At 61.6% G+C, this 54,623-nt stretch carries 60 protein-coding genes (2 of these 60 cut by a window edge); 36 read left to right on the forward strand and 24 right to left on the reverse strand.

What is annotated here, in order from left to right; translation table 11 throughout:
* The 3 genes in view from ATO7_RS15555 to ATO7_RS15565 are tightly spaced (at most 5 nt apart) and all read left to right on the forward strand, a layout consistent with a single transcriptional unit that may run on beyond the window.
* Positions 1-526, forward strand: partial view of an AAA family ATPase gene (locus ATO7_RS15555; RefSeq protein ID WP_083563336.1) — the 3' portion only. It extends 317 nt beyond the left edge of the window; the window shows 526 of its 843 coding nt (coding positions 318-843); its start codon lies off the left edge, out of view; its stop codon occupies positions 524-526.
* A gap of 5 nt (positions 527-531) precedes the next feature.
* Positions 532-936 carry an MAPEG family protein gene (locus ATO7_RS15560; RefSeq protein ID WP_083563337.1) on the forward strand — a complete coding sequence of 135 codons (405 nt, stop codon included), beginning with the start codon at positions 532-534 and terminating at the stop codon, positions 934-936.
* A complete protein-coding gene (locus ATO7_RS15565) occupies positions 930-2,105 on the forward strand; it encodes a vWA domain-containing protein (RefSeq protein ID WP_083563338.1) in 1,176 nt (391 codons plus the stop codon). The genes ATO7_RS15560 and ATO7_RS15565 overlap by 7 nt, the downstream gene beginning before the upstream one ends.
* A 16-nt stretch (positions 2,106-2,121) precedes the next feature.
* Here the strand turns inward: ATO7_RS15565 and ATO7_RS15570 are convergent, their stop codons facing one another.
* Positions 2,122-3,126 carry an AraC family transcriptional regulator gene (locus ATO7_RS15570; protein WP_083563339.1) on the reverse strand — a complete coding sequence of 335 codons (1,005 nt, stop codon included), beginning with the start codon at positions 3,124-3,126 and terminating at the stop codon, positions 2,122-2,124.
* A 108-nt stretch (positions 3,127-3,234) separates the two neighbouring features.
* Here ATO7_RS15570 and ATO7_RS15575 point away from each other — a divergent pair, with 108 nt between their 5' ends.
* Positions 3,235-4,293 carry an alpha/beta fold hydrolase gene (locus tag ATO7_RS15575; RefSeq protein ID WP_158523237.1) on the forward strand — a complete coding sequence of 353 codons (1,059 nt, stop codon included), beginning with the start codon at positions 3,235-3,237 and terminating at the stop codon, positions 4,291-4,293.
* 109 nt (positions 4,294-4,402) lie between these two features.
* On the opposite strand, the gene ATO7_RS15580 is transcribed toward ATO7_RS15575, so the two are convergent.
* Entirely contained in the window at positions 4,403-4,942 is a 540-nt protein-coding gene (locus tag ATO7_RS15580; protein ID WP_083563341.1) for an outer membrane beta-barrel protein, read from the reverse strand.
* Positions 4,943-5,184: 242 nt separating this feature from the next.
* Positions 5,185-5,706, reverse strand: a complete 522-nt coding sequence (locus ATO7_RS15585; RefSeq protein WP_330395412.1) for a DNA-deoxyinosine glycosylase — start codon at positions 5,704-5,706, stop codon at positions 5,185-5,187.
* 47 nt (positions 5,707-5,753) lie between these two features.
* On the opposite strand from ATO7_RS15585, the gene ATO7_RS15590 reads away from it, so the two are divergent.
* Positions 5,754-6,707: an esterase/lipase family protein gene (locus ATO7_RS15590; RefSeq protein ID WP_083563342.1), complete on the forward strand. Its 954-nt coding sequence runs from the start codon at positions 5,754-5,756 to the stop codon at positions 6,705-6,707.
* Positions 6,698-7,345, forward strand: a complete 648-nt coding sequence (locus ATO7_RS15595) for a SanA/YdcF family protein (protein ID WP_083563343.1) — start codon at positions 6,698-6,700, stop codon at positions 7,343-7,345. Before ATO7_RS15590 ends, ATO7_RS15595 begins: the two co-directional genes overlap by 10 nt.
* A gap of 154 nt (positions 7,346-7,499) precedes the next feature.
* Here ATO7_RS15595 and ATO7_RS15600 read toward each other — a convergent pair whose 3' ends face one another.
* Positions 7,500-8,393 (reverse strand): alpha/beta fold hydrolase, encoded by an 894-nt coding sequence (locus ATO7_RS15600; protein ID WP_158523238.1) that lies wholly within the window; start codon positions 8,391-8,393, stop codon positions 7,500-7,502.
* A 163-nt stretch (positions 8,394-8,556) separates the two neighbouring features.
* On the opposite strand from ATO7_RS15600, the gene minC reads away from it, so the two are divergent.
* Genes minC through minE form a run of 3 tightly spaced genes read left to right on the forward strand, consistent with a single transcriptional unit; the run spans position 8,557 to position 10,392 of the window.
* Positions 8,557-9,309, forward strand: coding sequence for a septum site-determining protein MinC (gene minC / locus ATO7_RS15605; protein ID WP_240499502.1), 753 nt, complete (start codon positions 8,557-8,559; stop codon positions 9,307-9,309).
* 13 nt (positions 9,310-9,322) lie between these two features.
* On the forward strand, positions 9,323-10,129 hold the full coding sequence (gene minD, locus ATO7_RS15610; RefSeq protein ID WP_083563346.1) for a septum site-determining protein MinD: 807 nt from the start codon (positions 9,323-9,325) through the stop codon (positions 10,127-10,129).
* Positions 10,130-10,131: 2 nt separating this feature from the next.
* On the forward strand, positions 10,132-10,392 hold the full coding sequence (gene minE / locus ATO7_RS15615; RefSeq protein WP_083563347.1) for a cell division topological specificity factor MinE: 261 nt from the start codon (positions 10,132-10,134) through the stop codon (positions 10,390-10,392).
* Positions 10,393-10,402: 10 nt separating this feature from the next.
* Here minE and ATO7_RS15620 read toward each other — a convergent pair whose 3' ends face one another.
* Positions 10,403-11,704 (reverse strand): YihY/virulence factor BrkB family protein, encoded by a 1,302-nt coding sequence (locus ATO7_RS15620; protein ID WP_083563348.1) that lies wholly within the window; start codon positions 11,702-11,704, stop codon positions 10,403-10,405.
* Positions 11,705-11,865: 161 nt separating this feature from the next.
* Between ATO7_RS15620 and ATO7_RS17035 the strand changes: the two genes are divergently transcribed.
* Positions 11,866-12,393: a phasin family protein gene (locus ATO7_RS17035; protein WP_083563349.1), complete on the forward strand. Its 528-nt coding sequence runs from the start codon at positions 11,866-11,868 to the stop codon at positions 12,391-12,393.
* 127 nt (positions 12,394-12,520) lie between these two features.
* Here the strand turns inward: ATO7_RS17035 and ATO7_RS15630 are convergent, their stop codons facing one another.
* The gene (locus ATO7_RS15630; RefSeq protein ID WP_083563350.1) at positions 12,521-12,820 is read right to left on the reverse strand and encodes a hypothetical protein; all 300 of its coding nucleotides are present in this window, start codon (positions 12,818-12,820) and stop codon (positions 12,521-12,523) included.
* A 54-nt stretch (positions 12,821-12,874) separates the two neighbouring features.
* Complete coding sequence (locus ATO7_RS15635) at positions 12,875-13,759, reverse strand: phosphoribosylaminoimidazolesuccinocarboxamide synthase (RefSeq protein WP_083563351.1); 885 nt, start codon at positions 13,757-13,759, stop codon at positions 12,875-12,877.
* A gap of 138 nt (positions 13,760-13,897) precedes the next feature.
* Here ATO7_RS15635 and rpe point away from each other — a divergent pair, with 138 nt between their 5' ends.
* From rpe to trpC, 5 genes are read left to right on the forward strand one after another with little or no spacing between them, the layout of a single operon-like run.
* Positions 13,898-14,569 (forward strand): ribulose-phosphate 3-epimerase, encoded by a 672-nt coding sequence (gene rpe, locus ATO7_RS15640; RefSeq protein ID WP_083563352.1) that lies wholly within the window; start codon positions 13,898-13,900, stop codon positions 14,567-14,569.
* Positions 14,566-16,023 carry an anthranilate synthase component I gene (gene trpE, locus ATO7_RS15645; RefSeq protein ID WP_083563353.1) on the forward strand — a complete coding sequence of 486 codons (1,458 nt, stop codon included), beginning with the start codon at positions 14,566-14,568 and terminating at the stop codon, positions 16,021-16,023. Before rpe ends, trpE begins: the two co-directional genes overlap by 4 nt.
* Positions 16,020-16,601: an anthranilate synthase component II gene (locus tag ATO7_RS15650; RefSeq protein WP_083563354.1), complete on the forward strand. Its 582-nt coding sequence runs from the start codon at positions 16,020-16,022 to the stop codon at positions 16,599-16,601. Before trpE ends, ATO7_RS15650 begins: the two co-directional genes overlap by 4 nt.
* Positions 16,598-17,641: an anthranilate phosphoribosyltransferase gene (gene trpD, locus ATO7_RS15655; protein WP_083563355.1), complete on the forward strand. Its 1,044-nt coding sequence runs from the start codon at positions 16,598-16,600 to the stop codon at positions 17,639-17,641. The genes ATO7_RS15650 and trpD overlap by 4 nt, the downstream gene beginning before the upstream one ends.
* Positions 17,638-18,447 carry an indole-3-glycerol phosphate synthase TrpC gene (trpC, locus tag ATO7_RS15660; protein WP_083563356.1) on the forward strand — a complete coding sequence of 270 codons (810 nt, stop codon included), beginning with the start codon at positions 17,638-17,640 and terminating at the stop codon, positions 18,445-18,447. The genes trpD and trpC overlap by 4 nt, the downstream gene beginning before the upstream one ends.
* Here trpC and ATO7_RS15665 read toward each other — a convergent pair.
* Positions 18,406-19,050, reverse strand: a complete 645-nt coding sequence (locus tag ATO7_RS15665; RefSeq protein ID WP_083563357.1) for a cyclic nucleotide-binding domain-containing protein — start codon at positions 19,048-19,050, stop codon at positions 18,406-18,408. The two genes, trpC and ATO7_RS15665, sit on opposite strands and share 42 nt — an antisense overlap.
* Before the next feature lie 20 nt (positions 19,051-19,070).
* Between ATO7_RS15665 and ATO7_RS15670 the strand changes: the two genes are divergently transcribed.
* Together ATO7_RS15670 and speD are read left to right on the forward strand one after the other, a co-directional pair.
* Positions 19,071-19,517, forward strand: coding sequence for an OsmC family protein (locus tag ATO7_RS15670; RefSeq protein ID WP_083563358.1), 447 nt, complete (start codon positions 19,071-19,073; stop codon positions 19,515-19,517).
* 3 nt (positions 19,518-19,520) lie between these two features.
* Positions 19,521-20,297, forward strand: a complete 777-nt coding sequence (gene speD / locus ATO7_RS15675) for an adenosylmethionine decarboxylase (protein ID WP_083563359.1) — start codon at positions 19,521-19,523, stop codon at positions 20,295-20,297.
* A gap of 6 nt (positions 20,298-20,303) precedes the next feature.
* Here speD and coq7 read toward each other — a convergent pair whose 3' ends face one another.
* Entirely contained in the window at positions 20,304-20,942 is a 639-nt protein-coding gene (gene coq7, locus ATO7_RS15680) for a 2-polyprenyl-3-methyl-6-methoxy-1,4-benzoquinone monooxygenase (RefSeq protein ID WP_083563360.1), read from the reverse strand.
* Positions 20,943-21,052: 110 nt separating this feature from the next.
* On the opposite strand from coq7, the gene holA reads away from it, so the two are divergent.
* Genes holA through ggt form a run of 12 tightly spaced genes read left to right on the forward strand, consistent with a single transcriptional unit; the run spans position 21,053 to position 35,074 of the window.
* On the forward strand, positions 21,053-22,069 hold the full coding sequence (gene holA, locus ATO7_RS15685) for a DNA polymerase III subunit delta (RefSeq protein ID WP_083563361.1): 1,017 nt from the start codon (positions 21,053-21,055) through the stop codon (positions 22,067-22,069).
* A gap of 43 nt (positions 22,070-22,112) precedes the next feature.
* Positions 22,113-23,405, forward strand: coding sequence for a glutamate-5-semialdehyde dehydrogenase (locus ATO7_RS15690; protein WP_206044959.1), 1,293 nt, complete (start codon positions 22,113-22,115; stop codon positions 23,403-23,405).
* On the forward strand, positions 23,389-23,769 hold the full coding sequence (gene rsfS / locus ATO7_RS15695) for a ribosome silencing factor (protein ID WP_083563362.1): 381 nt from the start codon (positions 23,389-23,391) through the stop codon (positions 23,767-23,769). The genes ATO7_RS15690 and rsfS overlap by 17 nt, the downstream gene beginning before the upstream one ends.
* A 4-nt stretch (positions 23,770-23,773) precedes the next feature.
* Positions 23,774-24,244 (forward strand): 23S rRNA (pseudouridine(1915)-N(3))-methyltransferase RlmH, encoded by a 471-nt coding sequence (rlmH, locus tag ATO7_RS15700; RefSeq protein ID WP_146680400.1) that lies wholly within the window; start codon positions 23,774-23,776, stop codon positions 24,242-24,244.
* Positions 24,237-24,824: a Maf family protein gene (locus tag ATO7_RS15705; protein ID WP_146680401.1), complete on the forward strand. Its 588-nt coding sequence runs from the start codon at positions 24,237-24,239 to the stop codon at positions 24,822-24,824. The genes rlmH and ATO7_RS15705 overlap by 8 nt, the downstream gene beginning before the upstream one ends.
* Positions 24,817-26,280, forward strand: a complete 1,464-nt coding sequence (gene rng / locus ATO7_RS15710) for a ribonuclease G (protein WP_083563364.1) — start codon at positions 24,817-24,819, stop codon at positions 26,278-26,280. Before ATO7_RS15705 ends, rng begins: the two co-directional genes overlap by 8 nt.
* Before the next feature lie 9 nt (positions 26,281-26,289).
* Positions 26,290-30,036 (forward strand): YhdP family protein, encoded by a 3,747-nt coding sequence (locus ATO7_RS15715; protein ID WP_083563365.1) that lies wholly within the window; start codon positions 26,290-26,292, stop codon positions 30,034-30,036.
* Positions 30,033-30,851, forward strand: a complete 819-nt coding sequence (locus ATO7_RS15720; protein WP_083563366.1) for a carbon-nitrogen hydrolase family protein — start codon at positions 30,033-30,035, stop codon at positions 30,849-30,851. Before ATO7_RS15715 ends, ATO7_RS15720 begins: the two co-directional genes overlap by 4 nt.
* 2 nt (positions 30,852-30,853) lie before the next feature.
* Positions 30,854-32,299 (forward strand): metalloprotease TldD, encoded by a 1,446-nt coding sequence (tldD, locus tag ATO7_RS15725; RefSeq protein WP_083563367.1) that lies wholly within the window; start codon positions 30,854-30,856, stop codon positions 32,297-32,299.
* Entirely contained in the window at positions 32,299-32,916 is a 618-nt protein-coding gene (rsmD, locus tag ATO7_RS15730; RefSeq protein WP_083563368.1) for a 16S rRNA (guanine(966)-N(2))-methyltransferase RsmD, read from the forward strand. The genes tldD and rsmD overlap by 1 nt, the downstream gene beginning before the upstream one ends.
* Positions 32,913-33,392 (forward strand): pantetheine-phosphate adenylyltransferase, encoded by a 480-nt coding sequence (gene coaD / locus ATO7_RS15735; protein ID WP_146680402.1) that lies wholly within the window; start codon positions 32,913-32,915, stop codon positions 33,390-33,392. The genes rsmD and coaD overlap by 4 nt, the downstream gene beginning before the upstream one ends.
* Positions 33,392-35,074, forward strand: a complete 1,683-nt coding sequence (ggt, locus tag ATO7_RS15740; protein ID WP_083563370.1) for a gamma-glutamyltransferase — start codon at positions 33,392-33,394, stop codon at positions 35,072-35,074. The genes coaD and ggt overlap by 1 nt, the downstream gene beginning before the upstream one ends.
* Positions 35,075-35,135: 61 nt before the next feature.
* On the opposite strand, the gene ATO7_RS15745 is transcribed toward ggt, so the two are convergent.
* Positions 35,136-36,188: a helix-turn-helix domain-containing protein gene (locus ATO7_RS15745; RefSeq protein ID WP_083563371.1), complete on the reverse strand. Its 1,053-nt coding sequence runs from the start codon at positions 36,186-36,188 to the stop codon at positions 35,136-35,138.
* Positions 36,189-36,425: 237 nt separating this feature from the next.
* Here ATO7_RS15745 and ATO7_RS17145 point away from each other — a divergent pair, with 237 nt between their 5' ends.
* Together ATO7_RS17145 and ATO7_RS15755 are read left to right on the forward strand one after the other, a co-directional pair.
* Entirely contained in the window at positions 36,426-37,466 is a 1,041-nt protein-coding gene (locus ATO7_RS17145) for a hypothetical protein (RefSeq protein WP_240499503.1), read from the forward strand.
* Positions 37,467-37,620: 154 nt separating this feature from the next.
* Positions 37,621-38,934, forward strand: a complete 1,314-nt coding sequence (locus ATO7_RS15755; RefSeq protein WP_158523239.1) for a nitrilase-related carbon-nitrogen hydrolase — start codon at positions 37,621-37,623, stop codon at positions 38,932-38,934.
* Here the strand turns inward: ATO7_RS15755 and ATO7_RS15760 are convergent.
* The 3 genes from ATO7_RS15760 to ATO7_RS15770 form a co-directional block, all read right to left on the reverse strand.
* Positions 38,885-39,355, reverse strand: coding sequence for a GFA family protein (locus tag ATO7_RS15760; protein ID WP_083563373.1), 471 nt, complete (start codon positions 39,353-39,355; stop codon positions 38,885-38,887). The two genes, ATO7_RS15755 and ATO7_RS15760, sit on opposite strands and share 50 nt — an antisense overlap.
* Positions 39,356-39,417: 62 nt before the next feature.
* Positions 39,418-40,797 carry a cytochrome P450 gene (locus ATO7_RS15765; RefSeq protein WP_083563374.1) on the reverse strand — a complete coding sequence of 460 codons (1,380 nt, stop codon included), beginning with the start codon at positions 40,795-40,797 and terminating at the stop codon, positions 39,418-39,420.
* Positions 40,798-40,838: 41 nt separating this feature from the next.
* Complete coding sequence (locus ATO7_RS15770; protein ID WP_083563375.1) at positions 40,839-41,159, reverse strand: 2Fe-2S iron-sulfur cluster-binding protein; 321 nt, start codon at positions 41,157-41,159, stop codon at positions 40,839-40,841.
* A 195-nt stretch (positions 41,160-41,354) separates the two neighbouring features.
* Between ATO7_RS15770 and ATO7_RS15775 the strand changes: the two genes are divergently transcribed.
* Positions 41,355-42,389 (forward strand): AraC family transcriptional regulator, encoded by a 1,035-nt coding sequence (locus ATO7_RS15775; protein ID WP_158523240.1) that lies wholly within the window; start codon positions 41,355-41,357, stop codon positions 42,387-42,389.
* A gap of 2 nt (positions 42,390-42,391) precedes the next feature.
* Here the strand turns inward: ATO7_RS15775 and rimO are convergent, their stop codons facing one another.
* Positions 42,392-43,708 (reverse strand): 30S ribosomal protein S12 methylthiotransferase RimO, encoded by a 1,317-nt coding sequence (rimO, locus tag ATO7_RS15780; protein WP_083563377.1) that lies wholly within the window; start codon positions 43,706-43,708, stop codon positions 42,392-42,394.
* Positions 43,709-43,782: 74 nt separating this feature from the next.
* Here rimO and ATO7_RS15785 point away from each other — a divergent pair, with 74 nt between their 5' ends.
* Positions 43,783-44,688 (forward strand): DMT family transporter, encoded by a 906-nt coding sequence (locus ATO7_RS15785; protein ID WP_083563378.1) that lies wholly within the window; start codon positions 43,783-43,785, stop codon positions 44,686-44,688.
* On the opposite strand, the gene mutM is transcribed toward ATO7_RS15785, so the two are convergent.
* From mutM to radC, 8 genes are all read right to left on the reverse strand, one after another.
* Positions 44,642-45,457, reverse strand: a complete 816-nt coding sequence (gene mutM / locus ATO7_RS15790) for a bifunctional DNA-formamidopyrimidine glycosylase/DNA-(apurinic or apyrimidinic site) lyase (protein ID WP_083563379.1) — start codon at positions 45,455-45,457, stop codon at positions 44,642-44,644. The two genes, ATO7_RS15785 and mutM, sit on opposite strands and share 47 nt — an antisense overlap.
* 3 nt (positions 45,458-45,460) lie before the next feature.
* Positions 45,461-46,261: a DUF4340 domain-containing protein gene (locus tag ATO7_RS15795; protein ID WP_083563380.1), complete on the reverse strand. Its 801-nt coding sequence runs from the start codon at positions 46,259-46,261 to the stop codon at positions 45,461-45,463.
* Positions 46,262-46,272: 11 nt separating this feature from the next.
* Complete coding sequence (locus ATO7_RS15800; RefSeq protein ID WP_083563381.1) at positions 46,273-47,589, reverse strand: GldG family protein; 1,317 nt, start codon at positions 47,587-47,589, stop codon at positions 46,273-46,275.
* The gene (locus ATO7_RS15805; protein WP_158523241.1) at positions 47,586-48,329 is read right to left on the reverse strand and encodes an ABC transporter permease; all 744 of its coding nucleotides are present in this window, start codon (positions 48,327-48,329) and stop codon (positions 47,586-47,588) included. The genes ATO7_RS15800 and ATO7_RS15805 overlap by 4 nt, the downstream gene beginning before the upstream one ends.
* A 31-nt stretch (positions 48,330-48,360) precedes the next feature.
* Positions 48,361-49,284 carry an ABC transporter ATP-binding protein gene (locus tag ATO7_RS15810; protein ID WP_083563383.1) on the reverse strand — a complete coding sequence of 308 codons (924 nt, stop codon included), beginning with the start codon at positions 49,282-49,284 and terminating at the stop codon, positions 48,361-48,363.
* Between the two features lie 79 nt (positions 49,285-49,363).
* Positions 49,364-49,531, reverse strand: coding sequence for a 50S ribosomal protein L33 (gene rpmG / locus ATO7_RS15815; protein ID WP_083563384.1), 168 nt, complete (start codon positions 49,529-49,531; stop codon positions 49,364-49,366).
* A gap of 3 nt (positions 49,532-49,534) precedes the next feature.
* On the reverse strand, positions 49,535-49,771 hold the full coding sequence (rpmB, locus tag ATO7_RS15820) for a 50S ribosomal protein L28 (protein WP_083563385.1): 237 nt from the start codon (positions 49,769-49,771) through the stop codon (positions 49,535-49,537).
* A 133-nt stretch (positions 49,772-49,904) separates the two neighbouring features.
* Entirely contained in the window at positions 49,905-50,579 is a 675-nt protein-coding gene (radC, locus tag ATO7_RS15825) for a RadC family protein (RefSeq protein WP_083563386.1), read from the reverse strand.
* A 76-nt stretch (positions 50,580-50,655) separates the two neighbouring features.
* Between radC and coaBC the strand changes: the two genes are divergently transcribed.
* From coaBC to argB, 3 genes are read left to right on the forward strand one after another with little or no spacing between them, the layout of a single operon-like run.
* Complete coding sequence (coaBC, locus tag ATO7_RS15830; protein ID WP_083563387.1) at positions 50,656-51,861, forward strand: bifunctional phosphopantothenoylcysteine decarboxylase/phosphopantothenate--cysteine ligase CoaBC; 1,206 nt, start codon at positions 50,656-50,658, stop codon at positions 51,859-51,861.
* Between the two features lie 37 nt (positions 51,862-51,898).
* Positions 51,899-52,354, forward strand: a complete 456-nt coding sequence (gene dut / locus ATO7_RS15835) for a dUTP diphosphatase (protein ID WP_083563388.1) — start codon at positions 51,899-51,901, stop codon at positions 52,352-52,354.
* A complete protein-coding gene (argB, locus tag ATO7_RS15840; RefSeq protein ID WP_083563389.1) occupies positions 52,354-53,238 on the forward strand; it encodes an acetylglutamate kinase in 885 nt (294 codons plus the stop codon). Before dut ends, argB begins: the two co-directional genes overlap by 1 nt.
* 9 nt (positions 53,239-53,247) lie before the next feature.
* Here the strand turns inward: argB and ATO7_RS15845 are convergent, their stop codons facing one another.
* Both ATO7_RS15845 and ATO7_RS15850 read right to left on the reverse strand, forming a co-directional pair.
* Positions 53,248-53,859, reverse strand: coding sequence for a DUF4124 domain-containing protein (locus tag ATO7_RS15845; RefSeq protein WP_083563390.1), 612 nt, complete (start codon positions 53,857-53,859; stop codon positions 53,248-53,250).
* Positions 53,860-53,943: 84 nt separating this feature from the next.
* On the reverse strand, positions 53,944-54,623 hold the 3' portion of the coding sequence (locus tag ATO7_RS15850; protein ID WP_083563391.1) for a phosphoadenylyl-sulfate reductase. 88 nt of this gene lie beyond the right edge of the window; only the last 680 of its 768 coding nucleotides appear in the window; the start codon falls outside the window, past its right edge; the stop codon is at positions 53,944-53,946.

Raw genomic sequence — 54,623 nt, forward strand, 5'->3', positions numbered from 1 at the left:
GGAAGAGCAGCCGATTCTGCTGATCGACGAGATCGACAAAGCCGACATCGAGTTCCCCAATGACCTGCTGCGTGAACTCGACCGCATGGAGTTCTACGTTTACGAGACGCAGAAGACCATCCGGGCCAAGCACCGTCCGCTGATCATCATCACCTCGAACAATGAAAAAGAGCTGCCGGATGCGTTCCTGCGCCGCTGCTTCTTCCACTACATCAGCTTCCCCGACAAGGACACGATGGAGCAGATCGTGGCGGTGCATTTCCCGGACATCAAGAAAACCCTGCTCAAGGAAGCCATGGATGTGTTCTTCGGCCTGCGTGAGATTCAGGGGTTGAAGAAAAAACCGTCGACCTCGGAATTGCTCGACTGGCTCAAGCTGCTGCTGGCCGAGGACATTCCGCCGGAGGCGCTGCGTGACAAAGACGACAAGAAATCCTTGCCGCCGCTGTACGGCGCCCTGATCAAGAACGAGCAGGACGTGCACATGTTTGAGCGCCTGATCTTTCTGAACCGCCGCAACAGCTGATCATCATGGCCGACGCCCTGCAGCCCTACAGCCTCGCAATTCTGGCCGCCGGTCTGATGGCGGTACTGCTGTTTGCGCAAATCCTGATCGCCGACATCGCAGCGATCTGGGCCAAGACGCAGCCGGGCAAACCCCTGGACTACAACCCGGCCAGTTTTCACTTTCGCGCCAGCCGCAGTTTTCACAACACCAACGAAAGCATTGCGGTGTTCATCCTGTTGCTCGGGGTGTGCATTGCACTGGCCGCGCAGCCAGCGCTGGTCAACCTGATGGCCTGGGTTTATGTGGCCGGGCGCATCGGACACATGCTGACCTACTACCTGGGCTGGAATCTGGCGCGCACGCTGAGTTTCGTGGTGGCCTTGCTGGGGCTGCTGGGCCTGATTGCCGCCGGAGTGCTCGCATGCTGAACAATTTTTTCTATGCCCTGCGCGAGGCTGAGCTCAAGCCCAGCGTGACCGAATATCTGACCTTGCTGGAAGCCCTGCAGGCACGGGTCGCATTCTGTTCGATTGACGAGTTCTACTATCTGGCCCGCGCCACGCTGGTCAAGGACGAAACCAAGTTCGACAAGTTCGATCGGGTGTTCGGCGCGTACTTCCAGGGGGTGGAAGATGTGATGGGCGATCTGCTCAATGCGGCCATCCCCGAGGAATGGCTGGAGCAGATGAAACAGCTCAACCTGTCCGAGGAAGAGCTCAAGAAAATCCAGTCGCTGGGTGGTTTGGACAAGCTCATGGAGGAGTTCAAGAAACGCCTCGAAGAGCAGAAAGAGCGCCATGAAGGCGGCAACAAGTGGATCGGCACCGGCGGCACCTCACCGTTTGGCAACGGCGGCTTCAACCCGGAGGGTATCCGGGTCGGGGGCAAAGGTGGCAACCGCAGTGCGGTCAAGGTGTGGGACAAGCGCGAGTACGCCAATCTGGATGATTCGCTGGAGCTGGGCACGCGCAACATCAAGATTGCGCTGCGCCGTCTGCGCAAGTTTGCCCGCACCGGCGCCGAGGAGGTGCTCGACCTCGACGACACCATACGTTCCACAGCCCGCAATGCGGGGTACCTCGACATCAAGATGGTGCCGGAGCGCCACAACGCGGTGAAGGTGCTGCTGTTCTTCGATGTGGGTGGTTCGATGGATCCGCACGTGCGGGTCTGTGAGGAGTTGTTCTCGGCGGCCAGTTCCGAGTTCAAGCACATGGAGTACTTCTACTTCCACAATTTCATTTACGAAAATGTGTGGAAGGACAATCACCGCCGGCACAACGAAAAAACCTCGACCTGGGACCTGATCCACCGTTTCGGTGAGGATTACAAAGTGATCTTCGTCGGCGACGCGACCATGAGCCCGTATGAGATCACCTATCCGGGGGGCAGCGTCGAGCACTGGAACGAGGAGGCCGGCTCGACCTGGATGCAGCGCATCACCTCGCATTTCAACAAGGTGATCTGGCTGAACCCGGAACCCGAGCAACATTGGGATTACCACCCGTCGATACAGGTCGCACGTGAGCTGGTTGAGGAACGCATGTTCCCGATGACCTTGAACGGTCTGGAGCGCGGCATGAAGCAGCTGCTCTAAGCCCGGCCGATGTTAGTTAGCTCCCGGCTGACTGACGCCAGGCCTGCGGCGAGCAGCCGTTGGCACGTTTGAAGGCGCGGCGGAAGTTGGCGCCATCCTGATAGCCCAGCTGGGCGGCGATGGCCTCGACGCTGTCGCTGGTTTCTTGCAGGGCGTGGCACGCCCATTCGTTCAGGACCTGGTTGCGCAGCGCGCGGTAGCTGGCGCCGTCCTCGGCCAGCCGCCGATTGAGTGTGCGGGTCGACAGATTCAACTCTGCGGCAACCTGCTGGGCTGCGGGTAGCGGTGGTCTGTGAGAGCGCAGCTGGGTCAGTACATATTCCCGGTGGAGCTTGCGCTGTGTGCCGTTGAGCGCCTGCATCAGTTGCATGCAGCGGTTCTTGCTGCGCTCCCACTGGCTGAGGTCGTAGTAGGGCGATGCGACGTCACCCAGCGCCCGTGGCACATCGACGCCGGTTGCCGGCGCATCAAATTCGCAGGCGCTGTGAAAACGTTGCGGGTAAAGCGCGGCATAGTCCGGGCGCGGATACGCAAAGTAGTAGCGGCCCTGGGTGAAGGGACGGCCAAGCATCATTTCGATGGTGTTCTGCAGGGTCAGCACCATGACCTCATGCTGGATTCGGCGGACGGCATGCGGCAGTGCGATGTTCTCGTGTCCGCGAAAGCGCAGGACCTCACCAACCACGATGTCGAAGTTCATGTAGTCGGCCTGCAAGCGACCGTAGTCCACGAAGCTGCGCAGGGTCAGCAGCAGGTTCGGGGCGGTCAGTGCAGCAATGCCACCCTCGCCCAGGGCGAGCAGATTGGCGTGGCGGCCAAAGCGCAGGCCCAGCGCCGGGTCGGCGCTCAAGCGCAGCGCGTTGCCGAGCAGGGTGTTGAACTCGGCCAGTGGCAGCTGCTGATGGTGCTGGATAGCCGCCTCGGTTTGCTGGGTGCCGGCAAGCAGGGCCGGCCACTGCGCCGGTGCCGGGCGCAGCTCACGGACGATCAGTCGGGCGAAATGAGTGGAGACAAAATACATACAAGTGCGCGGTGATTGGCGTGAAATGACACCCTGTTGGCGAGCCTAACACTTCACCGCGTCGCCCGGCTGGCCCAAGCTGAAGCGGTTTTCTTGTGGATGGGTAGCATGCAGATCATCACCAACACCCCCTTGCGTCAGGTTCCGGCCGATTATTGCCCGCCCGGCAGCGCGCGCTGGTTCGAACTGAGCGAAGGCCATGACGCTGGCAAGAGCATGTTCTATTACGACTATCTCAGCGGTCAGGGCGAGCCGGAGCTGACCGTGCTCATGGTCCACGGCAATCCGGAGTGCTCCTACACCTACCGGCATATCCGTGATGCGCTGGTGGGTAGCGGGCGCTGCGTGCGTATCGTGGTCATGGATCACATCGGTTTCGGCTTGTCGGATCAGGCCGATTTCGAAATGGTGGACATGCACCATGCGGCCAATCTGCTGCAGCTGGTGCGGCATCTTGATCTGCACGACGTCAGTCTGGTGGTGCATGACTGGGGTGGCCCCATCGGGATCGGTGCCCTGATTGAAGATGAGTGGCGGGTGCGTCACCTTGCGGTGCTCAACACCACGATCTTCCCGATGCCGTCCACTGGCATCACCTACACCAACTTTCCGATGCGCTGGCTGCCCTGGGCGAGTACGGCCTATGTGATCCCCGATGCCCTGTGGGGTGGTGTGGCCGGCTATGTGGTTTCGCATGCCGAGCCCCAGAGCAGCGGACGTTTCCTGCTCAACACTGCCGCTTACCTGCTGCGTCACGCCACCCGCCGCATTGCGCCCGGCACGCCCGAGCATGTGTGGGCCGAAGGCTTGCGCTCCAAGGCCAATGCGCGCAGTTCCAAGCGCAACGTCAAGCAGACGCCGCGCTGGGGGCATGGCTACCGCTATCACGACGGGCGCCACGGCGTGCAGGACAACCATGCGTTTTACCAGCGCATGCAGGCTGGCGTTGCCAAGGCCTGGGGCGAGCACGGGCGCAAGCTGCCGGCATGTGGCTTTTTCGGTCAGTGGGATGCTTGCGGCAAGGACGAAGTGATCGCGCAGTGGCAGCAGGCCTTGCCGAGCTTGCGCCGCGCGACCTGGCGCTACCCGCAGGTCGGCCACTTCATCGAAGAGCACAAAGGCCCCGAGATTGCCGAGGCCCTGCTGATGCTGGCTGATCAGGCTTAGCGCAGCACAAAAAAACCGGCTCCGGAGAATATCCGGAGCCGGCGGGTTTCTGCGCCCGGGGGGAGGGGCCTGCGAGGATCAGGCCTTGGGGATGGACGCAGAAGGGGGCTCAGAACATCAGGTTGAGACCCAATGAAGCCATGTCGACGTCAGCACGGTCGATCTCGTAGCGCTCATATTCCAGGCGCAAATCCAGATTGCTGGCCACGCCGATGCGTGTGCCGACACCGTAGAAGGTGTCGTCGCCATCACGGCTGTCGCCGGTGAAATTGGTGAAGCGGGTCTTGCGGTCCCAGAACAACTGGCCGAGCTTGCCGTAGACCGAGAAATTGGGCGTGAACGGAATGCCTGCGGTCATCGCGACCTGCAGACCATCCGAGTCGAAGCGCGCGCCGTTGTGGTCCACTTCACCAAACTCGACATAGCCGGCCTCGAAGCCCAGCACGTCGTTGGGGCGCACCCCGACATAGGCCTTCCAGCTGCCGCGTTCATCTTCGAATTCGTCGCTTGAGTTGGGAAATTCTTCCTGCTCGAAGCGGTAATAACCCAGGTTACCACCCAGATAGGCTTCCGGCGTGGCAGCCAGCGTGGTCACCGGTACGGCCCCCAGCGTCGCGGCGGTGGCCAGGCAGGTCAGCGTTTTTTTCATGGTCGGCTCCTGTGAGTGAGAGTTGCCAAGCTAGGGGGCAGAAATCGGGCCAACTTTTAAAAGCCAATATAAATCAATAACTTAATTTGATTTCGGGGAGGCTGACCTGCGGTCGGGGCGGCTGTGCGCGCAAACCTGTGGCGAATTGGCGACAGGCGTGCTGCGGATCTTCGCGTCGGGAGGCGTCGTGCTGCGGATTTGCCCTGCGCGGCGGGGTGTCCGCGATTGGCGACACGCGCGAATCAGGCGCCGCGCAGGCTGTCGCGCAGTGGCGCCCAGTCACGGATCAGGTCGTTCAATGACCAGGCCGCATTGGCCGGGCTGGTGGAGGGCAGACGCTGGCTGTTCCGCGTAGTCAGATGGCTGAAATGGCGATGAAAGCAGGTCTGGGCGGCGGCCCCGTTGAAATACACGCGGGTTATTCCGGGGTGCTCATTGAGTAAGCGGTCGATGCGGTTGGGGATCTCGCTGTCGCTGCGAATGTCGGCGTCGGCGCTGCCGGGGCGGATGCAACGGGCGAGGACATCCCACAGCGCGATGTCCTGGTTCAGCAGGTGCTGGACGCGCTGTGCATAGGGGGCTTGTGCGTCGCCATCAAACAGGGCGGCGATCAGTGGCCAAAAGCGATTGCGTGGATGGCCGTAATAGGCCTGTTGCTTGAGCGACTGCACGCTCGGCATCGAGCCCAGTACCAGCACCCTTGGGCGCGGGGGCAGGAGCGGGGCGAAGGATTCAATGGGGGCTGGCGCTGGAGTGCTCACCACGGCTTTGCCACAATGTCCGGATTCATTCAGCGTTGCGGATCAACACGATGCATCAATCCATGGGGGTTCACGCCCGGGCCTTTTTCATTGCCATGTGCGTGGAGCTTGGATTGTACGCGGTGTATCTTCTGTGGGGGCTGTCTGGCGGCCGTGACGTGCTCCCGATGCTTGGTCGTATCGCGTTGATATTCATCGGTATTCGAGCGCTGCTGGTGGCCGCGAACTTTGTTCAGACCTGGCTCGCGCGCTCGCCTGCAGCGCCGCAGCACCGGCTCAATCTGTTCACCGCCGCGCGTTTGTTCTGCAACGAGCTGTATGCGGCGATACGCACCTACCCGTTCTACTTTGCGCTGGAGGCCTGGTTGGTGCCGAACGCGCCGCCAGCGGATTTGCCGCACCGTGGCCCTCCGATCGTGCTGGTCCCCGGGTTTCTGTGCAATCGTGGTTACTACGGGGCTTTTCGTCGCTTCCTGCGCCAGCACGGCTACGGCAATGTCTGGGCCGTCACCCTTCAGCCGGTGTTCGGCAGCATCGACGACAATGCCCACGCGCTTGATCGGCACATCGAGCAGATTTGCGCCGCCACCGGTGCCGACAAGGTGGTCGTGATCGGTCACAGCATGGGCGGCGTGGTGATCCGGGCCTATCTGGACAAGTTCGGTGGCGCCAGACGCGTCGCTCGCGCCATCAGCCTGGGTTCACCCTTTGGTGGCACGGTACTGGCCAAGGGGCCGTCGGGTCTGGGTGAGAACCTGCGCCAGATGAGTTTGGGCAGTGACTGGCTGAAGGAATTGTCGGCTTTCGAAGACCAGCCTTGCCCGGTGCCCTTCACCGCGATCTGGTCGCCGCATGACAGCATCGTGGCGCCGCAGCTCGGCAGCCGCGTGTCCGACGCCTATGGGCAAAGTATCGCCCTGCCGGGTGTCGGGCATATGGAGATGGTGGTGTCACGCCCCGTTATGCGCGAGGTGTTGGCGGTACTGGACAACTCATGCGGCTGATAATGCGCCGTCTTGCGTTGGCTGGGTTGCTTGTGCTGTTTTTGGCGCTGGCACTGATTGCTGCTGCGAATGGTCTGGTGGTCTGGGGTTCCGGGGGAATATCTCATCAGACTGACGAGCTCGCCCCGGTTGATGTCGCCCTGGTGCTAGGCACCAGTCAATGGTCGGTTGAAGGTCACCCCAACCGGCATTTCGCTGGGCGTATGGATGCGGCGGCGGCGCTGTACCACGCCGGCACGGTTCGGCACATTCTGGCCAGCGGAGCCAACCCTGAGATTTACTACAACGAGCCACAGCGCATGTTTGAAGCCTTGCTCGAGCGCGGCGTGCCGGAAGATGCCATCACCCTGGATTTTGCCGGACGCCGGACCCTGGATTCGGTGGTTCGAGCGCAGCGCGTGTTTGGCTTGCAGCGTTTTGTGGTGATCTCTCAGCCCTATCATCTGTACCGGGCGTTGTTTCTGGCCCGTGCCCATGGGCTCGAGGTCCAGGGTTTTGCTGCCGCCCAACCACTGCTGTCCGAGCGTTGGCGGGTCGAAATGCGCGAAGTCATGGCGCGATTGCTGGCGGTGCTTGATTTGTATGTTTTGCACACGCAGGCCGAGATGCTCGGCGAGCCCGAGCCCATCCGTCTGTGATGGCTGCTGTCATGCATGCGCATGACATTTTCTTCACATCGGCTTCACATTTTCGCCCATAGGCTTTTGCCATGCCGCCGGAAATGCATCCTGCTGCATGGTCTCCCACCCCCACCCCGGGGATTGCGCCCGCAGCATGCTGCGGGCGATTTTTTTAGCCCGGCTCCGCCGCGCTCAGAAAGCTTTCGATGTGTTGGGCTGTAGCGTCTGGCGCATCAAAATGCAGCATGTGACCAGCCTGCTCGATGCTGACATGCGTGCGCTGTTCAAAGCATTCCAGCCGTTGCTGACGCACCTCGCTCTTACCCATCCCGGCAAGAACTGATTGACCCGCGTCAACCAGCAAGGTCGGTGCGCTGACCTGGCGAAAGATGGCTTTGGCTTCCTCGTCGCGATACAGCAGTGGCCCGCGTTGCCGATGGCGTGCGTCGCCGAGCAGTGTGACCTGGCCGTCGTCGCTGGGGCTGCTCCAGCATTCTGCGACAAAGCGTGCACCCGCGGCATCAAGCCCGCGCTGTCGTTTGGCAATCTTTTCGGCCAGCGTATCCAGGTCCGGGTAGCGCTTTTCCTCCGGGGTGCTGCGCAAGTCATCCAGCCAGTTGCGCAATTGCTGCGGGGCACGCTCAGGTGTGGTCTGCGGTAGGTAGAAGCCGTCCAGCAGCACCAGGCGCCGAACCCGTTGAGGGCGCACGCCGGCATACAGGGCCGCGACCTGCGAGCCCATACTGTGGCCAATCAGGTCGATGGGCTGATCTGGTGAGAGTTGATCCAGCAGGGCATCAAGGTCGGCAACGTAGTCGTAAAACCAGTACGTGTCGCCAACTGCATCGGAGTGACCGAAGCCGCGCTGGTCCGGCGCGGCGATGGCCCAGTCGGCTGGCAGGTGATCAACCAGCCGTTGCCAGGTGGCGGACAAATCCAGCCAGCCGTGCAGGATCACGCGTAGGGGTTGGGCGTTGCCCTCCCAGTGGCGCACATGCATGTTGAAATTTCGCACCCGGTAGTGGCGGGTGTGGGCGCTGCGGGAATTTGCGCGAGGGGTGTTCATTGCAAGCCTGATCTTCGCGGGGCGCTCATCATGGCTGATCCGTCGAAACATTGGAAATGCCTGATTCTCCAGTGCAAATGGGCGATTGTCAGGCCTCGCCTGAAGGTATCGCGAGCGCCCGCATGCAAATCGCGGACGCCTTCGATACACTTCGACCCATCCTATGAGTAGCTCCCCGATGTCGACGCCCGCGCCTCTCGAGTTCAAGGGGCGCATGATGGGTATTTCCGTCCTGCGCATCCTGCACAACGATCTAGATGAACTGTCCGATTACCTGAAACATCAGGTCAACAAGGGCAACGGACTGCTGCGCGAGTTGCCGGTGGTTCTGGACATCGACGTGCAGATTATTGATGTTGATGGCTTGCTCGATGTGCTGCGCAAGCAGCACATCACCGTGCTCGGCGCTTATCGCACCGCCGCTTCGATGGAAGCCGCTGTGCGTCGCACTGGTCTGCCGGTGATCCTGGAGCAGAAACGCGGGCAGGCCGAGCTTGCGGAAGCTACGCCTGCACCGCCGCAGGCTGCTGAACCGCCTGCGCCGCAAACTCCGGTGCCGCCGGCATCTGATGCGCCGGTGCAGATGGTGGAGTCGCGCATGATCACCGCCCCGGTCCGTTCGGGGCAGCGCATCTATGCGCGCAACAGTGATCTCATCATTACCGCCCAGGTTAGCGCCGGGGCAGAAGTCATCGCCGATGGTTGCATCCACATTTATGGCAGCCTGCGTGGTCGTGCCATAGCGGGTGCTCAGGGTGATGAAAGTGCACGCATTTTCTGTCGCGATCTGCAGGCCGAGTTGCTGGCCATCGCAGGCCGATACAAAGTGGCCGATGATATCGGTGACGCGGCACGTGGCCGACCCGTCCAGATTTACCTGGATGGCGAGAAATTGTGTGTTGACCCATTGAATTGAGGAGAAGGACTCCGTGGCCAAGATTATTGTGGTGACCTCCGGCAAAGGTGGTGTGGGCAAGACCACCACCAGTGCCTCTTTTGCCTGTGGTCTGGCCCAGCGCGGACACAAAACAGTCGTGATCGACTTTGACGTGGGCTTGCGTAACCTGGACCTGATCATGGGTTGCGAACGGCGTGTGGTTTACGACTTCGTTAATGTGATCCATGGCGAGGCCAACCTGCGCCAGGCTCTGATCAAGGACAAGCGCTTCGATCACTTGTACATCCTTGCCGCCTCGCAGACCCGCGACAAAGACGCCCTGACTCAGGACGGTGTTGGCAAGGTGCTCGAAGAGCTGTCCAAGGAGTTCGACTACATCATCTGCGACTCCCCTGCAGGGATCGAAAAAGGCGCCATGCTAGCCATGCATTTCGCCGATGAAGCCCTGGTGGTGACCAACCCGGAAGTGTCCTCAGTGCGTGACTCGGATCGCGTGCTTGGCATTCTGCAGTCCAAGACCAAGCTGGCTATGGAAGGCAAGGGTGTGAAGGAGCATCTGGTGCTGACCCGTTACTCCCCGCAGCGCGTGGCGCAGGGTGAGATGCTGTCGGTTGACGATGTGCAGGAGATCCTGGCCGTAGAACTGCTTGGCGTCATCCCCGAATCGCAGTCGGTGCTCAACAGTTCCAATGCCGGTTTGCCGGTTATTGCTGAGCCTGCCGCTGATGCCGGTCAGGCATACAGCGATGTGGTTGATCGTTTTCTCGGCGAAGACAAGCCGATGCGTTTCCTCAGTGCCGAGAAGAAGGGCCTGCTGGGCCGATTCTTCGGGAGCTAATCATGGGCCTTCTGGATCTGTTTCGCGCCAACGAAAAGAAAAGCGCGAGTGTCGCCAAGGAGCGTTTGCAGCTGATTGTGGCGCACCGCCGCGCTGGCAATATGCAGGCACCGGTGTTCCTGCCCAAGCTGCAGGAAGATTTGCTCGAGGTGATTCGCAAATACGTCCAGGTATCGGACGACGCGGTCAAGATCGATGTCGAGCGCGACGGCGATATGGACGTGCTTGAGCTGAACATCGTTGTGCCGGACAACCGCGACTGACGCGAGCGCGTCAGTTGCCGGTTTCCAGCCATTCATTCAGGGTGAGCTCGCCGAGCACGGCGGTGCGGGCCTGAGCCAGTTGTTCAGCCAGATCACGGGCGCGCTCATGCACGCCCCCACCCTGCCGGTGGACAACACTGCGTGCGTCCACGCGATTGAGTAGTTCGGCCAGAGCCATGCGCCCCATATCAACGCGTGGCAGCAAGGCGCCGTCAGCGGTTTCGGCCAACAAACCGCATGCCAGCAGATTGTTGATCATGGGATTGACCAGATCTGGCGGTGCGCCGCTGCGGCGCGCCAGCTCAGCGGGGTTAAGCCCGCTTTGAGCGTCGCTGAAGCGGGCCTGCACCAGTCCAAGCAAGGTCAGAATCAGCATGTCCCGGGTTGCGCCTGAAGCTTCGGCATGGCGCCGAACCCGGGTGAGGTATTCGGGGTGCTGCAGGAAAAACGCAATCTGACAGCCGGTGAGCAGGATCAGCCAGCCCAGATACAGCCAGATCAGCAACAGGATGAGTATGGCGAAGCTGGAATAAATGGCGTTGTAACCCGATGAGCCGGCGACGAAATTGGCGAAGCCCCAGGCCGCCGATTGCCACAGCAGGCCGCTGACCAGGCCGCCGACAAAAGCTGGAAGCAGACGCACCCGGGTGTTCGGAATGAACATGAATACGAAGGTGAAAATGCTGACGATCACAACGTAGGGCAGCAGCAGGCCGGCGAGATAGACGGATTGGCTCACCAGCTCGCTGCTCAGCAGATTCTCGACCAGTCGGTTGGAGCTCAGGCTGGCGGTTGTGCCTATGACCAAAGTAATAGCCAGTGGGCCGAGCAACAAAACCACGAGATACTCTGAGATGCGCTGCGTCAGTGGTCTTTGACGCGGGATTTTCCAGATGAAGTTGAACGCGCTTTCCACCTTCTGAATCATCGCCAGCACGGTGTAGAACAGCAGTGCGATGCCGATCGAGCCAAGGACGCCGATTTTGATGTTGTCGACAAAACCGATCACTGTCGTGGTGATCTCGCCAGCGGATGGGCCTAGCGGTTCGAGCAGGGCCGCGATCATGGGTTCGACTCGGTTGTGAACCCCCAAACCCTTCATGATGGAAAAGGCCAGGGCCAGCAGCGGGACCAGCGAGAGCAGGGTTGTATAGACCAGGCTCATGGCGCGCAGGGTCAGCTCGCCAGCGGTCAGTTCGCGGATGGTGCAGAACACCAAGCGCCCAGCCTGGAGGGCTTGCCGGCGCCATCCCTGCGCGGAATATGTCCACAGCAGGTTCAGTCGTCCGTCCCAGTACTCTTTTATATTCATAAAGTTACACCTGATGCGCCGTTCGTCGGCTGGCGCCCTAATGTTGCACTGCAACACTTGACAGCAATCTGACGCACTACTATGATGCGGCGCAACAAATGTTGCAGCACAGCATTTTGTGCCCTCCGAACATCACACATGCGCTTTTGGGAGATTAGTCCATGCAGGTTCAAGAAATTTTTGATGACGTGAAAGGCCGTGCCGAGAAAGTGAGCAAAGAAGCTCAGGCTCGTTACGAGAAAGTGAGCAAGCAGGCTCAGGACGTGATCAAAACGTCGCGCGACACCGCCAAGAAGGCTGGTGATCTGGTTAAGAAGAACGCCAAGAAAGTCGCCGACACCAATCAGACCACCGCGAAAGGTCTGTTCGACAACGCTAAAGTCAGCCTGACCAAGGCGCGCGAAGCCGGTATCAAGGAATTCGCTGCTCAGCCGGCGGCTTTCCTGCCGGAAGGCAAAGACGACGTTGTGAAGGCTTACAACGTGACCGTCACCACCGTGACCAAGACGCGCGAAGACCTGGCCAAGCTGCTGAAGAAAAGTGCCGACCAGATCAAGGTGACCATTGAAGGCAAGAAGCCGGTCGCCAAGAAAGCCACCACCGCGCGCAAGCCGGCGGCTCGCAAGGCTCCGGCCAAGAAGGCCACCACCGCTCGTAAGGCTCCGGCCAAGGCGGCTGCGGCTTCCTAAGCCACGATCCCCCCCTCGGCGGTGCGTCAGCACTGCCGCCCCCGCCGGGTGCTTCCTTCGGAAGCGCCCGGTTTTTTGTGTGCAGGATCCGGCGTAGGCCTGGCGCAAATAGGGCTTAGGGACACGCTCAGACGTCGTCGCTGTCCGTCGTGCGGCGCCGGCGCGAGCCCTTTTTGCGGCTCGTTTCGTCAGGGGTTTCCTCCAGCGATCCGAAGGCCGCAGCGATCAGGCGTTGCCATGCTTTGGTGCCGCGCACGGCGTCCATGTTTTCCTTGACGAAAGTTTTGGCGTCTACGCCATCCAGGCCGTCCGAGAATTTGTCGCGCGCATAGCGAAAAAGATCTTCCTGGATGCCGAGCACATCAGGAATGCCGAGGAACTGACGCAGTTCTTCAGGCTTGAGGTCGATTTCGATCTTGATCTGCACACCGTTCTCCTAATGTCAGGTAGAGGCCAGTGTACGGGTTTGTAACCGCGTCGTTCAGCCTTCCAGGCGCTTGCGCGCTTCGGCGTACTTTTCTGCGGTTTTGGCGATGATGGCCGCGGGCAGGCTGGGGCCCGGTGCTTTTTTGTTCCAGTCCAGCGTTTCCAGGTAGTCGCGCACGAACTGCTTGTCGAAACTCGGCGGGCTGATGCCCAACTGGTACTGATCTGCGGGCCAGAAACGCGAGGAGTCGGGGGTCAGGACTTCATCGATCAGCACCACGTTGCCGTCCTCATCCAGGCCGAATTCCAGCTTGGTATCCGCGATGATGATGCCTTTCTCGCGCGCGTAAGCGGAGGCTTCGGCGTACAGCCGCAGGCTCAGATCGCGGACCTTTTCAGCCAGCTCGCGGCCGATCAGATTAACGATGTGGTCGAAATCGACGTTCTCGTCATGATCGCCCACCGCCGCTTTGGTCGACGGTGTGAAGATTGGTTCCGGCAACTTCTCGGCCTGCTGCAGGCCTTGCGGCAATGCGATGCCGCATACCGCGCCGGTGCTCTGGTAGTCCTTCCAGCCCGAACCAATGATGTAGCCGCGCACGATGGCTTCCACCGGCAGCGGCTTGAGCTTTCTGACCACGATGGCCTGGTCGGCAAGTTGCGCGTAAAGGTCGGGATCGGTGATCACATCGGACAGCGGGGTGTCCGACAGATGGTTGGGCAGCCAGTCGGCGAATTTCTGGAACCAGAAGTTGGCCAACTGGGTCAGCACTGCGCCCTTGCCCGGAATCGGGTCCGGCAGCACCACGTCGAACGCCGACAGCCGATCACTGGTGATGATCAGCAGTTTGTCGTCGTCGACCGCATAGATGTCACGAACTTTGCCGCGGTTCACAAGCGGCAGGTCAAGCAGGTCTGTGGTGTGAACAGCTTGAGTCATGCGCGGCTCCAGACGGGTGGTGCGAATTTGCGAAAAAAGGGCGCAACTTTATGCCAAGGTGCCCTTTTAGGTAAAGTAGCGCCCCTGCCGCCTGACAGGCGGTCTCTTATTTTGCAGTTACTACGTCGTTTCAGGTTCATGAATACCCAAAAGCCGGTCATTGCGCCGTCGATTCTGTCGGCCGATTTCGCTCGCCTTGGCGAGGATGTCTCACGCGTTCTGGATGCCGGCGCGGATTGGGTGCACGTGGACGTGATGGACAACCACTACGTACCCAACCTGACCTTCGGCCCGATGATTCCCAAGGCGCTGCGCGCATACGGCATCAGCGCCCCGATGGATGTGCATCTGATGATCGAACCGGTCGATGCCATCATTCCGGAGTTTGCGGCCGCTGGCGCCAGCCTGATCAGCTTCCATCCGGAGGCATCACGCCATGTGGACCGAACCATACAGCTGATCAAGTCCGAGGGCTGTCAGGCCGGTCTGGTGCTCAATCCGGCCACGCCGCTGAGCGCGCTGGACTACGTGCTCGACAACCTGGATCTGGTTCTGGTCATGTCGGTGAACCCGGGCTTTGGCGGTCAGTCTTTCATCCCCTCAGCGCTGGACAAGCTGCGCGCGATTCGTCAGCGCATTGATGCAGCAGGACTGGCCACGCGGCTGGAGATTGATGGCGGCGTCAAAGTCGACAACATTGCCGAGATTGCCGCGGCCGGGGCCGATACGTTTGTTGCCGGATCAGCCATTTTTGGCAGTGACGATTACGCCGCGACCATCGCCAAGATGCGTGAGCAGATCGACTCATGAAAGAGCAGCTGATTCCGGTAGTGCGTGAAGCACTGTCGGATCTGGAAACGCCGCTCTCCACCTACCGCAAGCTGGCTGATCGACCGAACAGTTTCCTGCTCGAATCGGTAGAAGGCGGTGAGCGCTGGGGGCGTTACTCGATCATCGGTCTGGCCGCGCGCGAGCAGATTCGGGTGCAGGGCGGGGTGCTGGAACATCGCCGCGACGCGCAAGTCATCAGCCGTTGCACGCCGGCAGACCCGTTGCAGTGGATCGCCGATTATGCGGCCCAGATTGAAGCGCCTGATCTGCCTGACCTGCCGCGTTTGAACGGCGGGCTGGTCGGCTATTTTGGCGCCGACACGGTGCGCATGATCGAACCGCGCCTGGCCGGTGTGAGCCACCAGGACACGGTTGGCGCGCCAGATATTCTGCTGCTGCGCGCTGATGAACTGGTGGTGTTCGACAATCTGCGTGGGCGGCTGAATTTCGTGATTCTGTGCGCGCCGGGCAGCGAGGCTCAGGCTGAGGCGCGTATCGACGAGTTGATGGCTCAGCTTGCGGTGCCGCTGCCGGCGGAGGCGCCCTGGCATTTTGACGAGCCCGAGGCGCTGGCTTTTGAATCCAGGTTCGGCGAGGCCGGCTACAAGGCCGGGGTCGAGCGGATTCGCGATTACATCCTGGCCGGTGATGCCATGCAGGTGGTGCTCTCGCAGCAATTGAGCGCCCCGTTCGATGGACGTCCGCTCGACCTGTATCGCGCCCTGCGCAGCCTCAACCCGTCACCGTATCTGTATTACTTCGATTTCGGTGAGGGCGAGGAACGCTTTCAGGTGGTGGGTTCGTCGCCGGAAATCCTGGTGCGTCTGGAAGAGCGTGAGGTCACGCTGCGGCCGATTGCCGGTACGCGCCCACGTGGCGCCAGCGCCGCTCAGGACCAGGCTTACGAGCGCGAGTTGCTGGAAGATCCCAAGGAATTGGCCGAACACCTGATGCTGATCGATCTGGGGCGCAACGACGTGGGTCGCATTGCCGAGCCCGGCAGCGTGCAGTTGACCGACCGCATGGTCATCGAACGCTACTCGCATGTGATGCACATCGTGTCCAACGTCAGCGGCACCTTGCGTGACGGGGCGGACGCCATCGATGTGCTGCGCGCAACCTTTCCTGCTGGCACCTTGTCCGGTGCGCCGAAAATCCGCGCGCTGGAGATCATCGATGAACTGGAGCCAAGCAAACGCGGGGTGTATTCCGGTGCGGTGGGCTATCTGGCCTGGAATGGCAGCATGGATACCGCGATTGCGATTCGCACGGCGGTGGTCCGCAACGGTCGTATCTTCATTCAGGCCGGTGCCGGCATCGTGGCCGATTCCGTGCCCGATGCCGAGTGGCAGGAAACCATGAACAAGGCAGGTGCCGTGTTGCGCGCTGCGGGGCTGGCGCAGGCGCGCCGGCATGCGGAGGCTCAGTCATGATTCTGATGCTCGACAACTATGACTCTTTCACCTTCAACCTGGTCCAGTACCTGATGGAGCTGGGGGTTGAGGTCAAGGTCGCGCGCAATGACGAGATCAGCGTGGACGAGATTGCCGCGTTGGCGCCGTCCCACATTGTGGTTTCACCCGGCCCGTGTACACCCAACCAAGCGGGGGTTTCGCTCGACGTGGTGGGGCGTTTTGCCGGCAAGATTCCGCTGTTCGGGGTGTGCCTGGGGCATCAGGCGATCGGCCAGTTCTTTGGCGGTCAGGTGGTCCGCGCCAAACAGGTCATGCACGGCAAGACCTCCTTGATTCACCACACTGGGCAAGGGGTATTCGCCGATCTGCCCAGCCCGTACACGGCGACGCGCTATCATTCACTGGTGGTGGATGCAGCCAGTTTGCCGGATTGTCTTGAGGTCACCGCCTGGACATTGACCGAAGATGGTCAGCGTGACGAGATCATGGGGCTGCGCCATCGTGAACTGGACGTGCAGGGGGTGCAGTTTCATCCCGAATCGATCCTGTCGGAGCACGGCCACCACATGTTGAAGAATTTTCTGGAAGGCAAATGAGCAACGCGACATTTACCGCGGCCCTGAATCAGCTGCTGGACGGCGACAATCTGCAGGCCGATACCACAGCGGCGGTGATGCGCCAGATCATGGGTGGCGAAGCCACGCCCGCGCAGATCGCCGGTTTCTTGATCGCCCTGCGCATGAAAGGTGAAACCGTCACGGAAATTACCGCGGCGGCCCGGGTGATGCGCGAATTCGCCGCGCCCATGGGTTTTTCCGACAGTCTGCAGGCGCAGCTTATCGACACCTGCGGCACCGGTGGCGACGGCTCCAGTTTTTTCAACGTGTCCACGGCCAGCGCCATCGCGTGCGCGGCGGCGGGGGCTAAAGTGGCCAAGCATGGCAACCGCTCGGTCTCAAGCAAGAGCGGCAGCGCCGATGTGCTGATGTCTGCCGGGGTCAATGTTGATCTGGCTCCGGAGCAGGTCAAACGCTGTGTGGAAGAGATCGGACTGGGTTTTCTGTTTGCACCCACCTTTCACCCGGCGATGAAGCATGCGGTGGGGCCGCGTAAAGAGCTTGGTGTGCGCACCGTGTTCAATTTGCTCGGTCCGTTGACCAACCCAGCCGGTGCGCGGCGCCAGGTTATGGGCGTTTTCGCCAGCCAGTGGGTTGAGCCGATCGCTCAGGTGCTGGGCAATCTCGGCTGTGAGCATGTCCTGGTTGTGCACAGCGAAGATGGCCTGGATGAAGTGAGCCTGTCTGCCGCCACCCAGGTTGCCGAATGGAAAGATGGTGAGCTGCACAGCTACAAGGTGCAGGCGCAAGATTTTGGTTTGTCGCGCTGTGATCGCAAGGAATTGCAGGTCAGCGATGCAGAGGACAGTCTGCAGTTGATCCGCTGGGCCTTTGCCGGCGAGCGTGGGCCGGTTGCCGACATGATCGCGCTCAATGGTGGCGCAGCTCTGTATGTGTCCGGCGTGGTCGCCGACTGGGCCTCCGGTGTGAGCCGGATTCAGGAGGTGCTCGACAGCGGCGCGGCCGCCGAAAAATTGTCAGAACTGGCCAGTTTGAGCCAGTCGTTGGCCTCCTCATGAGCAGCGTTCTCGACAAGATTCTGGCGCACAAGGCTGATGAAGTCCGGGCGGCCAAGAAAGCCATTTCGCTGGCCGGCCTGGCAGAGCTTGCCGAGCAGCAATCGGCACCGCGCGGGTTTGAGGCGGCAATGAATACGGCGATCTCTGCGCGTCGCAGCGCGGTGATCTCGGAACTGAAGAAAGCCTCTCCCAGCAAGGGCCTGATTCGCGACGATTTTGATCCGCCGTTCCTGGCCGACAGTTACGCCCGCGGCGGAGCGACCTGCTTGTCGATTCTTACCGATGAGGCCTTTTTTCAGGGACATGCCGATTTCCTGGTTGCGGCACGAGCGGCTTGCGAGCTGCCGGTGCTGCGCAAGGACTTCATGATCGATCCCTACCAGATGGCCCAATCGCGAGCCTGGGGTGCCGACTGCATTTTGCTGATCGTGGCCGCGCTGTCAGACGCTCAGATGAACGAGTTGTACGCGGCCGCCCGCGAATCTGCGCTGGATGTGCTGGTTGAAGTGCACGACGGCACCGAGCTTGAGCGTGCTCTGCAGTTGCCGGGCGGCTTGCTCGGCATCAATAACCGCAATCTGAAAACCTTCGAAACCTCACTCAACACCACGCTGGATTTGCTTGCAGACGTGCCCGGCGGACGAGACATCGTGACTGAGAGTGGTATCCACGGCGCCGAAGATATGCACCGCATGCGTGAGGCCGGCGTTTACGGCTTCCTGATCGGTGAGCATCTCATGCGTAAGCCGGACCCCGGCGCAGCCTTAGCTGCCTGGCTGCAAGATCAGGATTTTGCGACCGCTTGATTCGATCAGGCCGTCATCTTCCAGCGTTTTGAGGACCCGGCCGGCCATCTCGCGTGAGCAGCCGGCGATGCGGGCCAATTCCTGCCGGCTGAGTTTGACGATGCAGCCGCGTTCTTCGCGTTGTGCGTCTGGCTGATTGGCCAGATCAAGCAAAATGCGCGCTACGCGGCCTGAAACATCCAGGAAGTTGAGGTCGGCCAGGCGGCGTGAGGTATCGCGCAAGCGCAGCGCCAGTTGCCCGGCCAGGACCTTCATCACTTCCGGATGTTTGGCCGAAAACGCCTTGAACGGCTCAAAGCCCATTTCAGCAACCCAGGTTTCGGCGCGAGTGCGGACCAGTGCGCTGCGTGATTCCAGATGCGGGAACAGGCACATCTCACCAAAAAACTCGCCTGGATGGCAGTAGGCGAGTACCATTTCGCGCCCTTGTTCATCCTCGGCCAAAATGCTGACCGAGCCTTCCAGGATCAGATACAGACATTGAGGCGAATCACCAGAGTGGATCACGGTTTGTTTGGCGCTGAAACGGCGCCGGTGCGATTGGGTTACAAACGCCCGAACCGCCGGATCTTCAAGAAAATTGGTTTCACCGATCGCACTCATAACGTGGAGATTACCTAAAAATGGAAGCACGTGTTCGCTGGCTCGACGGGGCCAGTTTTGTTGCCGAGACCGGAAGCGGCCATGCCATCGTGATCGACGGTCCGCCGGACATCGGTGGTCGCAATATCGGGCCGCGTCCGATGGAGCTCATTCTGCTCGGTGTCGGTAGCTGCAGCAATGTGGACGTTATTCATATTCTCAAGCGCGCACGTCAGAACGTCGTCGATTGTGATGTGCGAGTGACCGCCGAGCGTGCCGAAACGGACCCGAAAGTGTTTACCGCCATTCATTTGCAGTTCACCGTGACCGGGCACGAAATGAAAGCGGCCCAGGTGGAGCGTGCGGTAAAGCTGTCGGCCGAAAAATACTGTTCAGCCAGCCTGATGCTGCAGGCCACTGTGAAGATCACCCACGCCTGCGATATTGTCGATCTGGGGCCTGCCCCCGCTGTGCACGCTCAGGAGTAACACGTGCAAAAAAAGCTCAATCACAAACTCAAGCTGCATGGTTTCAATAACCTGACCAAGTCGCTGAGTTTCAATATCTACGACATTTGCTACGCGCGTAGCGAGTCGCAGACCAAGGAGTACATCGAATACATCGATGAGGCGTACAACGCCGAGCGTTTGACCGATATCCTGACCGAGGTGGCCAACATCATCGGTGCCAACGTGCTCAACGTGGCCCGTCAGGACTATGAGCCGCAGGGTGCCAGCGTCACCATTCTGATCTGCGAAGAGCCGATGGACGATGTGCAGAAAGAGACGGTTGTCGCACATCTGGACAAGAGCCACATCACCGTTCACACCTATCCTGAAACCCATCCCGACCACGGGATCAGTACCTTCCGTGCGGACATTGATGTTTCAACCTGCGGGGTGATTTCGCCGCTGCGTGCACTCAATTACCTGATCAACAGCTTTGAGTCTGACATTGTCACCATGGACTATCGCGTGCGTGGTTTTACCCGCAATGTGAAAGGGCGCAAGCATTTCATCGATCACAAGATCAACTCGATTCAGGATTTTCTCGAGCGCGATATTCGCAACCGTTATGACGCCATTGATGTGAACGTGTATCAGGAATACATGTTCCACACCAAAATGCGTTTGCGTGATCTGGATCTCGACACCTATCTGTTCGGTGAAGGCGTGGACGAGATCACGCCCAAGGAAGCCAAGCGCATCCGACGCAGTGTCGAACACGAGATTCTGGAAATCTTCTACGGCCGCAATATGCCGCGATAGGCTGATTTAGCCCTTGTAGGCAGCGGTGGTCATGACTTTGGCCGCCGCGCGCATCAAGCCGCGCAGCGGTGGTGGCAGTTCGCGCCCGCCAGCATCGCGCGCCTGCTGGCCGTGACGGGCTTCGTCTTCTTTCATCTGCTCAACAATCTGGCGGCTGCGTTTGTCGCCCTCAGGCAGCTGACTGAGGTGGCCTTGCAGATGTTCTTCGACCTGGCGTTCGGTTTCCGAGACGAAACCCAGGCTCCAGCGATCTCCGGCCAGACCGGCAGCCGCACCAATTGCATAGGCGCCGGCAAACCACAGCGGACTCAGCTGGCTGGGCTGGCTGCCGAGCTCTTCCAAGCGTTGAGTGCACCAGTCCAGATGCGCTTGTTCTTCAAGTGCGGCGTCGAGTAGATGCTCACGGGTGTCGGGATTGCGCGCCACGCGCGCCTGGCCGCGGTACAGCGCCTGTGCGGCGACTTCGCCGGCGTGGTTGACCCGCATCAGCCCGGCCGCATGCTGGCGTTCGCGCGCATCCAGATCTTCGTCGTGATCGCGGGCCGGGTAGCTGGCCTTGTCGGTCGGGCCGGGGCGCAGGCTGTTCAGCCCGTGCTGCAGGTCGGCAAGCAGGGCGTCCAGTGGTGACAGATGGCGATTGCTCATGGGTTCATTCTAAAGCCCTGTGAGAATTTGCAAAATTCATGGCCGGCCCTGTGACAAGACGCGCACTGCCCGCATAATGACGGCATGAGATTGAGCCTGTTTCTGACCCCATGTGGCTGAGCGCTGACGATGTGCCACGTCGCCTGCCTGCGCAATGGTCCGCCGCGCTGGCGATTGGCGATGAGCCGTTGCTGGTCGAGGAGTCGGCCGATGCGTTGCGGCGTGCGGCGCGCGAACAAGGCTTTGACGAGCGCAAGGTGCTGGAAGCCGGCACCGGTTTCAACTGGGACGAACTGCTCGCCGAGGGCAGCGCCCTGTCGCTGTTTTCACAGAAGCAGCTGATCGAGCTGCGTGTGCCGGAAGCCAAGACCGGCAATGAGGGCAGCAAGGCCTTGCAGGCTTTCGTGGCCAATCAGTCGCCGGACATGCGTTTGCTGGTGATTGCTACAACCACCGCGGCACCGCCCAAAGACAACGCCTGGATGGTGCGGGTGTCCGAGGCTGGCGTGGGGGTGCGCTGCCGCCGTCTGCGTCCTGACCAAATGCCCAAATGGCTGCACAAGCGGGCCCGCAGTCTGGGGCTGACCCTGACCGACGAGGCCTTGAGCTGGCTGGCCGAGCAGGTTGAGGGCAACCTTTTGGCCGCGCGACAGGAACTGGAAAAGCTGCCCTTGCTGGGCGTTGGCAAAACCTGGGATCTGCCTGCTCTGCAGGCGGTGGTCAGCGATCATGCCCGCTATGCCAGCTTTGACTTGCCCGACACCTTGCTGAAAGGGGATCTGGCCACCGGCTTGCGCATGATCAAGCGTTTGCGCGAGGAAGGTGCGGCGCCGGTGCTGGTGCTGTCCAGTTTCGTGCGCGACATCCGCAGCCTGCATCTGGCCGCCCAGAAGGCCGCACAGATCGGTCCGGATCGCGCATGTGCGGCGGCCGGCGTGTGGCGCAACCGCCAGCCGCAGTTCGTGGCTGCGCTGAATCGTCTCGGGCCGGGGGCGGTGCGGCGGCTGCATCTGCTGGTTGTAGGGCTGGACAAGACGGCCAAATCAGCGCCGGAAGCGCGTTTCTGGGAAGACTTGGTAAACTTGGCCGTTCGTCTGGCCGCATCCCGCGTGCGACGCGCGGCTTAGGGCGCGTTTTCAGGCGCCTCATTTGAATGATGTCGAGAGAGATATGTCAGCCAACGCTGCCGCAGTGAACGCGGCGGACCAGGAATTCCTGCAGCGCCAGATGCTGGCGGTGGGCCAGCGTGCGCGCGAAGCGGCGCGCGCGATCAGCGCCGCCGACCCTGGCGTCAAGAACGCCGCGCTCTTTGCTCTGGCCGACCTGCTGGTCAGCCGTGAGTCCATCTTGCTGGCGGAAAATGCCCGCGACATGCAGGCCGGACGCGAAAAAGGTCTGGATGCAGCTTTGCTCGACCGCCTGGAGCTGACCCCGGAGCGCATCCGCGCGATGGCGGACGGTGTGCGTCAGGTGGCGGCGCTGGATGATCCGGTCGGCGCCATCAGCAACTGGTCATACCGCCCTTCCGGCATCCAGGTTGGCAAGATGCGTGTGCCGCTGGGCGTGGTGGGCATCATTTACGAATCGCGGCCTAATGTGACCGCCGACGCTGCGGTGCTGTGTCTGAAATCCGGCAATGCGGCGATCCTGCGTGGTGGGTCGGAGGCGATCCGCTCCAATCTGGCGATTGGCGCTTGTGTGACCCAGGCCTTGCGCGATGTCGAACTGCCAGCCGATTGTGTGCAGGTGCTGGACATGACCGATCGTGCCGCGGTGCCAATCATGGTGGGCATGTCGGAATACATCGATGTGATCGTGCCGCGTGGCGGCAAGGGTCTGGTCAGTGCGGTGGCCGAACACGCGCGCGTGCCGGTGATCAAGCACCTCGATGGTATCTGCCACGTTTACATTGATGATGCAGCTGATCGCAGCAAGGCGCTGGCCATCGCGGTCAACGCCAAGACTCAGCGTTACGGCACCTGCAACACCATGGAAACCCTGCTGATTGCACACAGCCGCGCCGCCGATCTGCTGCCGGACCTGGCGGCCGCTTATCGCGAGGCCGGTGTGGAGTTGCGCGGCTGCCCGCGCGCGCAGGCCCTGGTCGATGACATGGCCAGTGCCAGCGACGACGACTGGGCCACTGAATACCTGGCGCCGATCCTGTCGATCCGCGTGGTTGATGATCTGGAGCAGGCCATGGCGCATATTCGTCAGTACAGCTCGCAGCACACCGATGCCATCGTGACCGAGGATCTGGTCAAAGCGCGACGTTTCCTGCGTGAAGTGGACTCCAGTTCGGTCATGGTCAACGCCTCGACCCGCTTTGCCGACGGTTTTGAATATGGTCTGGGTGCCGAGATCGGCATCAGCACCGACAAGTTGCATGCGCGTGGACCGGTTGGCCTGCATGGTCTGACCACGGAGAAATATGTCGTGATGGGTGATGGCCATATCCGCTGATACAACATTGCTGGAACTCGCCAGCACCGCTCTGGACGACGGCAAGGCCAAGGACATGGTCACGCTGGACGTCCGTGCCCTGACCACGGTGACCGATCACATGCTGATCTGTTCGGGCACCTCGCAGCGTCACGTCAAATCGCTGGCCGAGAATCTGGTCAAGACCTGCAAGGACGCCGGCTACCAGCCGAGTGGCATCGAGGGTCTGGATGAGGGCGAATGGGTGCTGGTCGATCTGGGCGGCGTGGTTGCGCATGTGATGCAGCCGCAGGCCCGGGCTTTCTATCAGCTGGAGAAGCTCTGGTCGATGGGCCCTTCAAGCATGGACGACAGCCAGGCCGACGACGCCGAAATCCAGGAGTGAAGGCGTGAAACTGCGCGTGCTGTGCATCGGAAAGCGTATGCCAGCATGGGTTGATGCGGGTGTTGAGGATTTCCTCAAGCGTTTCACGCGGCAGTTTCCATTGAGCCTGGATGTGGTGGATGCCGCGCCACGCAAGGCCGGCATGAGCAGTGAGCAGCTGCAGGAGGCGGATACACAGCGGCTCATCCAGCGCCTCAAACCCAATGAACGTGTGGTTCTGCTGGATGAGCGCGGCGTGCGTCACGACACCCGCGGGTTCGCCGCCAGGATCGAACAATGGCAACTCGACGGGCCGGATGTGGCGCTGGTTATCGGCGGCGCCGATGGGCATTCCAAGGCGTTCCGCAAACACGCCAGCGAACTCATCTCGCTGTCGCCGATGACCATGCCCCACGGGCTTGCCCGCCTGATGCTGGTCGAGCAGGTGTATCGCGCCTGGACCGTGATTTCCGGACACCCCTACCACCGTGACTGATTGCCAATTCATCCTCGCCTCGCAGTCACCGCGTCGGGCTGATTTGCTCGGCCGCTACGGTTTGCGTTTTGCCGTGCGCCCGGCGGATATCGATGAAAGCCGCCGGCCGGCCGAGTCACCGGACGATTTCGTGCTGCGTCTGGCCCGCGAAAAGGCCGCGGCGGTGGAGGGCGCTGGCTTGCCGGTGCTGGGCGCCGACACCGTGGTGGTGCTGGAGCAGGATGTGCTGGGCAAACCGCGCGACCGTGATGATGCACTGGACATGCTGTCGCGGCTGTCGGGTCGGGCGCATGAAGTGCTGACGGCCGTGTGCGTGCGCAACGCGCAGCGCAGCGAAACCCTGCTGAGCCGGACCGAGGTGCAGTTCGCAACGCTGAGTTCGGCGCAAATCCAGGCCTACTGGAACAGCGGCGAATCTGCAGGCAAGGCCGGGGCCTACGCAATCCAGGGTTTGGCCGAGGCCTTTGTCACGGAAATTCGCGGCAGTTACTCCGGCGTGGTCGGCTTGCCGCTCCAGGGCAGCCTCGGGCTGCTAAAGTTATTCGGTGTAGAACCGCCCGTCTGGTCCGTGCATGAGTGACGAAATTCTGATCAACGTCAGCCCCCAGGAAACCCGCGTGGGTTTGGTGGAGCAGGGCGTGCTGCAGGAAATCTTCATCCAGCGCGCCAGCCATGTCGGCGTCATGGGCAACATCTACAAGGGCCGTGTCGAGCGCGTGCTGCCCGGTATGCAGGCCGCATTCATCGACGTGGGGCTGGATCGCACCGCGTTCCTGCACGCGTCCGATATTCATGTCGACGCGGCCAACTCGCCGGCCAGCGGTGCCGGTGACATCAACGCCTTACTGCGTGAAGGCGACTCCGTGCTGGTCCAGGTGATCAAGGAGCCGCTAGGCAGCAAGGGCGCGCGTCTGACCAGCCAGCTGACCATTCCATCGCGCTATCTGGTTTATTTGCCGCATGCCGATCATGTTGGCATCTCGACCAAGATCGAGGATGAGGACGAGCGCACCCGCCTGCGTGACCTGCTGACCCAGTTGATCGAGGAATCCGGACGTCCCGGCAGTTTCATCGTGCGCACCGCCGGCGAAGGTGTGAACAGCGAAGAGCTGCGCAATGACGTGACCTTTTTGCACCGTCTGTGGGATTCGATACAGGAAGCCGCGCCGCACTCGTCGGCCGGCACCCTGGTGCACAGCGATCTGCCGCTGATCATGCGCACCTTGCGTGACCTGATGAATGATGACATCGAGCGCGTGCGGATCGACGACGAAGCGGCCTACCAGCGCTGTGTCGCATTTGCCCAGCGTTTCGTGCCGGGCACCGCGGAGAAAATCGAGCTGTTTGATGGCACTGCGCCGATTTTCGACCTGTACGGGGCGGAAGACGAGTTACAACGGGCGCTGGACCGCAAGGTGCCGCTCAAGTCGGGCGGGCATCTGATCTTCGACCAGACCGAAGCAATGACCACCATCGACGTCAACACCGGCGCGTATGTGGGCTATCGCAACCTCGAAGAGACCATCTTCAAGACCAACCTCGAAGCGGCGCAAACCATCGCGCACCAGCTGCGCCTGCGCAATCTGGGCGGCATCATCATCATCGATTTCATCGACATGATCGATGAAACCCACCGCGAACAGGTGCTTGCCGCGCTGGGCAAGGCAATGAGTCGCGATCACGCTAAGAGCGTGGTGTGCTCGCTGTCGTCGCTGGGGCTGGTGGAAATGACCCGCAAGCGCACCCGCGAGTCGCTGGAACGAATTCTGTGCGAGCCCTGTCCTACCTGCATGAGCCGTGGCCGCATCAAATCCGCCGAAACCGTTTGCTACGAAATCTTTCGCGAACTGCGGCGCACGGCGCGCCAGTTCCAGGCCCGTGAATACCGTGTGCTGGCCCATCCCGACGTGATCGCCCGACTCGCCGATGAACAGTCGACCGGCCTGGCCGAGCTCGAAGAAGTCGTGCACAAGCCGATACGTTTGCTGGCCGAGGCGCAATACCTGCCCGAGTCCTACGACGTCGTACCGCTCTAGTCGCGCCTGATGAACCGGTTGCGACGGCGTCTGTGGGTCACCGGTGTCGGCTTTGCCGCCACCATATTGATTCTGCTTGGCCTGCTGGTGGGGGCATTTCGCATCGGCGTGCAACTGGTGCCGGAATACCGCGCCGAGGTTCAGGCGCGGGTGGCCGAGGTGTTGAAAAGCCCGGTCGATATCCAGGGTATGGACCTGATCTGGCGCGGGCGTTACCCCACGCTGCAGCTCAATGGCGTGGAGATTGGTGACGATCCGCAGGCCCGACTCAGTTTCGACCAGCTGAATCTCGGCTTTTCGCTGTTTCGTCTGGCTGCCGGTGATGTGATTCCGGCGCGCATCAGTCTGGTGGGTACCCGTCTGCAGCTCAGTTATGAGGACGGTCGCTTGCACCTGGCCGGGGTCGAGTCCGATGGCTCAACCCAGGCGGCGCCGGGCGATTTTCTTGAGCAGTTGCGGCGTGTGGGCGAGGTGCAGCTGTTCGATGCGCGGGTGCGCTGGATCGACATCGACAACGCACGCCCGATCCGGGATCTGCAGGTGCAACGGATCAGTGCGGTGCGGCGCTTTGGCCGGGTCCAGGTGCTGGGCGATCTGCATCTGGGCGGACAGCCGGACACCCGACTGGAAGCCGAGTTGTTGCTGGATCCGGAGCCGTGGCAGTTGCGTCGGGTCGAACTGGATGCGCGCAACTGGCAGATCTGGGAAGACATTCAGGCGTTTTTCCCTCAGGCGCCGGCGCTGGCCGGGCAGCCGCGCCAGCTGGTGCTCGACAGCCACTGGCGTGATGGGGTCTGGCAGCAGGCCAGCCTGGAATTCGATTTCGTCAATCTGCGTCCGGCAGCGGTGCCGCGGGGCTTCATCGAACTGGCAGGCGAATTACAGCTCAGCCGCCCGGGCGAAAGCTATGGCAGCGGGCGCGATGCGCATGGCGTGCGCGCCTCGATGCAGCTGGATCGGGTGATCGGGCCCAGTGGGCGTTGGCCACAGCAGCATGTACTGGCCGAATGGTCGCCCGGCGCGTCCGGCTTCAGCACTAGCCGCTATGCGCTCAACGCCCAGTACCTGCGTCTGGATGATCTGAGCCCGTGGCTGACCCTGCTGCCGCAGGCCGTGTCTGCCCATCTGACGGCGATGGCGCCCTCCGGCGAGTTGCACGATGTGGTGCTGCGTTCGTCGCCCGGCGAGACGATTCCCGAGCTGACCGCCGAGTTCCAGCAGCTCAGCGTCCGCCCGGTGGACAAAATACCCGGTATGTACAACCTCAGCGGCGCGGTCAGTCTGGGCGCCAGCGGTGGGCGCGTGCAGCTGACCAGTCAGGATCTGGTGGTCGAAGCACCCCGGGTCTTCGATCAGCCGTTGATGTTGGACACCTTGAGCGGAACGGCGCGCTGGCAACGCGGCCCCGATGGCTGGCGCATTGAAGCGCCGGCGCTGCATTACGCGGGCATGAACATGGACGGCGTTGGCCGGCTGGATCTGTTGCTGGGTGAGCAGCCGCGCATTGATCTGGATCTGAATTTCTTCTGTTCCGACCCACGTCCATGGCTGGCCTATCAGCCCACCGTGTGGCACGACTCGCTCAAATCCTGGCTCAACCGGGCCATCGGGCCAGCCCAGGTTGCAGCCGGGCAGGTTGCCATTCGCGGCCCGCTGCAGGGTATCCCGTATCCGCAGGGTGAGGGCACCTTCCGGGTCGATCTGGATTTGCGTGACACCACCTTCAACTTTGCCCCGGACTGGCCGGCACTGGATGTTCAGTCGGCGCGGCTGCTGATTGATGGCAAACAGCTCAGTGTGGACCTGGCGGCCGGCGGTATATCCAATGCCAGCGTGCAGCAGGCCCGCGCGATCATTCCTGATCTGCGCGACTCGGTGTTGAGCGTGGATGCCGCGGTGCAGGGTGATGCGGCCGACATCTGGGCCATGCTGGGTCGTTCCGGGCTGCGCAAGAACATGCGTGAGGCCTTCGACAGTCTCGATCTGTCCGGGCGCACCCAGGGCCAGCTCAAGCTCACCCTGCCGCTTAAAGACAAGAACGCGGTGGATTACGCGGTCGATCTGGAGCTGGATCGCGCGGCGCTGTGGACCAAGTACTGGCCCGATCCGGTGCAGAAGATCAGTGGCGCCCTGCATATCGATCGCAACGGCTTGCGCGGACGTGACATCAGCGCCGTGGTGGCGGGCTTGCCTGCCCAGGTCAATCTGATGCCGGATCAGGGCAAGACGCGCATCGAAGCGCGCTTCAGCGCCGAGCCCAAGACCCTGCCGCCGTCAGTGCCGGTGCCGCAATGGCTCAAGGCGCGCGGGGCCGGGGCCAGCGACTGGCGACTGGAGATGGAGGTTGGGCGTGGCGCCGATCGCGCGGTGATCGTGCGGTCGCCATTGCTTGGCACGGCGCTGGATCTGCCGCAGCCCTTTGCCAAGAGTGCGGAGCAGGCACGGCCTCTGACGGTGCGCATCGAGCCCGATGAGAACACCCGGGTTCACGTGACTTATGGTGAGCGGCTCGGTCTGGACCTGCTGCTCGACAAGCAGGGCCAGGGTTTGCGCGCCGCGCGGCTCAATCTGGGCGCCGATGCCATGCCCGCTGGAGCGCCTGGCTGGTGGGTGGAGGGGCGCCTGGCCGAGGTCAATCTGGATCAGTGGCTGCCGCTGATCCAGGAGTTGACCCGCTCGGCGTCGGGCAGTGGTGCGACACAGGAATTTGGCGGCCTGGTGCTGCGCGCGGACACGCTGTTTGCGTTCGGCCAGCGCTTGCCCGACACGCGCATACAGGTCACGCGAGAGAGCGCGGCCTGGGCCATCGGCGTGGCCGGTTCGCGTGCTCAGGGGCGCATCGAGATTCCACACCAGCAGCCCGAAGGGCGTTTGCGTCTGCGTGGCGATTTCCAGCGTCTCAACTGGACCCGCGAGGTCAATCTGCGCGGTGGTGATCAGATCGATCCCAACGAGATACCTCACCTTAATCTGGAGGTTGAGGACTTTGCCCTCAACGATGTCGCGTTGGGGCGCATGCAACTGGATCTTGAGCCGGTCGGGCGCGGCACCCGCATCACGCGCTTCATCGTGGATTCGCCCAAGCGCCGCGAGCTGGATGTCTCCGGCTTGTGGCTGCGCGATGACACCGGCACCTCGGGCGCGGTGGAGTTCGCCATGGACACCGAGGCCTTTGCCAGCTGGCTGACGGTATTCGGTTACGAGGATCATCTGGTCGCCCGGCGCGGGCGGCTGAATGGCCAGCTCAACTGGAGCCCGGACCCTCAAGGCCTGAGCGTGGGCAATGCCAGCGGTCGACTGGATTTCGATTTCAGCGATGGGCAGTTGCTCAATATCGAACCCGGCGCCGGGCGGGTGCTGGGCCTGTTCAGCATCAACGCCTTGCCGCGCCGGTTCTTCCTGGATTTCAGCGATGTGGTCAACACCGGGCTGAGCTTCGACGAACTTTCCGGCGGTTTCGACATCAGCGGGGGCGTGGCGACAACTCAGAACCTGCAGCTCAAGGGGACCTCCGTGCGGGTGGCCGTGCGTGGCGATGTGGATCTGGTTCAGCGTCGCTACGATCAGGTCGTGACGATTTATCCGGGTGTCAGCTCGGGGGTCTCACTGGCCGCCACGGTGCTTGGTGGGCCGGTGGTGGGCCTGTTCACGCTGCTGGCTCAGGAACTGCTCGATCAGCCGCTGGATCAGGTCACCCAGATCGGCTATCACCTGGGTGGTAGCTGGGACAATCCGCAAGTGAGTCGACTGCAATGACACAACTGAATGTGGCGGCCGTACAGTACTGCGCCAGCGCTGATGCCGCGGCCAATTTCGCCTGTATCGAGGCGTTGGTTGGCGAGGCGGCGCGCAGCGGCGCGCAGCTGGTGCTGCTGCCGGAAAATGCCCTGTTCATGGGCGTGCATGAACGCGACAAGCTGGACCTGGCCGAGCCGCTGGATGACGGCCCCTGGCAACAGGCGCTGGCCGCTTTGGCGGCCCGCTGCGGGGTGCATCTGGTGGTGGGATCGTTCCCGCTGCAGGTTGAAGCTGACGCCCAGCATGTGTGGCCCTCCACCCTGGTTTTTGATCCGGCTGGCCAGCGCGTTGCGCGCTACGACAAGCTGCACCTGTTCGACGTGGCGCTGGACAACGGCAAGGTTTACCAGGAGTCGCGTTATTTCCGCCGCGGCGACAATGCGCCGCAAAGCTTCGAGTGCCACGGGGTGCGCGTGGGGCTGTCGATCTGCTACGACCTGCGCTTTCCCGAGCTTTACCGCCAGCTGGTCGCCGAAGGGGCCGAGCTATTGCTGGTGCCAGCCGCCTTCACCCATGCCACCGGGCAGGAGCACTGGGAGGTCTTGCTGCGGGCGCGGGCGATCGAGAATCTCGCCGGCGTGGTTGCGGCCAATCAATGCGGCACCCATCCCAGCGGTCAGCGCAGCTGGGGCCATAGTATGATCGTCGACCCTTGGGGGCGCGTGCTGGCCAGCTGTGATGAACAGCCCGGCCTGTGTCAGGCCGTTATCGACCTCGACGCGCTGGCCCGGCGCCGCCGGGAATTCCCCGTTTTGCAACATCGCAGTCTGTAATCATGTCCAACACCCTGGAACGCGCCCAATCTCATCTGCTTTCGCCGGCCAACCTGCAACTGTCTGACCTGGAGCAGGTGCTGCATGGTTTGATGCGTCCTGGCGTGGATGCGGCCGATCTTTACTTCCAGGCCCGGCGCAGCGAAAGCTGGTCGCTGGAGGAAGGTATCGTCAAAAGCGGCGGCTACGGCATTGATCAGGGCGTTGGGGTTCGCGCCATCAGTGGCGAAACCACCGGCTTTGCCTATTCCGATGAATTGGAGCGCCCGGCCCTGCAGCAGGCCTGCGAGGCCGCAGGGGCGATTGCACGCCAGGGTGGCAGCGGCGCCATCACCGGCTGGCGCAAGCCGGCCGGACATGCCCTGTATCAGCCGCTGGACCCGATCGCGAGTCTCGATGCGGATGCCAAGCTGGATCTGCTGCGGCGTGCCGATGCTGCGGCCCGCGCCGCCGACCCGGCGGTGTCGCAAGTGATGGCCAGCCTGTCGGCGAGTCATGAGCATGTGCTGATCGCCGCATCCGATGGCACGCTGGCCAGCGACATCAGGCCTCTGGTGCGTTTGCAGATTCAGGTTATCGTCGAGCGCAACGGCAAGCGCGAGTCGGCCAGCGCGGGCGGCGGCGGCCGTTACGAGCTGAGCCATCTGGGCGAGCGCGTATCGCCCGAAGCGCTGGCCAAGGAAGCGGTGCGCCTGGCGCTGTTGCGACTGGATGCCGGGGCCGCGCCAGCCGGCAGCATGCCCGTGGTGCTCGGCCCGGGCTGGCCCGGTGTGCTGCTGCATGAGGCCGTGGGGCATGGCCTGGAAGGTGATTTCAACCGCAAAGGCAGCTCGGTGTATTCCGGGCGGGTTGGCGAGCAGGTGGCGTCCTCGCTGTGCACCATCGTTGATGACGGCACTCTGGCCGAACGTCGCGGCTCGCTCAATATTGATGATGAAGGCACCCCGACCCAGCACAATGTGCTGATCGAAAACGGCATCCTCAAGGGTTACCTGCAGGACAAGCTGAATGCCGGTTTGATGGGGGTGGCCGCGACCGGTAACGGGCGCCGTGAATCCTTTGCCCATCTGCCCATGCCGCGCATGACCAACACCTTCATGCAACCTGGTGCGCATGATCCGGATGAGATCATCGCCAGCGTTGAGCGTGGGCTGTACGCCTGCAACTTCGAAGGCGGCCAGGTCGACATCACCTCCGGCAACTTCGTGTTCAGCGCATCAGAAGCCTATCTCATCGAGAACGGCAAGCTGGGTCGCCCGGTCAAGGGCGCTACCCTGATCGGCAACGGGCCTCAGGCGCTCAACGCGGTGTCCATGGTGGGCAACGATCTGGCCCTGGACAGCGGTATCGGGGTGTGTGGCAAAGATGGCCAAAGCGTGCCTGTCGGGGTTGGCCAGCCGACGCTCAAGGTCGATACCCTGACCGTGGGCGGCACCGAAACGGGCTGATGGCCCGCAAGCCTCCTGGCAAGCGCGGGGGCGGCCCGAGTGGGCGCCTGCGCATCATTGGCGGGCAATGGCGTGGCCGCATGCTGCCTGTGGCGGATCGTCCGGGGCTGCGTCCAACGCCGGACCGGGTGCGTGAAACCCTGTTCAACTGGCTGGCTTACGATCTGCACGATGTGCGGGTGCTCGATATGTTCGCCGGAACCGGCGCATTGGGCTTCGAGGCCCTGTCACGCGGGGCCGCCAGTGTGCTGATGTTCGAGCCGGATGCACTGGCCGCACGCCAACTGGCCGACAGTGCGGCGCAGCTGGGCGCGCGCCCGCCGCAACTGGAGGTTCGTCGGGCTGATGCTGTTGCCGCGCTGGCGTCTAGCAACGACAAATTCGATGTGGTTTTTGTCGATCCGCCGTTTCAGGCCGGGTTGTGGGATGAGGCGCTGGCCGTGTTGCCAGACCTGCTCAATCCGGCCCACCGGGTCTATGTGGAGTCGGCGCGCGACTGGGCGGGGCCGCGCGACCCGGCCTGGCGTGAGCTCAAGCACAAACGCGCCGCGGATGTGGAGTTTCGTCTGCTCGACTATAGTGGGCACCCCGAATCAATGCGTGGAGACAATTCGTGAAAGCCGCCTATACCGGGACTTTCGACCCCATCACGCTGGGTCACACCGACATGATCACGCGCGCCAGCGCGATGTTCGATGAGCTGGTCGTGGCCATTGCCCGCAGCTCGGCCAAGAATCCGCTGTTCACGCTGGAGCAACGGGTCGATATGGCAGAGCGTGCGCTGGCCCATATTCCCAATGTGCGGGTTTGCGGGTTTTCCGGCCTGATCATCGAATTCGCCCGTCAGAACGGAGTCACCGTGCTGGTCCGTGGGGTGCGTAACAACACGGATTTCGACTATGAGTCGCAGATGGCGCGTATGGTCAAGCATCTGGCGCCGGAGATCGACACCATCATTCTGCCGCCGACCGCCAAGTACGCACACATCTCCTCCACGCTGGTGCGTGAGATCGCTCAGCTGGGTGGTCCGCTGACTGATCTGGTGCCGGAGCTTGTCGAGGAGGAGGCCAAGTCACGGCCCTGGGAGTCCTGATGCGTCATTGCTGGGCAGTGCTGGCGGCGTTGTGTTTTTCGGCGCCGCTGCTGGCGGCCCCGACGCCGCCGAAATGGGCGATTGCCACGGCACATCCGCTGGCCACCAAAGCTGGGCAGGAGATTCTCGAAGCCGGTGGCAACGCCTTCGATGCAGCGGTTGCGGTGAGCGCCGCGCTGGCTGTGGTTGAACCCTCAGGTTCTGGCCTGGGCGGTGGCGGCTTCTATCTGCTGCACGATGCCCGCAGCGGGCGCAAGGTTTTCGTCGATGCGCGCGAGAAAGCGCCGCTGGCCTCCGACCCCGATATGTACCTGGATGCTGACGGCGAGGTGGTCGAATCGCGACTGCGCAGCCATCCGCTGGCCGCCGGGATTCCCGGGATACCGGCCGCACTGGAGCATCTCAGCAAGCACTACGGGCAGCTGGCGCTGGAGGACAGCCTGAAACCGGCGCAGCGTTACGCCGAAGATGGCTTCGAAGTGGATCACAAACTCGCGCTGTACATCCGCTTCAGGGCCAAGGAATTGGCGGCGTGGCCGGCCAGTGCAGCGCTCTATCTGCCAGCGGGCAAGCCGCTGGGGCAGGGCGACACGCTGGTTCAGCCTGATCTGGCCAAAACCCTGGAGCGCATCGCGGTGTTTGGCGCTGCCGGTTTCTACCAGGGGCGGGTGGCCAACCGGCTGGTTGAGGCGGTCCGTGAGGCGGGCGGTATCTGGAGCCACAAGGATCTGGCCGCGTACAGCGTGGTTGAGCGTGCGCCGGTGATCATGGACTACCGCGGCTGGCAGATTGTCAGCGCGCCGCCGCCGTCGTCGGGTGGTCTGGTGCTGGGGCTGATGTTCAACATTCTGTCGGGGTATGACTGGGACAGTCTGGATCAGGGGGCGCGTGATCATCTGAGCGTTGAAGCCATGCGCCGGGCTTACTACGACCGTGCCCGTTTCATGGGTGACAGTGACTTTGTCGATGTGCCCAGCCGGCAGTTGCTGAGCCGGGATTACGCGGCGCGCTGGCGCAAGACCATTTCCATGGACGAGGCCTCGGCCAGCGCCGCACTGGCGCCGGTTGGTGGCAACAGTGGTCAGGGTCGTAACACCACCCATTTCTCGATCATCGATACACAGGGCAACCGCGTGGCGGCCACGCTGTCGATCAACTTCATGCTCGGCTCCACGTTCGTCGCTGGCGGCACTGGCGTGTTGCTCAACAACGAGATGGACGATTTCGTGGCCAAACCTGGTGAGCCCAACGGCTACGGTCTGGTCGGTGGCTTGGCCAACGCCATCGAGCCGGGCAAGCGCATGCTCTCATCGATGTCGCCGACCTTTGTCGAGGGGGCGGACAAGGTGGCCATTGTGGGGACGCCGGGTGGCAGCCGCATCATCACGATGGTGTATCACGCCATCAATGGTGTGATCGATGGCCAGTCGGCCCGCAGCATCGTCGCCGAACCGCGCTTTCATCATCAGTATCTGCCGGACGAAATCGAGTACGAGCCGGGTGGCTTGAGCCCGGAGCGCCGTGCCGAACTCAAGAAACGTGGCCACAGCCTGAAGGAAATGTCGCGCCAGTACGGCAACATGCAGGCCGTCATCTGGGACATGAAGCGCAACCGTGTCGAAGCGGCTGCCGATCCACGTGGTGTAGGTCAGGCGAAAACCGGGCGCGCGGCAGGGCCGTGACGTGCCGGCAGCGGTGGGCAATTCAGTGGCATAACCCGGGGAAGCCCTGCTGATTCTCACATCAATGCGTGCGTAAGAGTTCGCGTACCCAGGTTTCGTAGTGACGTGACGTCTGGCCTTGGGTCATGTGCTGATTGCTGGAGGCGGCTGGCGCGTTGGCGCATTGACGGCGTAGTTCTCGGGGTGTGATGCCGAATTCCAGCTTGAAAGCACGGCTGAAGCTGGACATATTGGTGAACCCTGATGCGCATGCGATGCCGGTTATGCTGAGGTGTCGATGGCGGGCGGACATCAGACGTGCCGCTGCTGTCTGCAGGCGACGACGCTGGATATAGCGCCCGACACCGCCATCGTCGGCAAACAATGCGTACAGTCGGGTGCGTGAACACGGCACAGCTGCGGCGAGTCGTTCTATCGGAATTGCAGGCTGATGCAGCCACTGTTCTATCAACAAGTTAGCCCGTGCCCGAAGCGATTGACGCAGTGGCGGGCTGTCATCCGTGGCCTGACCAAGAGCCGCGTTGAGTGCGGCCGCTGCCAGGGCTAGCGTGGAATCGATCACGCCTGGGGATGACGCTGCTGCGACCTGCGGCAAATTTCCGTACAGCGCGAGTAAATGCGACCGCAGCATCACGGCCGCAGGCTCATTTGCTGCAATAACGGCCAGATGCGAGCTTTCAATGTCTTTAACCAGGTTCTTTAAAGCCTGACGTGAGACGCTGAGCGTGATATTGCGCTCTCTTGCGTTACGGTTATGGATCGGCTGTGTAGCGTCCATGATGACGATGTCACCGACACGACACTGTCTTTGCGCTCGCGATGCAAGCAGCTGACAAGGTCCTTCAAGGGCGAATTGCAGCATGATCATGTCGAGGCTGTCTGCTGCAATTCGCGCAGCATTGCGTTCATAGGACGCTGCTTGTGCGTGAAACGCTGACAGGATAAACGCATCGTCAAACAGCACATTATCAATGCTGGCAAAGAACTGCTCTTCGGGTACCGATGCTTGTAACTGGTAATCGAAGACAACGCTGATGCTGTCGCGCCACGCATCGTAGCGATGCTTGAGCGGCAGCTGGCGAGAGTCGAATGTGGAGCGAGGTAACGGATTCATCACTTGGCCTGTGATGGTTTAGCGGACGATGTGCGACGGCGCCATCGCAAGTGCCGTTGGCATGGCTGCCCTTTGCGCGTGGACCTGGAATATTACGAAACCGCGGCTTGGGACGCTGTGCACATTTTCATGAAATTGCATGGCCAGACTACGAGCTGAGTTGTTTGCGGAGCCCTCATTCAGGCGTTCGAACCGAGGTGTTGCATCAGCTTACCTGTCATTTACGGAGTCGGTCGCATGCTCAAGCGCGGTATTTTCATCAGTTTCTGCTTGTTTATTCCCATCTTTTCCGTTTCGGCATCGACCAATTATTGCGAAGAGCCGAACTGCAGCAACAGGCCATTCGCCAAGTCGGCGGTCATGTACAAGCGCGCTATGAGTGCGCCGCAGCCAGCCAAAGCCGGCGATCTTGGCGGGGAAACCCTAAGCCACGGCTTGCCCGGGGTGTGGGATGACGTGCGCGGCGTCGTCACTTTTCCGTGGTCAGCCCAGGGCGGGGTGGCTTTGCAATTGGTGGCTATGAGTTTGCCCGCGGTAGCGGCAGGGCATGAGCGGTTCACGTCTGCTGGGTGGTATCGCGAGCTGTTCTTCCTGGATGTTGGTGACGGTGTGCCGCGCTTGCTCTCCGCGTATCTGGCCGATCCAGAGTTTCAGCCCGGGGCACAGGACTTGATTGATCAGTCGGGACAGCTTTGGTTGTCCCAGTTCTTGCTCTATCAGGAAGCTGAAGAATTGCAGGCTGATCCGGATTTCTACCTGGGATACAACGAGGGCGCGGCTGTTGCGGATTTACGTTTCGTGACCAACCCTGAAGGTGAGGTCCTGCAGGTGGTCGTGGATATCTACAGTGATGCAGGTGAGTACCAATACAGCGTCGCGCCGCGTCCGGGTGATCGGTTGAATCCCAGTTTTGTTGGCTATGACACCGCTAATCCAGATGTGCTTTATGCCTTGTTTTATTTCGCTGACCCTCAGCCGCTTGAAAAGGCATTGTCGTTGCAGCGTCGCTACTACGTGCCGAGTGGCCTAACGGATAGCGCGCTGCCGAATGATTTTGATGCGGCAGGTTTGCGACTTTCGTTCTTGCTGGAAGGGTTCGCAGATGAAGGCGGCGCGGCGCGCTTTGGCTATAGTGAGCTGAAGGATCTGGGTTACGCGTGGGGCGATGCCAAAGCGAGTTCCAGCGGAAGTGGGGCTGCCGCATGGCCCTTGCTCGTGCTGGCGCTTGCGCTGGCCTGTCGTTTGCGGCCTAGCAGGCGCAGGCTCACCTCGCGCTGACATGCGAGGCATTCGCCGCGCAGCCTTACAGGCGTTCTCAGGCGGGTTGGTGTGGTGTGCCAGCCCAGGATTGGGAGATGTCGCATGGTTGGCGGCAGTCGCGCTGGTTCCCTTTTTGCTTAGCCTGCGTGGCAGCCGAGGGGTGGGCGCGGCCTTGTGGGGGCTGATGGGAGGCTTGTGGTATGCCATCCCTGGGCGCTGGACAACATTTTCCACCGCACTTTCAGCGATGGGCTTCGCCGGCTGGCTCGAATTGTCCTACCTCGTGGTTTTCTTTTTGAGCTACGCGTTGCCGTTCGCCATTTTTGCCTTGTTTTGGCAGTCGGTTGAGCGGACCCATGCCCAAGCTTGGGCTCCCTGGTTTGGGGGATTTCTGTTCGCGGGCTTGATTGTGTTCTGGCCGAGCGTATTTCCTTACACCCCGCTGGCGATGATCAGCAGCCAGGTCGTGTGGATACAGTTGGCCGAGGTTGGTGGTGAAGCGGTGCTGCTGGGTCTGCTATTGACCTCAAACCTGGGGGCGGCGCTGTGGCTTAGTGAGCCGCGCCAGCTCCAGGCCTTGTTCGCATGCGTGCTGCCGCTCGCCATTTGCGGCCTCTATGGGGTGGCGGCGTTGGCGCGCTGGAATGAGTCCCCGAATCAAGTGCTTTCGGTTCATGCCGTTCAGTCAAACTGGCCGCGTTTGGCGACTGACCATCTACTCCTGCGCGATCAGCACAGCACGCGACCTCTGTCCGCGGTTGAGCTCAGTCGTGCGGCATTTGCCGCTACGCCGAGTTGCGCCATTCAGCTGTGGCCAGAGACAGCCAGGCGGCCGCAGGCACCCGATCGTTTGTGTGAGCGTGCAGCGCAGCTTGCCGCTGAGTACGAGAGGCCGATATTGGCCACGTGTCATGCGTATGAAGACAGTGGGCCATATCTGGCGGCACGCTTGTATGACGGTGCTACGCCGCTACAAGCTCACCGTAAGTTGCGTTTGGTGCCGGTGTTCGAAGCTGCGGCGGCGCCGAGTAAGGACCGCGCGAATTCACCTCAGAATGTTCCGTTCAGTTTGGCGAATGGGATTAAGCTCATGCTGGCTATCTGTTACGAGATTTACTTCCGGCATGATTTGCGCAGAGCCGTTGTTGAGGGTGCGGATGCACTGGCGCATGCGGCGAACTTCTCGATATTCAGAAGTCCGCGAATCAGCCATTGGGATTTGGCGATGAGCAGGCTTAGAGCGGTAGAGCTGCGACGCAGCATCGTGCGTTCAGTGAACGCAGGACTCGCCGGTATGGTTGATCCGACGGGGCGCTGGACGCCGACCGCGCCTCAAGGCACAAGTGGCGCACAATGCCATCAGGTGGCACTGAATTCCCGGCTGAGCATCTACGCTCGCGTGGGTGATGGCGTGTTTTGGGCTTTACTGATGCTGTTCACTGTTTTGCAGCTGCGCGGGGCAACCAAGCGCCAGCGAAATGGCTGACAATGCCCCACTGGCTGGCCCAATAACCGCTGAATTTGGGCAGGGTGTCTGCGACATCAGCCAGACGTCGGTGGTAGAAGGCATGCAGGCTGGGGTCGGGTAGTACGTGTTGCGGGCTGAAGTTCGCGGCTGGAACAAAGGCCAGACCGAAGCCGGGTAGCAGGGGGAGTAAGGCGACAACCGGGTTGTTGCAGGCCGGACACACACCGCGCTTCACTGCAGGTGGCGGGCGGTGCTTGGCAAACCTTATGCCGGGGCTCAAGGGTTTGGCCACCTGCGAGGCGCGGACCGCCACGATGTCGGCAAACGGTTTGGCATAGACCTTCTGGCAAATCTCACAGTGACAGATAAAGCGCATCACCGGCTGGCCAAACACGGCAATCTGCTGCTGGCCACAGGGGCATTGGCATGTTGTGGTCATTGTGTGTACTCCCGCCGTGCGCTGTCGGGCCAGGCTGTGTGCCTGGCCCGTTCAAATCGATGTCAGCTGACTGGAGTCAGTTTCACCATCATTTTGGAATAACCGCGCACCCAGTTCGACTGAACAATCTCAGGTTCCTCGACCACTTCGATGTTGTCAAAGCGCTGCAGAATTTCTTCCCACAGGATGCGCAGCTGCATTTCGGCCAGCCGGTTGCCCATGCAGCGATGCACGCCAAATCCAAACGCAATGTGGTTGCGGGCGTTCTTGCGGTCGATGATCAGCTTGTGTGCATCTTCGAACACGTCTTCATCGCGGTTACCGGATGAGTACCACATGATCACCTTGTCGCCCTTGCGGATGGTCTGGCCGTTGAGTTCGACATCGGTCTTGGCGATGCGGCGCATATAAGCCAGCGGGGTCTGCCAGCGGATGATCTCCGAGACCATGTTGGGAATCAGGCTGTGATTCGCCTTGAGCTTGGCGAACTGTTCGGGGAATTTGTGCAAGGCATAGACCCCGCCAGACATCGAGTTGCGTGTGGTGTCGTTGCCGCCGATGATCAGCAAGCCCAGATTGCCGAGGAACTCCATGGGGTTTTTGACCATGTCCTTGGTGTCCTTGTTGGACAGCAGCAGACTGATCAGGTCAAACGACGGCGCAGCGCCGGCATCGAGCCGGGCTTTTTTCTCCCACCACAGCGTTGAGAAGGCTTTGACCATGTCGGCAGCGGCCTGGAAGAAGTTGTCATCGTTGCTGGGGCCGCCGGTGGCTTCCGGGCTGGCCGCGATGATGTCGGACCAGCGCACTAGGTCAGCGCGCCGCTCGTAGGGGTAGTCGAACAGGGTGGCGAGCATTCTGGTGGTCAGTTCGATCGATACCTTGCTGACCCAGTCAAACGGCGTGTCCAGCGGTAGATTGTCCAGCACTTCGGCCACGCGCTCGCGGATCAGGCCTTCGAGTTCGAGCAGGTTTTTGGGCGCCACCACGCCCTGAACGGCCATGCGCTGTTCGTCATGCTTGGGCGGATCCATGGCGATGAACAGTTCCGGCTGCGCGCCCTGGATGTCGCCCATCAGGATCAGCGGCTCGGCCGAGAACAGTTCGTGATGCTTGTCGACGAATTTGATGTCCTCATGGCGGGTGATCGACCAGAACGGCCCGAACGGTGTGTCCTTGGCGTAATGCACCGGACATTCCTGGCGCAGGCGTTTGAAGTAGGCCTCGGACTGCCCCTGGCGAACCAGAAACGGGTTGCTGACGTCGATGTTCTCAAGTGCCAGGGTGCTGACATCCGGCACCAGGCTTTCGACAAATACCGGGGGTGTTTTGGTCAGGCCCAGTTTGCGCTTGGTGTTGTGCAGTACGCGCAATCCCTTGATCTGGACGTCAGCGGGCACCACCTTGGCGGCCACCTGCATGGCTTTGGCTTGGATACTCATGTGCGGTCTCTCTCCTGCGTGTTATTCGGTTCTGGCAAGGGCTACATCTGGAATTCGGGCAGGCGCACCACCAGCCCGTCGAGCTCTTCCGAAGCCACGATCTGGCAGGCCAGGCGTGATGACGGGGCTTTTTCCGGTGTCATGTCGAGCATCTGCTTTTCGTCATCGCCGGCCTGGCCGGTCTTGCCAATCCATTCATCGGCAACGATCACGTGGCAGGTGCCACAGGCGCATTCGCCACCGCAGTCCGCATCGATGCCGGGCACCATGTTGTCGACCGCGATCTGCATCAAGGGCTGACCGTATTCCAGCTCCACTTCATGCGCGGTGCCGTTGTGTTCAATGAATGTGACTTTTCCCATGCTTTTGATCCTTACGTGTTGAGGTGGCGCGGCCTTAATCGGGAGCCGCGAAAGCGGCTTGGTGGCGTCGCTTTGTTGTTCTGTGTGAATTCAGTATGCGTAAGATGCCGGGGGTAGAATTGTCTTTATCAGACAATAAGTGATCATTTTCAGCCATCATTGCGGTGGCCGCGGACAGGGTGAGGAGGGCGCGTGGTGATCTCGGACAACATAGCGGTACCAGCCCGCTACTACCTGCGCTTGCTTGAAGTGCTGGAGGCGTCAGGGGTGCCGACCGGGGCCTTGCTGCAGCAGGCAGGCATCAGCGCGCGTGGCCTGCATGAGCCGGATGCCCAGCTGCGTCTGCGTCAGATCGAGAATCTGATCAGTGTGGCCATGGACGAGTATCAGATTCCCGGCGATGCGGCTTTTGAACTCGGCGCCAGAATCAGCGTGACCACACACAGCCTGGTCGGTTTTGGCATGCTCAACAGCCCGCACATCGAGAGTAGCCTGCAGTTTCTGGCGCGGTTTTTTCGCCTGGTGATGCCGACGTTTTCGATGCGCTATACCAAGCACGCGCATGGCGCCACACTGCGCTGGATGCCGGTTGTCGGCATGAGCCCGCGCTGCCTGGCGTTTCATATCGAATCGATTGCCAACGCCGCCTACCGCGAATTCCGTGAGCTGTCACCGGAATTGCCGGTGTTCAGCATCGAGATGTCCATCGACAGGCCGGCGCACGTGGCCCGCTATAGCAGTCTGGTGGGTGGGCGCTGGGTGTTCGGCCAGATGGAGCAGCCGGGCATCGCCATCCATTTCGATTTCGATGCGTCTAAGTATCCGCTGAACACCGCGGACACCAATGCGTTCAAGGTGGCCGAGGCGCGCTGCCGGGCCTTGCAGCACAGTGTCGCTACGCGTGGTTCGTACAAGGACTGGGTGCTGATGATGTTGCGTGATGCTGCCAACGGGCAGCCCAGCCTGTCGGATCTGGCCAGCGTGCTCAATCTGTCCACACGGACCCTGAACCGTCATCTGATGAATGAGGGCACGAATTTCCGCAGCTTGTCGAATCAGGTGCAACACCAGCTGGCGTGTGAACGCCTGCACGATCCGTGGCTCAGCATCACCGAGATCGCCCTGTCCTTGGGCTTTACCGAGACATCGAACTTCTCGCGCTTCTTCAGGCTCAAGGAAGGCCTGAGCCCGCGTGATTTTCGCCGCAGGCTGGCGGCACAAAAGCGCTGAGCTCAGATCGGCGTTGCGAACAGATCGTGTTCGTCGGCCTCGGTGATCTTGACCTCGACGAACTGACCCGGGCGGCCTGCGCCCGCCGGCAGCACCACCTGGCCATCAATTTCCGGTGCATCAGCGGGGCTGCGCGCAAGCACCGCCTCGTCATGGACTTCGTCGATCAGCACGGTCATGGTCTGGCCGACTTTGGCGGCGAGGCGCTTTTCGCTGATCTCGGCCTGGGTGTGCATGAAACGCTGCAGGCGCTCCTGCTTGAGCTCCTCTGGCACCGGATCCGCCAGCGCATTGGCCGGCGCGCCATCCACCGGGGAGTAGGTGAAGGCACCCACGCGATCGAGTTGGGCTTCATGCAGGAAGTCGAGCAGGATCTCGAAATCCTCATCGGTTTCGCCCGGGAAACCCACGATGAAGGTGCTGCGCAGGGTGATGTCGGGGCAGATCGAACGCCAGGTCTTGATCCGCTCCAGGGTATTTTCGGCCGCCGCCGGGCGGCGCATGGCCTTGAGCACGCGTGGGCTGCCGTGCTGCAGCGGAATGTCCAGGTAGGGCAGGATTTTGCCCTCGGCCATCAGCGGAATGACCTCATCCACGTGCGGATAGGGGTAGACGTAATGCAGCCGGGTCCAGGCGTCGAGTTCGCCCAGGGCCTGGCACAGGTCGTACATGCGGGTCTGCCATTCACGCTCGCGCCACTGGCCGCTGCGGTATTTGATGTCGACGCCATAGGCGCTGGTGTCCTGGGCGATGACCAGAAGCTCCTTGACCCCGCCGCGCACCAGCCGCTCGGCTTCCAGCATCACATCGTCGATGCCGCGGCTGCGCAGCTTGCCGCGCATGGAGGGGATGATGCAGAAGCTACACTTGTGGTTGCAGCCTTCGGAGATCTTCAGATAGGCGTAGTGACGCGGGGTCAGCTTGATGCCGCTGTCGGGCACCAGATCGAGGTACGGATCATGCGCCGGTGGCAGCTGGGTATGCACCGCGTCCATCACCGCAGCGTAGTCCTGCGGGCCGGTGATCGAGAGCAGATCGGGGAAGCGTTCGCGGATTACGTCGGCCTTGGCGCCGAGGCAGCCGGTGACGATGACCTTGCCGTTTTCGGTCAGCGCTTCATCGATCGCACCCATGGATTCCTCCACTGCCGCATCGATGAAGCCGCAGGTGTTCACGACGACAACGTCGGCCTGCTGATAGCTGGGTACAACCTGATAGCCCTCGACCCGTAACTGGGTCAGAATGCGCTCCGAATCCACCAGTGCCTTGGGGCAACCCAGGCTGATAAATCCGACGCTACCGCTGCTGCCTTGCGACATGATGCTCCGTGTGGCGCGGGAGTTGAGACGAGCGCGCCGTTGATAAAGTCCGCAATTTTAGTGCATTCAGCGCCATGACGGTTCATTGGCGCGCCCTGGCGGCGCTGGCCCTGGGCGCCATCGGCATCGGCTTTGCGCCGATCTGCGTGCGCATGATCGAGCTGGAGCCGGTGGCCTCGGCGTTCTGGCGCCTGGCCCTGGCCGCTCCGGCGCTGTGGCTGGTGAGTGCATGGATGGCGCGCGGGCCAGACCGGCCCAAGGTACCCAGGGACCGGCGGGCGTTGCTTCTGGCTGTGGCCGCTGGCCTGGCCTTCGCCGGCGATCTGGGGGTGTGGCATTACTCGATCGTCTTCACCAGCGTGGCCAATGCGACCCTGCTGGCCAATCTGGCTCCGGTGTTCATCGCGCTGTGGAGCATCAGCGTGCTTGGCCTGCGTCTGGGCGGGCAATACTGGCTGGGTCTGGTTCTGGCCCTGGTCGGGGCGGCTGTGCTGGTCGGGGTCAACTTCGGTCAGGGCGAAGCCCTGCTGGGCGATGCGTTGGGCGTGCTGACGGCAGCTTTCTATGCGGCTTATCAGCTTTTCATTGCCGGCGCGCGGCGCCATTATGGCACCTGGGAGTTGATGTGGATATCCACGGCGGTGTCTGCGCTGTGCCTGCTGCCGTTCGTGCTGGCGGCAGGCCATGGCTGGCCGCAGAGCGGTCACGACTGGCTCTGGCTACTGGCCCTGGCCGGTATCAGCCACATCCTGGGGCAGGGATTGATCGCCTATGCGCTGGCCCATCTGGCCTCGGCCTTTGCCGCGGTGGGGCTGCTGGTACAGCCAGTCGCCGCAGCCGGTTTTGCCTGGTTGCTACTGGCCGAAACGGTGTCGCCGTTGCAGGCTGCGGGCGGCGCTGTGGTGTTGTTCGGGATCGTGGTCTGCCGGCGCGCTAATGTTGGCACTGCGGACAGAAGTACGACGCACGCTGCCCAATAACTTCACGGCGAATCGGCGTTGCGCAGCGTGTACACGGCTCGTTGTGGCGGTCGTACACATTCAACGATTGCACGAAATAGCCAGGCGCACCATCCGGGCGCAGGAAATCCCGCAGGGTGCTGCCGCCGCTGTCCAGGGCATCTTCCAGCACCTCGCGAATATGTCCGACCAGGCTCTGATAGCGCGCCAGACTGACCCGGCCGGCAGCCCGGCGTGGGTCGATGCCGGCGCGAAAAAGGGCTTCTGAGGCATAGATGTTGCCCACGCCGACCACGGTTTTCTGGTCCATGATGAAGTTCTTGACCGCGCCTTTGAGCTTGCGTGAGCGCTGATACAGCGCGGTGGCGCTGAAGTCATCACTGAGCGGCTCCGGGCCAAGGTGCGCGAGCAGTGGATGCACCCCGCCATCGTGCGGCTGCCACAGCAGCAGGCCGAAGCGGCGCGGGTCATTGAAGCGCAGTGCATGACCATCATCGATCAGCAGATCAAGGTGATCGTGCTTGCGCAGGGCGGTGTCGGCGGGCACCACGCGCAGACTGCCCGACATGCCCAGGTGCAGCACAATGTCGCCGTTGGGCAGTTCGATCAGCAGGTACTTGGCGCGACGTTTGACATCAAGCACCGGCTGCTCTTCCACCAGGTTGCTGAGGGCTTCAGGCACCGGCCAGCGCAAGCGTGATTCACGCACATCGGCACCGATCAGGCGGCGCCCTTGCAGGGCCGGCAGGATGCCGCGCCGGGTGGTTTCGACCTCAGGAAGTTCGGGCATGGCTCAGGGCTCCAGCAATTCCCGGCTGGCCGAGGCCGGCAACATGTACATCAGATCCAGATCCGGGCGGATCAGCTCCAGGCGTGGCTCGCGGCTGCGGATCAGAAAGTCGATGCTGGCACTGTCGAGGCGCACGGTGACGCGTTCGCGTACATCATCAAAGTCCATCTTGCTGGGGCGCACCAGCCATTGCGCCTCCGCATTGGCCCAGCGGGCAAAAAGCTCGGCGCTGCCGGCCTGCACCAGTGTGACCTCACCTTGCGGCAGCCGAATGCTCTGGATCTGTCCGTGTTCTCCCAGCAAGCTTCTGTCGACCAGATCAGCGTAGTTGTTGTCGAAACGTGCCGCGTTGAGGTCGCCAACCAGATGAATTTGCCCTTGGTACAGGACGTAGCGTTGTCCGCTCAGCGCCTCGGTGCCGCCGATGGCAAAGCGGTGCTCGTCGATGTCGACCTGCCACAGTGGCGGGTCCAGTCGGATAGCGGCCAGATCCGTATCGCTGGGATCTAGCGTTCGCTGGCTGCTAACGCTGAGCAGGCGGAGTATTTCGTTTACCGCCATATCGTCTGCACGCATGCGGACGGGTGCATTGAGCGTCCACGCTTGTTCATCGCGTTGCAGGATCAGGGTGGGGGGCTGGCCGTTGCCAAGGGACAGCTGGATCGAGCTGGCCTGCTGGGGGGCAGCCGTGCTCAAACGCTGAGTGGTGGGTGCCTGAAGAGCGGGCTTGTGCAGGATCAGTATGAGGCTGAGCAGTGCGGCGATGATGCCGAGTGTCAGATTTGTCCGGGTGACAGCGTTCATGGCGATCCCATTTAACGCCGCCGACGGCGTAACCACCAGCGCAGCATGCCCGTGGTGAGAAAGAACAACGGCAAGGCGAGCACGAAGACCACTGCGAGCGCGCTGGTCGCCAATGGCGAAAGGCTTAGGCTGGCGTCGGGAGCTGGTGGCAGGTCGATGGCGATCTGGTCATCGCGGCCCACCAGCCACTGGAACAGCGCTACGGCAAGTGGCCGGTTACCGACCTGTGTCAGATAACCATTGGCAAGAAAGTCGGAGTCTGCGATGACGACGGCGCGCTGCGTGCCTGCGGGCTGATCACGTTCCAGGGCAAAGCCGAAACTGACAGGTCCCATGAGGTCTGCGTCTTGGTCGAATTCCAGGCGCGTACCCATTGGTCCGGTTTCCAGCCACGAGCGGGGCACGCTGTTGAGCAAAGCTGTGCTGTTCCAAGGGCTGTCTACCAGCTGCATCAGGCCGGCGGCACCCGCGAACGCGCTGATGTCGGTGAGCGACTGGCCCAAGGCATGTGCGGGGTACTCGGCAACCAGCGCCATGGCCGGGTGGCCGCTGCCGAGCTGCTCGTAGTCTTGATAAATCAGGGTGCCGTCGAGGAACTTCAGCCCCAGCGTGGCAAGCAATTCGCGGGCAACTGGCAGGCCAGGGTCGCTCAGGAGGAGCAGGTTGCGGCCTTGATCCAGATAGCGCTGCAAGCTGTTGATTTCGCCTGGCGTCAATGCGCGTTGGGGGGCGGCCAATACGACCAGTTGGGCATCGTCAGGCAGGCTTTCGGTGGCCAGACTGTGGCGGCTTACGCGCAAGCCTTTGTCTTGCAGCAAAGTCGACAGTTCGGTGTAGCCGGACTGGCTGTCGTCTTGCAGGTCGCGTTCGCCATGGCCGGTGAGAAACACCAGATGTGCGCTCGAGGTTTGTCCCAGACGTTGCAAGGCTGCTGTGATGTCCGGTTCTGACAACACGCTGAGTTTTTCGTGGCGCTTGCGGTACTCGAGTACAACTTCGCCGCTTTCGCCAATGCCCAGGGTTCGAATGGCTTGCGGATCCGAGGCGGGATCGCGAAATGTCAGGCTGAAATTGTCTTTTTCACGCAGGTACGGGGCGAAGCGTGCACTGATTTCGCGTCGCGCATCGGCAGATGGGTAGACCCAGGCAGTCGCCTGAATAGGGTCCGGCAGGGTCTGCAGCAAGGTTGCGCTGGCCGCTGTGAGCGTATTGCGGTTGTTCGCGGTCCAGTCAAACTGCTGGTTGTAGCGCAAGGACACAAAGCCTGCCGCAATAATGACGTACAGCCACAATGCGCTGGTCAGCAGAAGATTCGCCTTGCGCTTCATGCCTGCCGCTCCCAGGTCAGGCGCTGAATCGCAAAACCCAGAAAGGCGGCACAAAACAGCAGGTAGTAGGCAACATCCGCAAGGTCGAACACCCCGCGGCGCAGTGCATCGAAGTGGCTGAGCAGTGAGAGGTACTCGGCCAGCGCGGCGACAGGGCCAGGGGCCGCTCCGGCGACTTGCAACAGCCACAACACCAACAACAGGCCAAAGCCGGCCAGCGCGGCGACCACTGGCTGTGGACACAGCACCGAGACGAAGATGCCGGCCGAGGCGAAGGCGGCGAGCATCAGCGCGACGCCCAGTATGGCCGAGGCCAATAAGCCCAGATCCAGGTTCGTGCCGATCTGCAGGGACAGGGGCATCAAGGCGGTCAAGCCCAGCATCAGCCACAGAAAACCCAGCAGGCCGAGAAATTTGCCGACAACAATCTGGCTGAGCGATGCCGGCGATGCCAGCAGTAACTCGAGACTGCCGCTGTGGCGCTCTTCGGCAAAACTGCGCATGGCCAACAGCGGGACCACGATCAAGAAGACGATGCTGGAGAATCCGAATAAGCCGCCACCGACAAACTCGGCCACACCGACTTGCGTATTGGTGTACCCGAGGGTGGCGAATTCGGCCAGCAACAGCCAGAACACAATGCCCAGGATTAATTGCACGATGCCCAGGCAAGCCCAGGCCAGCGGCGAGGAGAACAGGCGCCTCCACTCATGGCATGCGATCACCCACATTGGACTCATGTGTCGTTCCTGCGTTGTTTGCTCAACGGGCTCATGCGGTGAGTTGGGCGAAAATCTGTTCCAGGCCGGCACTGTGCTGTCGCAGCTCGACCAGTCCCCAGTCATGCCTTACGGCGGCCTGGGCAATCGCTTCGCGCGGGTCTGAGAGCTCGTCGACGCACAGCCGAAAATGTTGGGCGTCGATAGCATCGACCGCCGTCACGCCGTCCAGTTTCAAGAGTGCGTCTGTCGAGGGTGCGCGCATCAAACCGATGATCAGGTGCTGTTCGCCGGATTCACCTTGTATTGGCTTGAGCTGATCCAGCGGGGATTCGTAGACAATTTGCCCGCGCGCCATGATGGCCACGCGATCACATACCGCCTGAATCTCCGAGAGAATGTGACTGGAGAGCAAAATGGCGTGGTCACGTGCCAGGTCCCGGATCAATTTGCGGATCTGGCGCATTTGATTGGGATCAAGGCCATCTGTGGGCTCGTCCAGCACGATCAATGGGGGGGCATGGAGGATGGCCTGAGCCAGGCCTACACGCTGGCGGTAGCCTTTGGACATGGAAGCGATCACCTGCTGTGTGGCCTGATCCAGGCCACAGGCCTGGATCGCGTGGCTAACAGCGGTGGCAACCCTGGTGCGCTCAATGCCGTGCAGGCGTGCCGCAAAGCGCAGGTATTCCGAGACCGTGAGTTCGCCATGCAGCGGTGGCACCTCAGGCAGATAGCCGAGCTGTGCCTTGGCTTTGGCCGGTGCCTCAGCCATATCGTGACCGCCGATGCTGATGTGGCCGCTATCCGGCGCCAGGCAGCCAGTGAGCATGCGCAGCGTCGTGGTCTTGCCGGCACCATTGGGGCCGAGCAAGCCGACCACTTCGCCGCGTTTGAGCGACAGGCTGAGGCCCCGCACAGCAGGGTGCGGACCGAATGCGCGGTGCAGATTGCTGGCGCTCAGCAACAGGCTCATGGGTGTTGAGAGGTGGGGAAGGGCCAACAAAAATGCCCGCATTGGCGGGCATTTTCAATTCCGGCGGACAACAGCCGGATTACTTGATCTTGGCTTCCTTGAATTCGACGTGCTGGCGAACCACCGGGTCGAATTTCTTGAACACGAACTTGTCAGGCGTATTGCGCTTGTTCTTGTCGGTCGTGTAGTAGTAGCCGGTGCCAGCGGTGGACACCAGTTTGATTTTTTCGCGAGCTGACTTGGCCATGGTTTATACCTTCTCGCCGCGGGCGCGCATTTCGGCCAGCACGGTATCGATGCCGCGTTTATCAATAATGCGCAGGCCCTGGTGGGAGATGCGCAGGCGGACAAAGCGCTTTTCGCTCTCCACCCAGAAACGCTTGCTTTGCAGATTCGGCAGAAAACGACGACGCGTTCTACGGTTCGCGTGCGATACGTTGTTGCCGGTTTGGGGGCCTTTGCCCGTCACCTGACAGACTCGTGACATGATTCTTTCCTGGAAAAGCCGGACGCGTCGTCTGACGCAAAAGGGCGCGCTTTATATCAGTTTCCTGAGAGAGGGGCAACCAGAATATGTGCCGCGCAATGGCTGCAAGGCGCGTCTCAAGCCTCGCAATCCCTTACAGCAAGCCACGATTGGCAAAACTGACGCTCTCGCCATCGCCGACCACAATGTGGTCCAGCACGCGAACATCGACCAAGCTTAGCGCATCGCACAGGCGGGTTGTGAGCTGCTTGTCGGCCGTGCTGGGCTCGGCCACACCGGACGGGTGGTTGTGCGCCAGGATGACCGCCGCAGCATTGTGCCGCATGGCCGCGCGTACCACCTCGCGCGGATAAACGCTGGCCCCATTGATGGTGCCGAAGAACAGATCCTGCAGTTCGATCAGGCGGTGCCGGCTGTCCAGCCAGACGCAACTGAAAACTTCATGCGCGCGATGACGAAGGTGCCGGCAGATCAGCGCTGTAGCCTGTTCGGGTGAACTCAGGGGCTGGCCACGCTTGAGTCCGTCTTTGAGTTCGCGGGTGGCCATAGCCAGAACCGCTTGAAGCTGGGCGTATTTGGCCGGACCGAGGCCCGGCTGGGCACAGAAATCGGCCTGCTCCGCACTGAGCAAGGCGCGCAGGCCGCCGAAGCGCTGCAGCAACTCGCGGGCCAGATCCACCGCCGATTTGCCGGGCAGCCCGGTGCGCAGGAAGATCGCCAGCAGTTCGGCATCGCTGAGTGCATCCGCACCGCGCAGCAACAGTTTCTCGCGCGGTCTTTCGGTGTCCGGCCAATGATTGATCGGCATGCTTGTGGCGCCTTTACGGCCCTGTTCTCGAATCCCGGTAGAATCTACGCAGGTTTAGAGGATTTCCGGACACCCGATGAACGTTTTGCTCGGCGTCAGCGGCGGGATAGCCGCCTACAAGAGTGCCGACCTGGTGCGCCGCCTGCGTGAGCGTGGCTGCGACGTGCAGGTGGTGATGACGCGCGCTGCCCAGGAGTTTGTGACACCGCTGACCTTTCAGGCGTTGTCCGGGCGTGAGGTTCGAACCGCCTTATTAGACAGCGCTGCCGAGGCGGCGATGGGGCACATCGAACTGGCCCGCTGGGCCGACCGCATTCTGATTGCGCCCGCGTCGGCGGATCTGATTGCGCGGCTGACCGCGGGCATGGCGGATGACCTGCTGACCACCGTATGTCTGGCCTCGGCTGCGCCGATTTCCCTGGCCCCAGCGATGAATCAGCAAATGTGGCAAGCCCCGGCCGTACAGGCCAATGTGGCCACCCTGCGTGAGCGCGGGATCGAGATTCTGGGCCCGGGTGAGGGTGATCAGGCCTGTGGTGATATCGGCCCCGGGCGGATGCTGGAGCCACTAGAGCTGGCTGACATGATCACCGATGAGAAGCCGGATGGCGTGCTCGCGGGGCTGCGTGTTCTGATCACCGCCGGGCCGACCCGCGAGGCATTGGACCCGGTACGTTTTCTGACCAACCGCTCGTCCGGAAAAATGGGTTTTGCCCTGGCCGCGGCGTGTCAGGCGGCGGGCGCCCAGGTCGAGTTGATTGCCGGGCCGGTCAATCTGCCGACCCCGATCGGCGTGCGCCGTTACAACGTGGAGTCGGCCCAGCAGATGCTGGACAAGGCCAACGAACGTGTTGGCAAGGCGCAGATACTCATCGCCACGGCTGCGGTGGCGGACTACCGCCCGCGGGCCGTGCAGGATGACAAGATCAAAAAATCCAGCGACTCAATTGCACTGGAGCTGGAAAAGACGCCGGACATCCTGGGCGAGCTTTCGCGCCGTGAAACGCATCTGTTTACGGTCGGCTTCGCTGCCGAGACCCGTGAGCTTGAGCGCTATGCACGTGCCAAGATGCAGCGCAAGAACCTCGACATGATCTGCGCCAACGAGGTGGGTCCGGGCCAGGGTTTTGATGTCGACGAGAACGCTCTGCTGGTGTTCTGGCCGGGTGGGCAGCAGCAGTTGGGGCCGCGCCACAAGCGCGCTCTGGCCGGCGAGCTGGTTGATCTGATCGCCACCCGCTACGCCACGGGTGATGAGCACGCGGGCGCCGTGGCCCCGTAATTTCCTTTCTTCAATGGGCGCCTTCGCGCCAACTTGCATGCACAAGATTCAATTCAAGATTCTCGATGATCGTCTGGGTGGCGAATTTCCCCTGCCCAATTACGCAACCCCCGGTTCCGCCGGCCTGGACTTGCGCGCCTGTCTTGATGCGCCGCTGGATCTGGCCCCGGGGCAGACCGAGCTGCTGCCCACCGGCATGGCCATCCATATTGGTGATCCGGGGCTGGCCGCGGTGATCCTGCCGCGTTCCGGTCTGGGCCACAAACACGGCATCGTGCTGGGCAATCTGGTGGGTTTGATCGATTCGGACTATCAGGGACAGCTCATGGTCTCGTGCTGGAATCGCGGCGACACCACTTTCCGTATCGAGCCCGGCGAGCGCATCGCTCAACTGGTCTTTGTGCCGGTGGTGCAGGCGCAACTTGAGCAGGTGACGTCGTTCGACGCTTCCGAGCGTGGCGAAGGTGGCTTCGGCCATACGGGGACACGTTGATGGCTTTGAGTTCCAAGGAAGCGATGAACGTCGCCCACGTTCTGACCGAGGCGCTGCCCTATATCCAGCGTTTCCGGCGCAAGACCGTGGTGGTCAAATATGGCGGCAACGCCATGACCGATGAGGCCTTGCAGAGCAGCTTCGCACGCGATGTGGTGCTCATGAAGCTGGTCGGGATTGATCCCGTCATCGTGCACGGCGGCGGCCCGCAGATCGGTCAGATGCTCGACAAACTGGGCAAGAAAACCGAATTCATCGATGGCATGCGGGTGACCGATGCCGAGACCATGGATGTGGTCGAGATGGTGCTGGTGGGCTTGGTGAACAAGCGCATCGTCAATCTGATCAACCAGCACGGCGGGCGTGCGGTCGGCCTTTCGGGTAAGGACGGGGGCATGATTCGGGCTCGGCCTCTGGCGGATGCTCAGGGTCAGGCCAAAACCGAGCTGGGTCTGGTGGGCGAGGTGGCTTCGATCGACCCGGGCGTGGTCAGTCGGCTGGACACCGGCGGCTTCATTCCGGTGATTGCGCCGGTGGGTGTTGATGATCAGGGCCGCGCATACAACATCAACGCGGATCTGGTGGCCGGCAAGATTGCCGGTGTGCTGGAGGCGGAAAAGCTCATGCTGCTGACCAACACCGCCGGCGTGCTGGACAAGCAGGGTGAGCTGCTCACCGGCCTGTCAGCGCAACGCGTTCAGGACCTGATTGCCGACGGCACCATCAGCGGCGGCATGTTGCCCAAGATTCAATGTGCGCTGGACGCCGTGAGCAGTGGCGTGCGCGCCGCTCACATTGTGGATGGCCGGGTGCAGCATGCTTGCTTGCTTGAGCTCTTCACGGATGAAGGTGTGGGCACGCTGATCAACGGCCCACGGCGCTAGTCGAAGGGCTCAGTAGAGCCGGGCTGGTGTTTTCAGCTGGATAAAGCGCGTCAGGTCGCGTTCGAATTCATCATTGACCTTCTCGCGCTCGGCGCGCATGGCATTGAGCGCGGCCTCGCTGGTGCGCACCACGGTTTCAAATTCCATGATCTGCTTCTGCAATTTGCTCGGGACGGCCTTGTCCTGAGCTTTGAGCCGATCCTCGCGCTCTTTGAGCGAGCTCAGCGTGGCCTGGCTTTCGGCCACCGATTTTTCGCCCGAGGCAATGCGTGAGTCGAGGATGGCCAGTTGTTCGTCGCGACGATGCAGGATTTGATCCTGGGTGGCATAGGTGCTGAGCAGAAACTGGTCGTAACGGTTCTGCTCTTCCTGCCTACGCTTGGCTTCTGCTTCAGCTTCCCGCTGTGCTTGTTCAGCGGCCAGCTGTTCGGCAGTTTTAGGCGCATTTTTTTCGTTCACCACCACGCCGCGATCATTCAGCGTTTGAACCTGCTGCTGGGCATACTTCGCAGGAATTCGGTCGCCGTAATGCACGCGACCGTTCTCGTCGACCCAGCGGTAGGTTTTGGCGTACGCCGCGCTGGCCGTGGCAACGGCCAGAATCAGCAACAAAGCTCGCATCTGCTCAATCCATCCTGAAATGGCTTACAGGATAACGTAGCTGCGCGCGTTTTCGTTGACCAGGCTGCCGGCGTATTTTCTGGCTTACAGGTGCAGGCCGCACTCTGTTTTGGGCTTGCCGGCCCAGCGTCCCGAGCGACCTTCGCCTTTGACTGTGCAATGGGTGCAGCCAATCGACGAGAAACCATGCGCAACCAGCGGGTGGAATGGCAGCTTGTGCTCGCTGATGTAGGCGTCTCGTTCGTCTTTGCTGACATCGATCATCGGATTGAACTTGATGATGCCGCGACGCTCCTCAAACACTTCCATGTCCGCACGGTCGTCGGTCTGCCAGCCCATCAGGCTGGAAATCCACACGTGATAATCAGGTTTGACTGCTTCCAGCGGCTCGACTTTATTGATCGAGCAGCAGAAATCCGGGTTCTTGTCCCAGGTTTGGTCATTGACGGTGAATTCGTGCTTCCAGTCCTCGGCCTGCAGGCTGAAGACGTCCAGGTCCAGAAGCTTGGTCAGGTATTCCTTGTACAGCAGGGTTTCACGGAAATGAAACCCGGTGTCGATGAACGCAATACGCTGATCGGCACGAATACTCTTGATGATGTGCAGAAAATAGGCCGAGGTGGCGGCAAAGGATGAGGTGACCAGAACTTTGTCCGGGGCGAAATCCTCATACAGCTGACGCAGGCGCTGCTCGAAATTCAGCGGCGCATAGCGTGCGTTCAGTTCCGCGATGGCTTGTGCATCCAGGCCCGCGCCATTGGCCG

The organism is Oceanococcus atlanticus, from assembly GCF_002088235.1.
In the GTDB taxonomy this organism is placed as follows: Bacteria; Pseudomonadota; Gammaproteobacteria; order Nevskiales; family Oceanococcaceae; genus Oceanococcus; species Oceanococcus atlanticus.

What these genes read in the sequence shown, in the direction of transcription:
- rpmG (WP_083563384.1), bottom strand. Translation starts at nt 49,531, where the DNA reads ATGGCCAAGTCAGCTCGCGAAAAAATCAAACTGGTGTCCACCGCTGGC.
- ATO7_RS15795 (WP_083563380.1), bottom strand. Translation starts at nt 46,261, where the DNA reads ATGAACGCTGTCACCCGGACAAATCTGACACTCGGCATCATCGCCGCA.
- ATO7_RS15715 (WP_083563365.1), top strand. Translation starts at nt 26,290, where the DNA reads ATGAACCGGTTGCGACGGCGTCTGTGGGTCACCGGTGTCGGCTTTGCC.
- ATO7_RS15800 (WP_083563381.1), bottom strand. Translation starts at nt 47,589, where the DNA reads ATGAAGCGCAAGGCGAATCTTCTGCTGACCAGCGCATTGTGGCTGTAC.
- ATO7_RS17145 (WP_240499503.1), top strand. Translation starts at nt 36,426, where the DNA reads ATGCTCAAGCGCGGTATTTTCATCAGTTTCTGCTTGTTTATTCCCATC.
- ATO7_RS15760 (WP_083563373.1), bottom strand. Translation starts at nt 39,355, where the DNA reads ATGACCACAACATGCCAATGCCCCTGTGGCCAGCAGCAGATTGCCGTG.
- ATO7_RS15620 (WP_083563348.1), bottom strand. Translation starts at nt 11,704, where the DNA reads ATGAATATAAAAGAGTACTGGGACGGACGACTGAACCTGCTGTGGACA.
- dut (WP_083563388.1), top strand. Translation starts at nt 51,899, where the DNA reads ATGCACAAGATTCAATTCAAGATTCTCGATGATCGTCTGGGTGGCGAA.
- ATO7_RS15600 (WP_158523238.1), bottom strand. Translation starts at nt 8,393, where the DNA reads ATGAACACCCCTCGCGCAAATTCCCGCAGCGCCCACACCCGCCACTAC.
- minC (WP_240499502.1), top strand. Translation starts at nt 8,557, where the DNA reads ATGAGTAGCTCCCCGATGTCGACGCCCGCGCCTCTCGAGTTCAAGGGG.
- ATO7_RS15770 (WP_083563375.1), bottom strand. Translation starts at nt 41,159, where the DNA reads ATGGGAAAAGTCACATTCATTGAACACAACGGCACCGCGCATGAAGTG.
- rpmB (WP_083563385.1), bottom strand. Translation starts at nt 49,771, where the DNA reads ATGTCACGAGTCTGTCAGGTGACGGGCAAAGGCCCCCAAACCGGCAAC.
- ATO7_RS15590 (WP_083563342.1), top strand. Translation starts at nt 5,754, where the DNA reads ATGCATCAATCCATGGGGGTTCACGCCCGGGCCTTTTTCATTGCCATG.
- rsfS (WP_083563362.1), top strand. Translation starts at nt 23,389, where the DNA reads ATGGCCATATCCGCTGATACAACATTGCTGGAACTCGCCAGCACCGCT.
- ATO7_RS15665 (WP_083563357.1), bottom strand. Translation starts at nt 19,050, where the DNA reads ATGAGTGCGATCGGTGAAACCAATTTTCTTGAAGATCCGGCGGTTCGG.
- ATO7_RS15845 (WP_083563390.1), bottom strand. Translation starts at nt 53,859, where the DNA reads ATGCGAGCTTTGTTGCTGATTCTGGCCGTTGCCACGGCCAGCGCGGCG.
- trpC (WP_083563356.1), top strand. Translation starts at nt 17,638, where the DNA reads ATGAGCAGCGTTCTCGACAAGATTCTGGCGCACAAGGCTGATGAAGTC.
- ATO7_RS15650 (WP_083563354.1), top strand. Translation starts at nt 16,020, where the DNA reads ATGATTCTGATGCTCGACAACTATGACTCTTTCACCTTCAACCTGGTC.
- ATO7_RS15580 (WP_083563341.1), bottom strand. Translation starts at nt 4,942, where the DNA reads ATGAAAAAAACGCTGACCTGCCTGGCCACCGCCGCGACGCTGGGGGCC.
- trpE (WP_083563353.1), top strand. Translation starts at nt 14,566, where the DNA reads ATGAAAGAGCAGCTGATTCCGGTAGTGCGTGAAGCACTGTCGGATCTG.
- ATO7_RS15720 (WP_083563366.1), top strand. Translation starts at nt 30,033, where the DNA reads ATGACACAACTGAATGTGGCGGCCGTACAGTACTGCGCCAGCGCTGAT.
- mutM (WP_083563379.1), bottom strand. Translation starts at nt 45,457, where the DNA reads ATGCCCGAACTTCCTGAGGTCGAAACCACCCGGCGCGGCATCCTGCCG.
- ATO7_RS15570 (WP_083563339.1), bottom strand. Translation starts at nt 3,126, where the DNA reads ATGTATTTTGTCTCCACTCATTTCGCCCGACTGATCGTCCGTGAGCTG.
- ATO7_RS15595 (WP_083563343.1), top strand. Translation starts at nt 6,698, where the DNA reads ATGCGGCTGATAATGCGCCGTCTTGCGTTGGCTGGGTTGCTTGTGCTG.
- coaBC (WP_083563387.1), top strand. Translation starts at nt 50,656, where the DNA reads ATGAACGTTTTGCTCGGCGTCAGCGGCGGGATAGCCGCCTACAAGAGT.
- ATO7_RS15785 (WP_083563378.1), top strand. Translation starts at nt 43,783, where the DNA reads ATGACGGTTCATTGGCGCGCCCTGGCGGCGCTGGCCCTGGGCGCCATC.
- ATO7_RS15565 (WP_083563338.1), top strand. Translation starts at nt 930, where the DNA reads ATGCTGAACAATTTTTTCTATGCCCTGCGCGAGGCTGAGCTCAAGCCC.
- trpD (WP_083563355.1), top strand. Translation starts at nt 16,598, where the DNA reads ATGAGCAACGCGACATTTACCGCGGCCCTGAATCAGCTGCTGGACGGC.
- radC (WP_083563386.1), bottom strand. Translation starts at nt 50,579, where the DNA reads ATGCCGATCAATCATTGGCCGGACACCGAAAGACCGCGCGAGAAACTG.
- ATO7_RS15745 (WP_083563371.1), bottom strand. Translation starts at nt 36,188, where the DNA reads ATGAATCCGTTACCTCGCTCCACATTCGACTCTCGCCAGCTGCCGCTC.
- ATO7_RS15670 (WP_083563358.1), top strand. Translation starts at nt 19,071, where the DNA reads ATGGAAGCACGTGTTCGCTGGCTCGACGGGGCCAGTTTTGTTGCCGAG.
- ATO7_RS15560 (WP_083563337.1), top strand. Translation starts at nt 532, where the DNA reads ATGGCCGACGCCCTGCAGCCCTACAGCCTCGCAATTCTGGCCGCCGGT.
- ATO7_RS15635 (WP_083563351.1), bottom strand. Translation starts at nt 13,759, where the DNA reads ATGACTCAAGCTGTTCACACCACAGACCTGCTTGACCTGCCGCTTGTG.
- ATO7_RS15810 (WP_083563383.1), bottom strand. Translation starts at nt 49,284, where the DNA reads ATGAGCCTGTTGCTGAGCGCCAGCAATCTGCACCGCGCATTCGGTCCG.
- ggt (WP_083563370.1), top strand. Translation starts at nt 33,392, where the DNA reads ATGCGTCATTGCTGGGCAGTGCTGGCGGCGTTGTGTTTTTCGGCGCCG.
- ATO7_RS15765 (WP_083563374.1), bottom strand. Translation starts at nt 40,797, where the DNA reads ATGAGTATCCAAGCCAAAGCCATGCAGGTGGCCGCCAAGGTGGTGCCC.
- rimO (WP_083563377.1), bottom strand. Translation starts at nt 43,708, where the DNA reads ATGTCGCAAGGCAGCAGCGGTAGCGTCGGATTTATCAGCCTGGGTTGC.
- rng (WP_083563364.1), top strand. Translation starts at nt 24,817, where the DNA reads ATGAGTGACGAAATTCTGATCAACGTCAGCCCCCAGGAAACCCGCGTG.
- tldD (WP_083563367.1), top strand. Translation starts at nt 30,854, where the DNA reads ATGTCCAACACCCTGGAACGCGCCCAATCTCATCTGCTTTCGCCGGCC.
- ATO7_RS15575 (WP_158523237.1), top strand. Translation starts at nt 3,235, where the DNA reads ATGCAGATCATCACCAACACCCCCTTGCGTCAGGTTCCGGCCGATTAT.
- argB (WP_083563389.1), top strand. Translation starts at nt 52,354, where the DNA reads ATGGCTTTGAGTTCCAAGGAAGCGATGAACGTCGCCCACGTTCTGACC.
- rpe (WP_083563352.1), top strand. Translation starts at nt 13,898, where the DNA reads ATGAATACCCAAAAGCCGGTCATTGCGCCGTCGATTCTGTCGGCCGAT.
- coq7 (WP_083563360.1), bottom strand. Translation starts at nt 20,942, where the DNA reads ATGAGCAATCGCCATCTGTCACCACTGGACGCCCTGCTTGCCGACCTG.
- rsmD (WP_083563368.1), top strand. Translation starts at nt 32,299, where the DNA reads ATGGCCCGCAAGCCTCCTGGCAAGCGCGGGGGCGGCCCGAGTGGGCGC.
- ATO7_RS15805 (WP_158523241.1), bottom strand. Translation starts at nt 48,329, where the DNA reads ATGAGTCCAATGTGGGTGATCGCATGCCATGAGTGGAGGCGCCTGTTC.
- ATO7_RS17035 (WP_083563349.1), top strand. Translation starts at nt 11,866, where the DNA reads ATGCAGGTTCAAGAAATTTTTGATGACGTGAAAGGCCGTGCCGAGAAA.
- ATO7_RS15690 (WP_206044959.1), top strand. Translation starts at nt 22,113, where the DNA reads ATGTCAGCCAACGCTGCCGCAGTGAACGCGGCGGACCAGGAATTCCTG.
- holA (WP_083563361.1), top strand. Translation starts at nt 21,053, where the DNA reads ATGTGGCTGAGCGCTGACGATGTGCCACGTCGCCTGCCTGCGCAATGG.
- minE (WP_083563347.1), top strand. Translation starts at nt 10,132, where the DNA reads ATGGGCCTTCTGGATCTGTTTCGCGCCAACGAAAAGAAAAGCGCGAGT.